Origin of the sequence: Methylomonas sp. Kb3 (assembly GCF_002834115.1) — a bacterium.
GTDB lineage: Bacteria > Pseudomonadota > Gammaproteobacteria > Methylococcales > Methylomonadaceae > Methylomonas > Methylomonas defluvii.
Window position 1 is genome coordinate 173,014 of the sequence record NZ_PIZT01000002.1, and the last position, 57,671, is coordinate 230,684.

Below are 57,671 nucleotides of genomic sequence, written 5' to 3' on the forward strand. Positions count from 1 at the left end.
GGCCAGCTACTCAGTGTGCCGTTCGTGCTGGCCGGCATTGGCTGTATCGTTTGGGCTATGAAAAACCATCAGCCCAAGCCTGTCGCTTAATCGTTTATAATTCCACGCTTTCAATCGCCGGGGTTGCCCGGCGTATGCTGCCCCGTTGGGGTATCCGTTTCGGTTTTGAGAGTTCATGCAAGAAATTAATCCCATTAAATACAAGATAGCCGACCTGCGCGAGCGTAGCGCAGGGCTGAAAAGCTATTTGGATTTCGATACAAAAAGTGAGCGTTTGGTGGAAGTGCTGCGCGAGCTGGAAGATCCGGCGATCTGGAATAAACCGGAACAAGCGCAAGCCATGGGCAAGGAACGGGCGATGCTGGAAGGCATCGTCAACACTATCCTGGAACTGGAACAAGGCCTGTCTGACGCTGAAGAATTGCTGTTGATGGCGGTGGAAGAAAACGACGAGGACACCGTTGATACCGTAGCTGCTGATCTTGAAGAGTACGAAAAGAAAGTCGCGGCGTTGGAATTTCAACGCATGTTCGCTGGGGAAATGGACCCGAATAATGCGTTTTTGGATATTCAGGCCGGTTCCGGTGGCACGGAGGCGCAGGATTGGGCATCCATGATCGAACGCATGTATTTGCGTTGGGGCGAAGCGAAAGGCTTTAAAACCGAGTTAATCGAGGAGTCGCCGGGCGACGTGGCTGGCATCAAAAGCGCTACCATCAAATTCGAAGGCCCGTATGCCTTTGGCTGGTTGCGTACCGAAACCGGTGTACATCGTTTGGTGCGAAAGTCGCCGTTCGATTCCGGTAATCGCCGGCATACTTCCTTTGCTTCGGTATTTGTCTCGCCGGAAATTGACGACGATGTCGAAATTGACATTAATCCCGCCGACTTGCGTATTGACGTGTATCGCGCCAGTGGTGCTGGCGGTCAGCACGTCAATAGAACGGAATCAGCGGTGCGGATTACCCATGGCCCCAGCGGCATTGTGACCCAGTGTCAAAGCGACCGCTCGCAGCACAAAAACAAAGACACCGCGATGAAGCAGCTAAAAGCCAAACTGTACGAGATGGAAATGCTGAAACGTAGCGAAGGCTTGCAGGCGATTGAAGATTCCAAGTCCGACATCGGCTGGGGCAGCCAGATTCGTTCTTATGTCTTGGATCAATCCCGCATCAAGGACCTGCGCACCAACGTCGAGACCGGCAACACCCAAGCCGTGTTGGATGGGGCGTTGGATCAGTTTATTGAAGCAAGTTTGAAGAGCGGGTTGTAAGTTTGATAATCATTAATTACGTCGTCGCCAAAGCATGAGTGGTGTGTTTGAATGACACAAAATAACAACGAATTTTCATCTTTATCTGATCATGAACTCGTGGATGCGTATGGGCATTCTGGAGACCCTTGGGTTCATGAAATGATTAGAGCAGAAGAACGTCGGCGCATGGCCGAGCGTGCTTTAGCTCAAGCGACAATATCCAACAAAATCGCAATCGCTTCTTTGGTGATAGCATTTGCAAGCCTAATTGTTGCGATTCTAGCATTACTTAAAACTGATTGACGCACACTGGGCATCATAGGGAAACGCTCCCGCTTTACTTCAAGCTCTGAATTTACTGTCGGAGGGACTATGAAAGGTTTTTCACGGATTACGTTTGACGCTACGGTGATGGGCGGAAAACCCTGTCTGCGAGGACTAAGGGTGACAGCGGGAATGCTTGTTGGTTTGGTGGCCAGTGGCTATTCGACCGAACAGATACTGGAGTTGTACCCTTATTTGGAAGCCGATGATGTTACGGAAGCCCTTCGTTTCGCCGCGTGGAGAGCCGAGGAGATTGAGTTACCATTGAATGCCGCGTGAAAATATTATTGGACATGAATTTATCCCCTGCTTGGACAGGTGTGCTAAACCAAGCAGGGTTCGATTCCGTACACTGGTCCACAGTCGGCCCTGCGGATGCTCCAGACGTTCAGTTATTTAAATGGGCCAGGGAAAATGAAGCCGTGGTATTTACCCACGATTTGGATTTTGGCGCGCTGTTAGCGTTGACCGGTGTGGAAGCACCGAGCGTGTTTCAAATTCGTACCCAAAATATTTCACCACAAGTGCTCGGACCGAGAGCTATTGAATTGTTGCACCGCTTCAAAACGGAGCTTGATAATGGTGCTTTGATCGTTGCCGACGAATTGCGCGAAAGAGTAAGGTTGTTGCCCTTAAGTCGCTAAATTTAAGCCTAATTTATCTCTATTAATAATTTTTGAAAATGTTAGAACTCGAACACGACGAACAAGAACAGATCAAACAACGCCGCGAAAAACTAAACGCCCTACGCGAAGAAGGTATCGCATTTCCGACCGATTTTCGGCGCAATGTGGTGGCCGGTGAATTGCTGGCCGAATACGGCGATAAATCTGAAGACGAATTATTAGCCGAACCGATACGGGTGAAGATCGCCGGGCGGATGATGACGCGGCGTATTATGGGCAAAGCCAGTTTCTGCCATTTACAGGATATGTCGGGACAGATTCAGGTCTACGTGGCCCGCGACAACCTGCCGGAAGGTGTTTACAACGACCAGTTCAAGAAGTGGGATATCGGCGACATTATCGGTGCGGAAGGCGTATTGTTCAAAACCAAGGTCGGCGAACTCAGCGTCAAAGTCGATGACATTCGACTGCTGACCAAAGCCTTGCGGCCGCTGCCGGAAAAATTCCATGGCATTGCCGATCAAGAGATCAAATACCGTCAGCGTTATCTGGATTTGATCATGAGCGACGAGACGCGCAAAACCTTCCTGATGCGCTCGAAAATCGTCAATTACATCCGCGAATTTTTGATCGCGCGCGACTTCCTGGAAGTGGAAACGCCGATGATGCAAGTCATCCCCGGCGGCGCGACGGCAAGACCGTTCACTACCTTCCATAATGCGCTGGATATGGAGTTGTATCTGCGGATTGCGCCGGAGCTGTATCTGAAACGGCTGGTGGTTGGTGGTTTCGAACGGGTGTTCGAGATCAACCGCAACTTCCGCAACGAAGGCCTTTCGACCCGGCACAATCCGGAATTCACGATGATGGAGTTCTACCAAGCCTACGCCGAATACGGCGACTTGATGGATCTGACCGAAGCGATGCTGAAAGGCATCGCCGAAGATGTAGTCGGTAGCTCGGTGATCGAATATCAGGGTGATCAATACGATTTCGGCAAACCGTTCGCGCGGATGACAGTGTTGGAGTCGATTTTGCATTTCAACCCCGAATTGACTTTGGCTGATCTGACGACCCGCGAAGCGGCCGTGAAAGTTGCCGAGAATTTAAAGATTCCGGTGAAAGACAGTTATGGCTTGGGCAAGGTACAGATCGAGATTTTTGAAAAAACCGTCGAACACCGTTTGATGAATCCGACCTTTATCACTGCTTACCCGGTGGAAGTGTCGCCGTTGGCGCGCCGTAACGACAACGATCCGCATGTCACCGACCGTTTCGAATTCTTCGTCGGCGGCCGCGAGATTGCCAACGGCTTTACCGAGTTGAACGACGCCGAAGACCAAGCCGAGCGCTTCCAGAAACAGGTCGAGGAAAAAGAAGCTGGCGACAACGAAGCCATGCATTTCGATGCCGACTACATTACCGCGCTGGAGCACGGCATGCCGCCGACCGCGGGCGAAGGCATCGGTATCGACCGTTTGGTGATGCTGTTTACCAACTCACCGAGCATTCGCGACGTGCTGTTGTTCCCGCACATGCGTCCCAAAAACTGATGTCACAATCAGACGACTATGCCGTGTTATCGCTATTGGATCTAAGAGAAAATTATGAGCGTTGAAGCCAAAGAATTTAAAAATGCCCTGAAATTATGGGCCAGCGGTGTGACGGTGGTGACAACCCAAGGGCGCGATAATCAGCCCCGAGGCATGACCGCCACGGCGTTTAGCAGCGTGTCCGTGGAGCCGCCGCAAATATTGGTCTGCCTCAACCAAGCGACCGATACTGGTGCTGCATTGCTGGAAAGCCGCCGCTTCGCCGTGAATATTCTGAATAGTGCACAAGAAGACGTTTCCAATCAATTTGCCGGCAGTACCACCCAAGAACAGCGTTTTGCCAGCATTGCTTGGCAAGCCGGTGAAAATGGCGCACCTATTTTGAACGAAGCTCTGGCGGTACTGGAGTGTCGGGTAGTGCAACAAGTTCAGGCCGGTAGCCACTGGGTGATTATCGGTGAAGTCGATAGCGTGGTTTGCCGGGAAGGTGAGCCTTTGCTTTACTATCATTCTGCTTACCGCACGGTGGCGGCGCAAGATTAAGCCCAAAATCCTCGTTGCGAATTGTTGCTTGATAGAGCAGACAATTGTCGTATACCCGACAAATTTCTCATGAATTGTGTGTGAATAGACGAGATTGTTGCCGGGTTTGTTGATTTGTAACGCCATGAATCGCATGAAAAATAACGGTCATATAGATATGGCCGATTTTTTGCTTAGGAGAGATTGGATTTAATCCATCTTTCAGAGTTATCACGGAGTTATCAATGTCAATCAAGGTTATCAAAGAATTTTCTGAAAAATCCAAAAGCGATGAGGGCTTGAAAGAAAAGCTGAAAGCCTGTCTCAAAATCAAGGAGCTATTGTTATTGGGTAAGGAATACGGGTTCGAAATCGATGAAGTGGAATTGTATCCACCCAACGAACCGCAATTTGTTGAAGAACAGCTTTCAGAAAAACTTGCCAAAGCTCTGCTCAGAGTTTAACGATTGAGTGCCATCCTGCCTCCCGGCGGGGTGGCACCGTTATCGGTAAGGCAAAACGGCAGCCGGTAAATTCTAAAAACGACTCGACAACGGTAAACTACACGTTTGCGGCTATCGAGGAGTTTTCAAACATGTTCAATGCTATCCACGCTCCCCAACTGATGGGGATACTCAATGTCACTCCCGATAGTTTTTCCGATGGCGGCAAATTTACTGGCGTGGCGGCAGCGATAGCTCAAGCTGAAAAAATGATCGCTGAAGGCGCCGATATTATCGATGTCGGCGGTGAGTCGACGCGGCCTGGCTCCGATCCCGTTATGGCGGATGAGCAAATTCGCCGAGTGGTGCCGGTGATTAACGCGATCCGTGCGAACAATCCCCAATTTCAAATCAGTATAGATACCACCTTAAGCCAGGTTGCAGCAGCAGCGGTGACGGCGGGGGCGAGTATCATCAACGATGTCTCGGCCGGCCAAGGCGACCCTAAGATGTTGGCTTTTGCGGCAACAACGCAAGTTCCCATCATCCTGATGCATATGCAGGGCACGCCCAAAACTATGCAGGATAGGCCACATTACGACAATGTATTGGCCGATGTGATCGCTGCTTTGCAACAACGTGTTGCCGAAGCATTAGCGGCCGGCGTGTTGCCGGAAAATATCGCGATAGATCCCGGCATCGGTTTCGGTAAGGGCAAGCAAGACAATATCGATTTGTTAGCACATTTGCGTAGCTTTGTTGGTTTGGGTTACCCGGTGTTGCTGGGTACCAGCCGCAAGCGCTTCATGGGCAGCATCTGCAATGTCAGCGAACCCGCCGAGCTGGTTACCGCGACAGCCGTAACCACGGCGTTGGGAGTGATGGCGGGTGTGAAAATGTTTCGGGTTCATGATGTCAAAGCCAACCGGCAGGCAGCGGATGTGGCGTGGGCCATCAAGCAGGCACAGTGACCGATCTCCATCCGCAGCTACAGGTATTGCAGGCGACATTGGCTGCATCGCCGCTGACGAGGATTAACGACCCGGAATTAGCGGACCGACAGTTGGAGTTGTGGATCAAACGCGATGACTTGCTACATCCGATTATCTCCGGCAATAAATGGCGCAAGCTCAAATATATCCTCAATCATGCCTTATACGCTGGTGTCGATTGCATCGTCAGCATGGGCGGCGCCTATTCCAATCATTTACACGCCCTGGCTTTTACCGGTAAAACCTTGGGGCTGAAAACCATAGGCTATATTCGTGGCGAGCGGCCCGCGCAACTTAATGCCACGCTGCATGATCTGCTTGATTGGGGCATGGAGCTGCGTTTTGTGTCGCGTAGCGACTACAGGCAATTGCGCGACTACAAAGGTCACGACAGCTTACCTGAACTGCAGGCCGGCCAATATTGGTTGCCAGAAGGCGGAGCCACCGACCTGGCTTTGCGAGGCGTTGCCGAACTGGTCGATGAAATTGACGTCGGCTTTGATACGCTGGCCGTTGCCTGCGGCACGGGCACCACTTTGGCAGGTTTGCTTACCTCGCCGCTAACTCAACAGGCTATCGGTGTGGCAGCGCTGAAGGGTGGCGATTTTCTGATCGACGATGTCGAGCAATTGCTGAATAAACGGGGAATGAACAGTCATGCGGACTGCCGAATTTTAGTGGATTACCATTTCGGCGGATTTGCCAAAACAACGCCGGCTTTGTTGGCGTTTATGCAGGATTTTCAGCACAGGCACGGCATTGAACTGGAACCGATTTACACCGGAAAATTATTATTTGCGCTCTATGATTTAATTCGGAAGGGCTATTTCTCCGCCGGGCAGCGAATAGTGGCAATCCATACCGGCGGCTTGCAAGGTAAGCGCAAGTAATATTCCCTGTCGTGTTACCAGTTAAAAATCAGATAGATATTGAGTCATTACTCAAAATGGTGATAATAGCCGCTGCCTAAAAAATAATAACAAGGTGGCACCGTGGTTGCGCAGATCATTTCATTCCCCGAGCAAAAAAGCAGCAATAAACTGGCGGTGTCTTTCCGCTTTTTATTAAGCTTGTACGCCATTGTGCCGCTGTGTCTGCTGGTATTATGGCTGGATAGTTTTGGTTTCGATCATGCGCTCAGGGATATGCTGCCCAGCAGTCCCAGTCATTTTTTACTATTTCAGATCCTGTTCGGTACCCCGCATATCGTTGCCAGCAATCTATTGTTGCTTAGTCACGACGAATATCTGCATGCCTTCAAAAATAAATTAATTGCGATGACTTTGTTCATCATGGTGTTTTTCGGCATCGGCAGCCTGTTTATTCCTTACCGCGCGCTGTACATCATTACTGCCTGCTGGACGGTCTACCACGTCTTGAAACAACAGCATGGTATCGCCAAAGCCGCGTGCCGCTTGCCGGGCTGGGCGTTTTACCTGCAACTGTGGCTCAGCGTCGGTGCCGGTATCTTCATTTACATGGGGATATTTTTAAAAAATAGCCTGGAGCCTGAACAAGCGGCGTTGGTGTTGCAGATTGCCAGCGTGCTGACGACGGCTTTGGTTATCAGCACGGTGTTTTGCCAACGTTACGTGCCCAGCCGCTTGGGTATCTATTTTTTGTGGGCCAACACACTGCTGGTCGTTAGCAGTTGGTATGTTTACAGCCAGCAGTATTATTTCCTGGCGATCTTGATGCCCCGTTTGGTGCACGACATCACCGCTTATAGTTTTTACGTGACTCACGATGTGAATCGCCACGGCGAACGGCCGCAGAATAATTTGTTCCGAGCTGCAACGGCGATTCGATTACCTGTTTGGTTGGTATTGCCGCTGCTGTCGTTTGTGTTGACCTACCTGTTACAGGCTTATGGCGACGATCTGGTCAATTTATTGCTGCAAACCCTGTTTTCCACGCAAATTTATAAAGCCGTCACCTTGGGTTTTCTTGGATATTTGGCCTTGATGCATTACTACACCGAGGCCTTCGTCTGGGCGGCCGGCTCGCCGCTAAGACGTTATATTCGCTTTAGCGGCGTCTAATGGCCTAATGCGGCAGCGTGTAACCCACTTTAATGGTGACCTGCCAATGCGCGACCTTGCCGTTATCGATATGGCCGCGGGTTTCTACCACTTCAAACCAACGCATGTTTTGGATGGTTTCGCCGGCTTTGGCGACGGCGTTTTCGATGGCTTGTTGGATGCCTAGGCTGGATGAGCCGGTCAGTTCGACTTTTTGATAGACATGTTCTGGCATGTTATTTACTCCGCTTGAGGGTTGAATAAGGCGTTGTAGGCGCGCGCAGCTGCTTCCGGTTCATGGTCAAATACGCCGCCTATCACCGCCAATAAGTCTGCGCCCGCCGCCAATAAAGTTCCACCGTTTTCGGGCAGAATGCCGCCGATAGCGACTATGGGCACGTTTACCGATTGTTTGGCTCGGACCAAGCTGGCAATCTCGGCGGGCGCAGCCAAGGGCTTCGATCCCGACGGGAAGAAGCGTCCGAAGGCTACGTAATCCGCGCCGGCTGCGGCCATGGCCTGCGCTTTGTCCACATCGTTATAACACGATACCCCTATGATGGCGTCCGGGCCCAACAGGTGCCGCGCTGTGGCGATTTCGCCATCGTCGCGACCTAGATGCACACCGTCAGCACCGACACTCATCGCCAACTCGACGCTGTCGTTAATCAAGAATGGAGCATCGTAAGCGTGGCAAACTTCCAACAAAAGCCTCGCTAATTGCGGCGCATCCAGCGGATTTTTGTCGCGGTATTGAATCACTCTGGCACCGCCGCGCAAGGCCGCTTCGACGTCTTTTACAATTTGGGAAATCGTTTTGTTTTCGGGCTGGGTGATGGCGTACAAACCGTGACGCGGAAATTTCATGCTTCTACCCAAAACAGCCGGTCGGGGTTGTATTGGCCTTGTCCCGGACGATAGGCGGCGGCCAGCGACTGCCAAGTAAATTCCTGAGCTTCGCTAACGGCGGTAAATACGTCCAGGCCTTGCGCCAACAGCGCCGCGCTGGCGCTAGCCAATGTACAGCCCGAGCCGTGATAGCTGTGCGGCAAGCGCTCCCAGTTAAAGGTTTCATTGAGATCGTCGGGCATGTACAAGCGGTTATGCACCAGCTCGGAGTTCTCGTGGGTGCCGGTGATCAGCACGTATTCGGCGCCTTTGCCTTGCAAGAAACGTCCGCAGTCGGCTAAGTCCTCTTGCCCGGACAGGCGGCGGGCTTCTTCGCTGTTGGGCGTCAATAAGGTGGTCAACGGCAGCAGTTGTTCGACGATGACATCAATTAGTCGTTGGCCGGCCAATGCAGTGCCGCCGCCGGCTGCTAGTACCGGGTCCAACACCACCGGAATAGCCGGATGTTGCCGCAAAATTTGCGCAATCGCTGCGGCAACGCTGGCGTCGCCAATCAAGCCGATTTTGAACGCGGAGACTCTAAAGTCCGCCAATAGTGTTTGCGCTTGGCTGAGAATGTCTGCGGGTTGCTGTGGAATCAACTTCTTGACGTTGCGGCTGTCTTGTTCGGTTAACGCCGTAATCACACTAGCCGCATGGCATTGGTGGCTGATAATGGTTTCGATGTCGGCTTGCACACCGGCACCACCGCTGGAATCGTGGCCTGAAAAACACATTACGGAGGGGCGGTTGCGGCTCACGAGTCTTCTCCAGAGAGCAAAGTCAGAAATTCCTGCTCAGTAATAACGCTGACGCCTTTTTCGCGAGCGGCATTTATTTTGTTAGCGCCGACATTGTCGCCGGCTACCAGATAGTCGGTTTTCGCCGATACCGAGCTACCAACTTTAGCGCCTTTGCCTTTGGCTTGCTTGCTCAAGTCGTCGCGACTGCCGCTGTGTAAGGTGCCGGTGAAGACCAAGGTTTTGCCGGCTAACGGATGGGCGTTGTCGGTGGCCTGGTTTTGCGTCGAGGTTAGATTAAAACCCAGTGACATCAGGCTATCGAACAAGGGTTTGATTTTGGCAAAACCTTGGGTGATCACTGCGGCGGTTTTTTCCGCAAAACCTTCGATCGCGACGATGTTGGCTTCGCTGAGATTGAAAATCTCCGGCAAAGCATAATGCGCCAACAGCCGTTCGCAGTTGCCTAGGCCCATTCGAAATACGCCGAACGCGGACAGAAAGCGCCAGTCTTCGATGGCTTCGTTGCGGCTGCGCACTAATTGATCGACCAGATTTTGCGATTGCTTGGGACCGAAGCCCATGCTTTCGAATTGTTCTGCGCTTAAGGCGTAAATCTGGTCGACGCGGCGGATGCCGTATTCGTAAAGTTTTTTGATGGTCGCGGCGCCGAAGCCGTCGTTGTTTTTCAGCACCCGGAAGAAATGTTCCATGCTGTTGCTGATTTGCGCCGGGCATTCCAGGTTGTTGGGGCAGACTAAATAATCGTTGTCCCAAATCAATTCGTGGCCGCAACTGGGGCAGGCGCTGGGTACTTGCGGTTCGGCCGGACGCAGTACTTCCTCGATTTTGGGGATGACCTCGCCGGAGCGGGCCAAGCGGATCAGCGCGCCAGGGCCTATGCCTTTATCCAGCACCATTTTGTAATGATGGGCGGTGGCTCGGGAAAGCAGGGCGCCGCTAAGGCGTACCGGTTCCAACTCGGCGACCGGGGTGATGCGGCCGGACCGTGAGGTTTGCGGCGTGACGCCGATGACTGTGACTTCTGCGGTTTCCAGGTTTTCTTTGTAAGCCAGCTGCCAGCGGTGATGGTGGCGGGTGGCGCCCATCGCTTGTTTGAGCTGCTCGTCGACGATTTCCAGAATCACGCCGTCCACGTCGTAATCCAGCTTATGCCAGATGTCTTTGACGATGGTTTCGAAGTTGTCGATCAGGTCCTGCCAGACTCCCTCCCAGCAAGGCAATATAGCAAACGGATAAAACACCGCGGCATGATCGGCAATCGCGCGTTCGGCGTGTTCGTCCAGTTCCTTTTCCTTGATCACGCTGGCTTGGAAGTTACGGGCGTTGTCGAAATATTCGGCCAGATTAGCGTCGAAATAACTGCGGCTGACCACAATTTCACCGGTGCCCAGGCCTCGCGGGCCCTGATTGGCGACTTGCAAGCCGCGCTCGAATACGCGGGTGATGTCGGTACCTTTGCGGCCATCGCCGCGGGTATACAGCATCCGGCCGTCGTCATAGGCGGCGTAACCATCCAACTTGGGCGTGACTTTAAAAGTCAGTTCGGCAAAATTTTTATCCAATTCCAATGCAGCCTTCTCGATACGGCTGGCCCAACGCTCCACTTCTTCGCGGCTATAGGCTTTGTCGGTGGAGAGCATCACGGTTGGCAGATCGACGGTTTTACCCGCGAAAGCGGGTTCCGGCTCGATTGTGTGCAACAGCGGATGCTCGGGCTGACGTTTTTTCAGTTCTGCCAGATAAACGAAGTCGTAATCGGCATCGCTGATGATCGGTTCGCCGCCGCGATACAAAGCGTTGGCAATCTCCAGGAACGTCACTAATTCACTGTCAGTGACGGTATGCAGCAAATCCGCGTGTGTGCACAATTCGCAAAAACGATTCTCACCAAGATCGTTCGAACTTAGCGTGGTCTGCAAAAGAATAGCTTTTTGACTGTCGGTAAGCATGCCGGGGATAGATGTGTCGGGTAGGGCGGCGATTATAGAGGATAATATCGCAAAAAAAAGGCGGGAGAGAGAACTCGCCCGCCGAAGCATCTATCTTTCAAGAGGATCATGTCAACGGTAGGAAATCGCGTGACATGGGCTTAATATAAAGTTTTCTAAGGAACAAGCGTTGATCTAGGTCAATGTTTGGCGGGTTATTGAATAGCCTGTTCTTCAGCCGTGTTGGTGGCGGGGTGGCAGGTTTTACACAAGCCGTGAATTTCAATGGTTTTACGCTGCGGTACGAAGCCGGCATCGCCAAGTTCTTTGGATAATGCGCTGAGTACCGAAGGCGCGGCGCGCTCCTGAACCGTATGGCAGGCGGTGCAGATTAACAGTAGTTGATCGTGTTGAGTGCCGGAGCAGTGGCAGCCGACGAACGCATTTAAACTCTCCACCCGATGAATCAGGCCTTGTTCCAACAGAAAATCCAAGGCCCGGTAGACTGTCGAGGGTTTTGCGGCGTCGTTTACCGGCCTGATTTGATCCAGCAAGTCGTAGGCTTTAACGGCCTTATGACTGTTCCAGATCAGCTCCAAAATCTTATGGCGGATGGGGGTCAGTTGTACGCCGCGCGTTAAGCAAAGTTGTTCGGCTACACTTATCGCCCTGTGGATGCATACGTTATGGTCATGCTCTGGTGCCGGGAAAGTTGCGTGGTCGGTCATTTTGCAAAGGGTGATTGGGTTCATTCATTTTGTGGATGCGGTAAGTTATAGTGCCAGCATAAACAACCCATTTCAAATCGAATTACCAAATAAATTTTGTGTGTTTTTAATGCGCGCGGTTAAGCGCCATAGTGTGGTTGTTTGGCGGTTTCTCGGCGGACTTTTGCGAGCGGCTATAAGTAATTTTGAGGCAATAAATGAGAAGGATTACATTCCTGGTTTATGCAGTGCTATGGATTTTGTTGATTAGCCTGAACCTTTACCAGCAAGTCACGGATACCAAACAGTACGCGCAAAAAATTGCCACGCGCCAAGCCGAGATGTTTTTCGATCATATCGTCTTGATCAGAAAATGGAATGCGTTGCACGGCGGCGTTTACGTGCCTATCACCGAGAGTACTCAGCCCAATCCTTACCTGGAAGTTCCTCATCGCGATGTAGAGACCACCGATGGCAAGCACCTGACTTTAATTAATCCAGCTTATATGACTCGGCAGCTCTCGGAAATGGGTGACGAATCGGATATTGCCTTTCATATTACCGGTTTTAATCCGATTCGCCCGGAAAATCGGCCGGACCAATGGGAAGCAGAGGCATTGTTGGCGTTCCAGCAAGGTCAAAAAAGTGTGAGCAGTATCGGCACTATCAACGGGCAATCTTTTTATCGTTACATGGCGCCGCTGCATGTCGATCAAAGTTGTCTGGTTTGCCATCAGCGGCAAGGCTATAAAGAGGGCGAAATTCGCGGCGGTATTAGTGTCAGTATTCCCAGTGCCAGTATCGATGCTTTTGTGAGCGAGCGTCTGGAGCATTTGACAATCACCCATGCAATTGTGGCAGTTATCGGTTTGATCGTATTGCTGTTGTCTTATTTGGCGCAAGCCAGACTAAGCCAGCGCCTGGATAAAGCCAAAAGCCGTATGCAACTGGTGTATCTGGATTCGTTGACCTTGCTACCCAATCGCCGTTACTACGATGCCTTTGTAAAAAGGGAATGGAAGCGCGCCTTGCGGCATAAATATCCTATCTCGATGATCATGATAGACATCGATTTCTTCAAGCTATACAACGACAATCTCGGACATATCGAGGGCGATCATTGTTTGCGGCAAGTGGCTAAAACCTTGAAGCGTTTCTTTAGAAGGCCGGGCGATTTGATTGCACGTTACGGTGGCGAAGAGTTTTGCGTGGTCGCGGCTTGTGATGCCGAACAAATCATGGTGTTGGCCGAAATTCTGCGTAAAGCCGTGGAGAATATGCGTCTGCCGCATCCGGCTTCCAAAATTTCCGAATTTGTGACTATCAGTCTTGGTGTTGCCAGTATCGTTCCGAGTGACGACCTATCTTTCGAAAGCCTGCTGCACGCGGCGGATCAGGCGCTATACGATGCCAAGGCCACCGGTAGAAACCGGGTTGGCAAACGCCGGGTTTGAAACGATGGCAAGGGCCGGTGTTTGACCGGCCCTTGCCATGTGTCTAGTTACGAATGTTTTTCCAATAGTTTGGCATGAGCCGCTGCCAAGCGAGCCACGGGAATGCGCGGCGCGGAACACGATACATAGTTCAAGCCTAAGTCGTGAACGAATTTAATCGAACGCGGATGGCCGCCGTGTTCGCCGCAAATGCCTATTTTCAAATCCGGGCGCTGCTGACGACCCAGTTCCACGGCCATTTTCATCAGTTTGCCCAAGCCCTCAATATCCAGTGTTTCGAAGGGGTTGTCTTCCAGCAGGCCTGATTCTTCGTACAGCGGTAAGAATTTGTTCTCGGCATCCTCGCGGGAGAATGAAAAAGTGGCTTGGGTTAAATCGTTGGTGCCGAATGAAAAGAAAGCAGCTGTCGCGGCCAGACGGTCGGCACGGGTACATGCCCGCACCGTTTCAATCATTGTGCCGAACTTGAAGTTGAGCTTGAGCTTGTATTGCGCTTCCACTTCGGCTTGAATCTCGTCGACATAGGTTTTCACGGTTTTCAATTCCTGTGCGGTGATCACCTGCGGCACCATGATTTCCGGTTCGACCGGAATCCGTTGTTTCACACACAATGCCGCCGCTTCCAGAATTGAGCGGATCTGCATTTTGTAGATTTCCGGATAGCTCATGCCCAGCCTGACGCCGCGATGACCCAGCATTGGGTTGACTTCGTACAGCTCCAGCACTTTATCCAGCATCATCTGTTTTTTACTGATCGCTTCCAAAATCACGTCTTCGTTCAGCATATTGAACGGTGCCGGCATTTCCGCCGGGTGCGCCAGCGTATCCAGCGTGACACGTTGGCCTTTGACGATGGTCAGGTAGTGTTTCAGCGCATCCAGCTCATCAATCAATTGGTGCTCATTGGGCAAAAACTCGTGCATGGGTGGATCCAGCAAACGCACGGTAACCGGGTGCGGCGACATGGCTTCGAACAACTGTTGGAAGTCATCGCGTTGAATCGGGAACAGTTTGGCTAAAGCCGCCTCGCGTTCTTCGGTGTTGTGCGCCAGAATCATATCTACCACTAAGGGTAAACGGTCGGCGGCGTTAAACATGCGTTCGGTACGGCACAAACCGACACCTTTGGCGCCGTAGCTGACCGCCAGTCTCGCGGTTTCCGGCGTGTCGACATTGGCATGCACACGCAAGCGGGCTATGCTGTCGGCCCAGCCCAGCAAGGTTTTTAATTCCTCAGAGAATGAGGGCGGAATGGTTGGGATCCGGCCCAAATAGATATTACCGTTGCTGCCGTCTATGGTAATCAGGTCGCCTTCCTTGATATGGATGTCGCCGACGATAGCCAAGCGGGCGCGGACATCGACTTTGATGTCTTCAGCCCCAGCCACGCAGGCTTTACCCATGCCGCGCGCCACCACCGCAGCGTGCGAGGTTTTGCCGCCGCGGCTGGTCAAGACGCCTTGCGCGGCGAAGAAACCGTGGATGTCTTCCGGCTTGGTTTCTTCGCGTAGCAAAATCAAATCTTGGCCGGTTTTACCCAGTCGAACGGCGGTGTCCGCGTCGAATACGCAATGGCCGCACGCGGCGCCGGGCGAAGCCGGCAGGCCTTGGGCAATGGCTTTAACTTCGTGATTGGGAGCTAATTGCGGATGCAGCAATTGTTCCAGCATGTCGGGATTGATCCGTAGCAGCGCTTGTTCTTTGCTGATCAAGCCCTCCGCCACCATATCGATGGAGGTTTTCACCATCGCGGTCGCGTTCATTTTGCCGTTTCGGGTTTGCAAACAATACAGAATGCCGCGCTCTATGGTGTACTCGTAATCTTGCACTTCGTGATAATGTGCTTCCAGTTTATTGCGCAATTCCACAAGTTGCCGATATTGCTCGGGCATTTCCTTCGCCATTTCATGGACCGGTTTGGGGGTACGAATGCCGGCGACCACGTCTTCGCCTTGGGCGTTGACCAGGTATTCGCCGTACATCTCGTTGACACCTGTGCCGGGATTACGAGTGAAACCGACGCCGGTGGCGCAGTCGTCGCCCATATTGCCGAATACCATGGTGACGATATTGACGGCGGTGCCGTTGGCAATGTCCGGTGTGATGTGAAACTCGCGGCGGTAATCGACGGCACGTTTTCCCAGCCAGGAGTTAAATACCGCACGAATGGCAATTTCCAGTTGCTGGTAAACGTCTTCCGGAAACGGCCGGCCGGTTTCTTCATGCACCACAGTCAGGAATAGTTCGCTGATTTCCTGGAGTTGGTCGGCTGTCAACGCCACATCGGCTTTGATGCCGGCCGCACGCTTGACGTTGTTGAAATGCACGTCGAATTTTTCGTCGTCGATACCCAGCGCCACCTTGCCGAATAATTGGATGAAGCGGCGATAGGCATCGTAAGCAAAGCGCGGGTCGTCGGTCATTTCGATCAAGCCGGCCAGGGTTTGCTTGTTCAAACCTAAATTCAGAATGGTGTCCATCATGCCCGGCATCGAGATGGCCGAGCCGGAACGTACCGAAACCAGTAGCGGGTCGTTGGCGCCGCCAAACGATTTACCGCTCAGTTGCTCGATTTCGGCGATTTGCTGACGAACTTCATCCATCAGATCGACGGGTAACTGTTTGTTTTCCAGGTAAGTCAGACAGGTTTGGGTGGTGATGACAAAGCCCGGCGGTACGTTAAAGCCCATTTGCGTCATTTCGCACAGGTTTGCGCCTTTGCCGCCCAGTAATGCCTTGTTTTTGCCGTCGCCCGTATTGAATGAATAGCTGTATTTTGGAGTCATTATGGCCTTGTCGAAGTGTTGAAGTTAAATGATGGCTGCGGGAAACGCCTTGAGTAGCTTGTCGGCGTCTCGTGATGCCGGGTATTGCGGTTAGAATACCCCACTTTTTACCTATTTTTTTGAGTCATTACAAGTTACGCGCCATGGATAAATTTGATGTCATTATCGTCGGAGCCGGCGCGTCCGGCTTAATGTGCGCTATCGAAGCCGCCAAGCGCGGCCGGCGGGTGAAGGTAGTGGAACATGCCAACAAGCCGGGCAAAAAGATTCTGATGTCCGGTGGTGGCCGTTGCAATTTCACTAACTACAGCATAGCCCCGGAAAATTACATTTCCAATAACCCGCATTTTTGCAAGTCGGCGCTTAGCCGCTTCACGCAATGGGATTTTTTGAGCTTTATACAGCGCCACCAAATACCGTTTCACGAACGCCTGCACGGGCAATTGTTTTGCGATAACAGCGCCAAGGATATTCTGGATGCGCTGTTAAAAGAATGCGGGCAAGCTGGCGCGACGCTGGCGTTAAATTGTCGGGTGGAGCGATTGGAGAAACGCGACGACGGCGATTTTTTACTGCACACCAGTAGCGGTGCGATGTCTGCATCAGCCTTGGTCATTGCCAGCGGCGGCTTATCGATACCGAAAATGGGCGCCACGCCGTTTGGTTATAAAGTCGCGGAACAATTCGGCATCAAAGTTTGGCCGACCCGAGCCGGTTTGGTGCCGTTAACGCTGCAACCAGGCGATTCAGAGCGCTTTACTCCGCTGACCGGTATCGCCGTGCCTTGCCGGATAAGCAATCAACAGCAGTCGTTTAAAGAAAATATTTTATTCACCCATCGCGGTTTAAGCGGGCCGGCCATCCTGCAAATATCCTCGTATTGGCATCCCGGCGAAGCGCTGCATGTAGACTTATTGCCGGATATGGATCTGGCGGAGACATTGAAAGAAAAGCGGCGGCAAGGCAGCAAATTAAAAATCCAAAATTTACTGGCCGACTACTTACCCAAACGTTTGTTGCAAGCTCTATTGGACGAGCGGCAGTTGGATATAACCGTTGCCAATTGCGCGGACAAAGATCTGAACGTGATCGCGGAAAATCTGCACCACTGGACGATCAAGCCGAATGCTACCGAAGGCTATCGTACCGCCGAGGTAACCGTCGGTGGCGTAGACTGCGACGCGATTTCCTCGAAAACCATGCAGAGCTTGCAAGTGCCGGGGTTGTATTTTGTTGGGGAAGTGTTGGACGTCACCGGGTGGCTGGGCGGGTATAACTTTCAGTGGGCTTGGTCTTCGGGGTGGTGTGCCGGGCAATATGTTTGAGGGTAGCAGTACAATCAATTCAGCTTTTCCAACAATGCCGGTTTTACCTGCTCAAGCCAATCCAGAATCCGGGTTTTGGTAAGCTCGGGTTGGTTGTGGTGATCCAGCACCAGGCCGACAAATTTGCCATCGACTACAGAACTGGAGTGGGTAAAGTGATAGCCATCCGTGCTCCAGGCGCCGGTCACCTCGGCACCATAAGACCGAACGTGGTGATACAAATGAATTAATGAGCTGGCAAAGCGCGCGTAGTATTTTTGTTGGTTACCCAAACCAAACAGGGCAACCCGCTTTCCGGATAAATCCGCCTCATCCAGGCGGAATAAAAACTCTTCCCAGTTGCCTTCTTCGCTGCCGGTGGTTCTGCCGGGTATTTCGCCGACGCCGTAACTGGGCATTCCCAAAATCAAGGCTTTGTAACCAAGCAGTTCCGTTACTGTTGCTTGATTAACATTCACCGGTTCGCTGGCAATTTCGTCGCCCAAAACTCGGTACATGACCTGCGCCATCATCGCTATCATACCTTTCTCGGTGCCGTAGAAAATTCCAATCTTGTTCATTGTTAAATCTCCATCGAATTGTCTACAAGCAGCAAAGCAAAATTTAAACCATCAGTAATCTTGGGTTCTGAGTTCTCGCTAAGTGGGTAACTTCAACGCTTTGCGGTAGACTGCCCAGTGGAAAGGGGCGAAACAGTGACTAACGTATTTGGTTATCTTTGTAACAATGAAACAGACACTCTGTCCGTTGCTTACAAAATCTGACAGAAATGTTGCTGTGTTTGGCTGATGCATAACGCTTTTTCTGAATTAGACGGTTTTTTATCAACCAGCCGAACAATGGCTTGAACCTTTCTGGGTATAGGCGGTAATCGTTAATGGCTTAATCTTGAGATGGTTCATGGCACAAGCGGTTGGCCTAATCACATTCGCTGTGTGATAATCGAATTCAACTGCTAAGCTTCTGCTAACAGAAAACTGAGGAAACCATGTCAAACGATACTTTACTGGTCAGGCACAACGCCACCGGAAAAGAAGTTGAATATCCGTTGTTGAAGGGGTCTTTGGGTGCAGATACTGTCGATATTCGCTCTTTAAACAAAGATCTTGGGTGTTTTACTTACGATCCGGGCTTTATTGCCACGGCTGCTTGCAAAAGCAAAATTACATACATTGATGGTGATAACGGGATTTTGTTGTATCGCGGTTATCCTATCGAACAATTAGCGGAAAACTGCGAATTTACTGAAGTTGCCTATTTGCTGATGAACGGCGAACTGCCCAATGCGGAGCAGTTGCGCGACTTTAATGAAGAAGTCAGCGACAGAGCCATCATCCACGAAGCTTTGCGCAAATTCTTTGATGGTTTCCATTACGATGCCCACCCTATGGCGATGCTGGTGGGGGTGGTGGGGTCCTTGTCGGCGTTTTATCACAGCGATTTGAACATTAAAGATCCTGCCAGCCGCATGATCTGTGCGACCCGGCTGATAGGCAAGATGCCCACCATTGCCGCAGCGTCATACCGGCATTCCATCGGTCGACCCTTCGTATACCCCCGCATGGATCTGAGTTATTGCGAGAACTTCCTGAATATGATGTTCTCTCGTTCCTCGCAAAACTATATCGATCAAGAACATTACATCGATCCCAATCTGGTCCAAGCGCTGAATCTGTTGTTTATTTTGCATGCCGACCACGAGCAAAATGCCAGTACCTCGACGGTGCGCATGGCGGGCAGTACCGGCGCCAATCCTTATGCCTGCGTGGCAGCCGGCATCGCGGCGTTGTGGGGACCGGCTCACGGCGGCGCCAACGAAGCGGTTTTGAATATGTTGGCGCAAATCGGTAGCGTCGAAAACGTCCCCAAATATATCGCCAAAGCCAAGGATCACGACGACCCGTTCCGTTTAATGGGCTTTGGGCACCGGGTTTATAAAAACTTCGATCCGCGCGCTACCATCATCCGCAAAACCTGCTACGAGGTGTTGAGCAGAACCAACACCAACGATCCTCTGTTTGAACTGGCCTTGGCCTTGGAAGAATATGCGTTGAAAGACGAGTATTTCATCGAGAAAAAACTCTACCCCAATGTCGATTTCTATTCCGGCATTATCTATAAAGCCCTGCACATCCCCGTCGAAATGTTCACTGTGATGTTTGCGATAGCCCGAACCGCCGGCTGGATTTCACATTGGCTGGAGATGATGGAAGAGCCGGCGACGCCTATCAGCAGGCCGAGACAGTTATACGTCGGGCCGCCGCGCCGCGACTATACCGCTGTGAATAATCGCTAAATTATGCAGAAAATCGACATGAAGTCAGCACAAACCAATACGCAAGAACCGCCTGAGAACGCCAAGACAGAACCCGATAAGACGCCGTCTGCGGAGCAAGATCCCGCCATTCCGACAGAAATTAATGGCCCGAAAGGTCCGGAGCCTACTCGTTTTGGCGATTGGGAACGCAAAGGCCGTTGCGTCGATTTCTAACAAAAAATTATTTTTCAACTTTAAATACAGGGTAAATCATGTCAGCAAACAGACCACTTTCACCCCATCTGCAAGTTTATCGATTGCCCTTAACCGGCTTGGTGTCAATCACCCACCGCATGACCGGGGTGTTCCTTTCCATAGGCCTGGTGCTATTTGTCTATGTGCTGTTCGCCATTGCCGCCGGCGAAGGTGCGTATGGTGCCATGCAGGCCTTTATGTCCTACTGGTTGTTTAAACTGGTGTATTGGGGCTTTATTTATGCGTTATTTTTTCATTTGGTGCACGGTATTCGCCATTTGATTTGGGATTTTTGCAAAACCTTCGAACGCATGACACTGGACAAATATGCAGTTTACGAACTGATTGCTTCGGCGTCGTTGACATTGATTACCTTTGTGGTTTCTTAAAGGAGGGCTGGTTATGGATTACAAAGCAATATTGGAAAAAGCCGCCGATTTTTTCTCGGTACATAGCGGCTCGGGCCATTTCTGGTATCAGCGCGTCACGGCCGTGGCTTTGGTGCCCCTGTCGATCTGGCTGCTGGTGTTATTAAACAAAGCGTTGAACGCACCGTATGCGGATACCGTGGATTGGTTGTCTTCACCATTCAACACCCTGGCGATTATCGCCTGGACCGTGGCAGTGGTTTATCACGCCGCGTTGGGTGTGCAGGTCGTGATCGAAGATTATGTGTCGACTATTCCGGTAAGAAACTTGGCAATACGTGCCACCAATCTGATTTTTTTAGTTTTGGGTGTCGCGGCATTGCTCGCGATTATCATCATCTTTTTCGCAAGGTAACTCATGGCCTCAGCATATAACATCATCGAACACCAACATGACGTTGTGGTGGTTGGCGCCGGCGGGGCCGGTTTGCGGGCTACTTTTGGTATGGTGGAAAAAGGTCTGAAAACCGCCTGTATCAGTAAAGTGTTTCCTACCCGCAGTCACACCGTCGCTGCACAGGGTGGTATCAGCGCCGCGCTCGGCAATATGGGTGAGGATGACTGGCGTTTTCACATGTATGACACCGTAAAAGGTTCGGATTGGCTGGGCGATCAAGATGCGATCGAGTACATGTGCCGGGAAGCGATTCCTGCCATCATCGAGTTGGAACACTACGGCGTGCCGTTTTCCAGAACCGCAGAAGGTAAAATTTACCAGCGGGCTTTTGGTGGTATGTCTACGCATTACGGTAAAGGCCAAGCGCAAAGAACCTGCGCAGCAGCCGACGTAACCGGTCATGCCATTTTGCATACCCTTTACCAACAGGCTTTAAAACACAAAGCTGAATTCTTCGTCGAGTACATCGCGTTGGATTTGATCATGGAAGAGGGCGAGTGCCGCGGCGTCCTGGCCTGGTGCCTGGATGACGGTTCCATTCACCTGTTTCGCGGCCATCAAACGGTAATGGCAACCGGTGGCTACGGTCGTACCTTTCTATCGTGCACATCGGCGCACACGGTTACCGGCGACGGCAATGGCATGATCTTGAGAGCGGGTTTGCCTTTACAAGATATGGAGTTTGTGCAATTCCATCCAACAGGTATCTACGGTTCCGGCTGTTTGATGACCGAAGGCGCGCGCGGCGAGGGTGGTTATTTGACCAACTCCGAAGGCGAACACTTCATGGCTCGTTACGCCCCGCATGCCAAAGACTTGGCGTCTCGCGACGTAGTGAGCCGGGCGATTACGGTCGAGATTAACGAAGGACGCGGCATCGGTCCAAAGAAAGACCACGTACATTTGCATTTGGAGCATCTCGACCCGGCCATCATCCATGAGCGTTTGCCCGGCATCACCGAAACCGCCCGAATTTTTGCCGGTGTCGATGCGACGAAACAACCGATTCCGGTTTTACCGACCGTGCATTACAACATGGGCGGTATTCCGACCAATTACAAGGCCGAAGTGGTCACACTGAAAGACGGTAATCCCGATTATGTGGTTCCTGGCTTGATGGCGATCGGTGAAACCGCCTGTGTTTCGGTACATGGCGCCAATCGTTTAGGCTCTAACTCTTTATTGGATTTAGTGGTATTCGGTCGCGCGGCGGCGATTCGTTGCACTGAGCTGATCAAGCCCGGCATGCCGCATAAGCAGTTGGCAAAAGACGCCACGGATCAAGCATTATCGCGTTTCGATAAAATCCGCCATGCCAACGGTAGCCGTAAAACGGCGGAAATCCGCATGGATATGCAAACGACCATGCAGTCTAAGGCGGCGGTATTCAGAACTGAGGCCACGCTAAACCAGGGTATCAAGGCCATAGGCGAGATTGCTGCATCGTTTGATGATGTCAAAGTGGGTGATAAATCGCTGATTTGGAATACCGATCTGGTGGAAACCCTGGAGCTGGATAATTTGCTCGGCCAGGCTCAGGTTACTATTACTGCCGCCGGTAATCGTCAAGAAAGTCGCGGTGGCCATGCGCGTGAGGATTTCCCGAAACGCGATGACAAGAATTGGATGAAGCACACTCTGACCTGGCGGGAAGGCAATAAAGTCAAAATCTACTACCGCCCCGTCCACCTGTATACGCTTACCGACGAAGTCGAAGTCGTTGCGCCTAAAGAGAGGGTTTACTAATGGTTGAATTTACACTACCCAAAAACTCGGTGATTAAAAAGGGTAAAACCTATAAAGCCGAGGGCGCTACCAACGTCCGCCATTTTGAAGTTTATCGCTGGGATCCGGATTCTGGGGAAAATCCGCGCATCGACACCTATGAGATCGATACGGACCAATGCGGACCGATGGTGCTGGATGCGATTCTGAAAATTAAAAATGAAATCGACAGCAGTCTGACCTTTCGTCGCTCCTGCCGTGAGGGTGTTTGCGGCTCGTGCGCGATGAACATCAACGGTAAGAATACGCTGGCCTGTACCAAAGCGATTAGTGACTATAAAGGTACCGTGAAAATATTCCCGTTGCCGCATATGTCGGTGGTCAAAGATTTGGTCGCAGATATGACGCATTTCTTCGAACAATATACGTCGATAAAACCCTGGTTAACTGCTGAATCAGAAGCGCCTGCCGAAACCGAACGCCTGCAAAGCAGGGAAGATCGCGCCAAGCTCGATGGTCTCTACGAATGCGTGCTTTGCGCATGTTGTTCAACCAGTTGCCCAAGTTATTGGTGGAATAGCGATAAATATCTCGGCCCGGCAATCCTGTTGCAAGCCTATCGTTGGTTAGCCGATAGCCGCGATGAAAACGATAAAGAACGTTTGGACGAACTCGATGAGTCGTTTAAATTGTATCGCTGCCACACCATTATGAATTGCACGGATACTTGTCCAAAAGGACTTAACCCCGCCAAGGCGATTGCGGAAATCAAGAAGCTCTTGGTGGAACGCGACCATCTGTGAGCGAAAACATCAATAAGCTGCGCTGGCGTTGCCGGCGCGGTACCCTTGAGCTGGATTTGATGCTTGTCAGGTACTTAGAACATCGTTACCTCTTCGCCGACACTACGGAACAGCAAACGTTTTTGCAAATGTTGGAACTTGAAGACACTGAACTGATGCGATACTTGATGGGTGAACAATTGCCGAGCGAAGATAATATGAAAAGCTTGGTCTTGGTAATCAGAACTTTGCCGGTTTAAGTTTTGCTAAAATCTGGCTGCATAAGCGATGCTTCCCTCCATACAAAATGATCTAACGTATTAAAAAACTTCAAATAAACTCTCCTTTACGTATCTTGCGGCAGATAAAGTCCCAAGATTGTTCAAAAGTCATTTAAAACCTATTTGGAATGAAAAAGAGCGACTTCAATTATCAGTTGCCGGAGCAACTTATTGCCCAGTATCCGCTGCCGGAACGGAGTGCCAGTCGATTGTTGCGTCTGGATAGACAAAGTGCGGCAATTGCAGACTGTCAGTTTGCCGATTTTGTCGACATGATAAGCAGCAACGATTTATTGGTTTTTAACAATACCAAAGTCATGCCTGCTCGCTTGTTCGCGCATAAGTCAAGCGGCGGTAAAGTCGAAATGTTGATCGAGCGAATCGAGGATACTCACACAGCGCTTGCTCATGTTAAAGCAAGTAAGTCGCCAAAGACCGATGCCTTGTTGAGCTTGGAGAATGGCGCGGTATGCAGGGTTATGGGTAGACATAACGATTTATTCAGGCTGCGGTTTGAAACGGAAGCCGGCTTGTTGGCGCTATTGGACGAAGTAGGGCATATTCCGCTGCCGCCTTATATTAGCCGTGTTGACGAAGCAAGTGATTTGGATCGTTACCAAACGGTATTTGCCGAGCAACTGGGCGCGGTGGCTGCACCTACAGCCGGGTTACATTTCGATCAGCCAACTATGGATCGCTTAGATCAAAAAGGCGTAGCGCGCAGTTTTGTAACTTTGCATGTCGGCAGCGGCACATTTCGTCCTGTGCGGGTCGAGGATCTATCCGAACACGTGATGCACAAGGAGTTTTATAGCATCTCGCAAGATTGTGTAGATGCAGTTAATCAGGCGAGGGCCAGGGGAGGCAGAGTTGTGGCTATAGGTACCACTGCGGTAAGAGCTTTGGAGTCAGCCTCACATAGTGGCGTATTGCAGGCTGGATGCGGCGATACTGACTTATTTATAACGCCGGGTTATTCGTTCAAATCTGTAGATGCGTTGCTGACCAACTTTCATTTGCCGGAGTCGACGTTGTTAGTGTTGGTTTCGGCATTCGCGGGCTATGACGCAGTCATGAACGCTTATCGCCATGCTATTGAGCAACGCTATCGATTTTTCAGCTATGGCGATGCGATGCTGGTTATTTAAGGATTTTCTGAGCGAAGATTCTATCTGCTCCAGCATGTTGAGGCATCTAATGTTGCGCTCGCTACGGTTTTGCTGCCGGTATTGTCTATTAATAAGGTACCGCATTTGTCACTGGCTTGGGCTCCGGTCGGAACCGCGCTCAAGGTATAGCTACTAGCACTGGCGCCACTAATAGTTACCGTGTAAAAGCCGGCGGTTTCTGTTGGGATCGTATAGATCGATGGTGTCCCGGTATCGCCGGTTGACGATCCACAACCGGTTACCGCAGTTCCTCCCGCAGCGGCGTCACAAAAGGTATTGGCTTCCGTAAAACGTCGCTCCATGGCATTGGTTAGTCCGAGCAATACGCCTTTGACATCCGCTCTTCGCGATTTGCGTACACTCTCTTGATAGCCAGGTATCGCGACGCCTGCAAGTATGCCGATGATCGCCACTGTAACCATTAACTCTATAAGAGTTACGCCTTGTTGTGTTTTGTTCATTTTAATTTTGACCGGTTTGGGTTTTATCGTTTATTGAAATATGTAAGCCTGTTATCGCATATCGGTTTAATTCAGTGAATACACGCAAGTTCACGGCTAAACCCAGATTCCCCAAAAGTCACAGGCATTAAATTCTTAGTATCAGACTAATTCCAAAATAAGTTCTCAACAACTGAGCTATTTATCTCAATTGGCGCCAAGAAGTTCTTTTGCCGCCACCACCTCCTCCGCCAGGGGTAGTTGGGGCATTTTTAAAAATCATTTTGTCCAGACCATCGCTACCGGATCCGATACCAATATTCTCAACAAGACTAAGATTTTTATGTATGCCAATGCCCATGTCAAAACCAGTAGCAGCAACTAATTTGCCATCAATTAGCATAAGATCGTTTATATCAGCTTTACTATCATTACCGAATAAATCGAAAGAGGCTGTAGCGGGGCGTTTACCTGTAATTGCCTCCACAGTCATGACGCGGCTCACACCGCCACCCGAGCAAGGATCAGCACTCGGAATCATTGTCGAGAAAATCACTAAATCTTGATACAGAACCGCTGGACTAACGACTCTTTCACCTTGAGCGATATTCGTGGGCTTAAGGAGGTTCATAGCCCAGCCTTTTTTAAGATTGGCTGCACTGCAAGTGGCGGTGGGCGTATCGTCGTCCGTTGATGGAATGGTTGCCACCGAGTAACACACAGTATTTCTAGAGCTTACCCGTACCACGCCTGTTTCCTCTACGCCGGCAGAGTTTTTGGGGTTACCCTCATATGTGATAGTTTGCTCTTGTAGTTTCGCTCTGTCGGTGATTGCCCCAGAGTTGTCATCCCACAGGCCGTAAAAAGACTGAACCTGTGGACTCGTCGGTATGACGTTGTCAGTAGTCTCAAAATATTTGCCTGTACCAAAATACACCATAATGCCACCGGTTTGCTCTGAGCCAACTGCACCAACACTAGGTTTTCCGGTAATCGGTTGACGGTTTGCCGATGTGCATGACGTGCCTGTTGTGGTGCAGGCGACGAATAGTGGCGCGCCACTATTAGCAATAGTCCAACTAGTTGCGGAGGTCGTGCCTACGTTGAATTTCCAAAGGTTTCCGTAGAGATCGCCGGCGTATATGGTGTCTACAATTGTGTCCCCGTCAGTATCAACCGCCTTTGGTGATGACAGACCATTTTTTTGCGCGGCGTCACCGACTCCGGTATCAAATTTTTTGATTAACGCGCCTGTCTTGGCATTCAATACAAACAACACTGCCTTACCCGCGTCGCTGTTATAGCCATTCGCAACGATAACGGCCCATGTGCCGTCTTTCATTCTAGCGATAGCGGGTTGACCTATTGTATAGCCTAGGTCATTGTCATCCGTGCTAGTGAACTCCCATAAAACGCTGTTGGCGCCAAACGTATCCGGATTAGTGATGTCGAGAGCGAATGCGGCTCTGCCCCCGGCCCCCGTGACACCTGCGAGAAGGGTATGCCAGCTCGAATCGTAATACACGTCGCCAAAGCTTGACATGCCGTCAATAAAATACTGATGGGCATAAGTGAGCGATGTCAACTTGCTTAATTCCGGAAATAACGCATTCGGGACATAAGCAAAAATCTCTGTGCCGCCAGTGGTGATCGAGCCGGAGTTCTTTTTAGCGTCGAACCCATGTAGCATGCCGTCATTGGCACCTACGTAAATCATGGGTCTGCGATTTTGGTAACTCGTACTGGCCCGAAATGAAGTGTAGTCGCTACCTTCTGCTCCGGGTAGTGAACTGTATCCGAAGTCATCGGTTCCAACATAGATGGGGTCGGAGTTTACGATGTCACCGAGCTTGTTGGTAGCAATTGTGGCATTCGCTAGATCCGTGTTGTTTTCTAGGAAAGTGCCGTCAAATTTCTTGATTCTGTTTCTAAAGTTTCCGGTACCCAAGCGCTGTTCGTTTGTGTTATCCCCGCGTAACCAATTGAGCCGTAACTCACCTTTGCCGTCAGCAGTACCCGATATTTGGTTTAAATAGTCCTGCTGCGAACTGCCTGTTGGCGCGGTGGTTAAGTTTGCCCATCGAAACTCTATACCCCGTGGAGCACTGGTTAACGTTGGGTTGAGAGTGTAAATTTTGCGGCTACTTGGTGTCGGTAACTTTGTGGCAGCGTCCCAGTTGAGATTGTTTGTTTCCAATGCGCCAGTAGTGTCATTGATCGGGATCGCCAACAAATGTCCGCTCCAGTCTCTTGGATCGAATTTGGCTTGATAAACCAATGTCCCGGTATTTAATTTTGCGGTATTGGCGGCTACCGCAGAGGAAGAACTGACGTTGCTGAGTATTTTGGCAAAAGCTTTTCCTAATTGCTCGGAGAGTTTACCTGCATTGGTTACCAGAAAATAACCGTCAGGAGTACCATTTTTATCTTCGTCCCATTCATTTTGGTCAAGAATGTTGTCTTTGTTTTTGTCGTTTACGCCCCATTTTGCCGCGTACCAAAGCGGGTCATGTTTAATAAAGCTGGCTGACGTGGTGGTGCCCACGTTAAATGTTCTGGATGCCGTGAGTGGTAAAGAGACGCCATCGGCCCAAGTGCCACCAGGAAACTGACCTGGAGGTGTATCAAGAAAATAATCTTTATCATTTTCTCCGGCATCGGGTTTGTCACGTACTTCCAGGTAAACGCCGTCCTTGGTGGTACCGGAAATAACGTAACCCATGTGCTGGGTTATGCCGCCCGCGGCATAGGTTGAATTCAGATCGACCACTACTTGGTTTGATGCATTGACCGTAAACGTGTATTCCACAATCGCATCCATATCGTGATCGGCAGCTTGCTCGACGTCTTCGTAATTTATACGGAATTTTCCGTACGGGCGTCCTCCGTTAATCGCGGCATCTTTATTGCCTGGAGTAACACCCGAGACAGGTTCTACCGTGTTGACAATCTTTTCCACGTAAAAGTCTACGATCTGATTGGTGGGCTGAAAGCTGGTTGAGGACTGGGAGATGCTAGAGCCCGCTACGGATTTTGCGAAGGGTACCAAGGTTACTATCTTGCCGTTGACCGGTATTTCGATTCTGGGGAGCGGCGAAGCTAATGCCACTGCCAACGTATCAGTTTTCTGATCGCCGGTAGCGGCGTTTAGGTCGGTTTGTCTGCCGTACAAAGCAATGCTACCGGCATAAAAGCCACCTAATTTGGTGGGTTCTTCCGGAGCGAGGCCACGGATATTTTTAAAGCTGTTTGCCGATTTTGCCGTGGGGGCTCCGTCGCTGAGAATCCCCGATTGACCGATAAAAATATTGCTCGATTCGGATTCGTTACCCCAAATTGTATCGGCTAGAGTCGATACATTCAGACCAGACAAATCACCTGAGAACGACGAGTCAAAATAGCTGCCGGGTAACTGATTGGTATCGTAGGATGCGTTTATATCGCTTATAACCAGTTGCATTGGCTTCGCACAGCTCAGATATTTACCGCCTGTATTTGAATATGGATCAAGCCAAGTTGGCAAAGGCAATCCTAGTGTTGCATCAGGGGTATCCGTGGCTGTTATGGAGTAGGCTGAGGTGGGGGCTGCTTTACCAGCAAAATAGCGTAAACCCTCGTACATCATTTCCGCTATAGGGTTACCCCATTCGGCTGCTTCACCTTCCGTTATTGCGCGCGTGGTAATCCACCCAGAAGCGTAAGCGTGATCCGAGTAGTTGAAGGTGTTGATACGTAGGTTGTTGATTGTCTTGACGATACCGTTGGTTGTCGTAAATATGCCTGTAGTAGGGTCTACTTCGTTGGTGAAAGATTCTATGTTTTTCCTGAGTACGCCGCCCGAGATGTTCTTTTTATAAGAACCGGTCAGCAAGCCAAATGCCATCGAGTCATTTTCGCCATAGGTGTGTAGCAACCCTGTGGGTTTATAGGTTGTGGTTGATCCACTTTTGTAGGCTTTGCAGTTGGCTTCCAATTTGCCGGTTTCGCAGACGTTAACATTGACACTGTAGTCGGTGATGCTAGAGGCGGTATTCGAGGTGTCCCAGCGCAATACGAAGCTGTCGTCGCCGTAAGCCTCCTCGTGGTGGTATTCAATATCGTAAGCGACACCAGCGGTGAGATGAATAGTGCCATTATTAGTATTGCAATTGCAGACGCCATGGCCTCCGTAATATCCTGCCACTACCGTACCGTTAATCAATACTTCTACTGCATCGTCGCCATCTACCGAAAACTTGTAATTGAGACTGGCAGGAACAGTGATTTTTCCTTTTACAACGGTTAAATAACGTTCGGTACGTTCAGGATTACCATTGGCCTCCAGTCTAGTCATATTGTCAGTGTGGCGTAAGTTACCGGTGGTGCCGTAATTAGTAACAAATGTTGCATACTCCGCAGCGCTCGATGGATGGGCGGGAGCAGTATCTCCGGTTCTATAAGTTTTTCTCACCAAATTGCTGAATACTATATCGGGAACTACCGACCAGTTAGAGCTACCCGTGGTTGCACAGGCTGTACGGCTGCCGTTATCGCAATCGCTACCGGCCACGGGCCGTTCGATGGAAAGCCATTCCCAAACGCGGTAGGAAGTATTATTTAAGACGCGCATCAAGGGTTGGCCGGTGTAACTTAAGGACACATTTGCAAATAGGTGGCTTTTCCCCGTAGCGGGCTCGGCCAACGGTGTGTAGTCTGAGATAAGGTATCCCGGGTTATTGCTAGGATTGTATTCCTTACCCCATGAATGGGCATCTTGAGGGATAAATGAGCGTTTGAGTACGGTCTTCGAGGTGGTGTCGTCGCCTCGGTAACCGCCATATAGTACCTTGCGGAGAGCGTCAATACGCGCGGTTGTAATGTAGTTAAGAAAATCACCGCTCCAGTCGCCGTCCACCGATGAACAGGTTTTATCAGTAGCTGATGGTGTTTTTGCTTTCGGTGTAAAGTATCCTCCGTCGCTGTCCACGTAATCGTAACAACGATGCGAGTCGAAATACCCGAAGTAATCGATGCTTGGTTTATAGCCAACGTCAATTAATCCATCGCCGTTGAGGTCAGAGGCATCGTTATAAGCTTCGTAATAAAGCTTGTGGTCGCGGCCCATGGTCAGCATGACGATAGGTGGAACGCTGGAGGTTAGAAATAAAGGTTGTTGAGAAATACCTGCAGAAGCGTTGAAGCTTGCTAGCAATGTCTGAGACAGAATCAGCAAAAAAAAGGCTTTTACTTGGCGTTGCTTAGTTTTCATGATTTTGCCCTCTGCGTGTTTCTGTCTGAAATCAACATAGTCGTACGACTCACTAAATTTGGTAAATAGACTGGAGCATGACGATAGTGTCCGCTGTGCCGCCGGTTGCTCTGGCGGTAATTCGATAGTTATGCTTTCCGGGACATGCTGCAGGTGCGGGCAAGCAGCCCAAGTCTTCGATTATGTAACGAGGATTAGCGCTGAGGTTTGACAAAACGCCCGTAAAAGCACCGAATCATTGTCGTCCCAACTTATGCTGTCCCAAACTTCCGACGTTTCCGCTGTTGCGCTATTGCAATCGTTATCGCGCGGATTGAATCTCCCGGCAGCTTTACTGCAGGTGTAGGCATGGGTATTTAGCCAAGTTTCCCCCGCTTGCAAGGCGGACTCCGCCGCTTGAAAGGCAAGATTACGGTCACGCATATTGCCGGCCATTTTTTCTTCCAGACTGGTGACATTGGTGCCGGTCACGCCAATGATCGTCAGAAGCATCAGCATGATTAAGGCGACGACTAGCACTGCGCCAGTTTGTTTTATTTTCGACTTATTCATGGTGCCACCTATTGCAGCCGATTACGTACTGCAAGCGTCGCGTTGAACACGCGGCGAATTCGCCGGTCACCAGGGTTAACGCCGGTGGCGCCGTTGTAATCGTAAGTGAGGGTTTGCGAGGCCAGATTCTCGCTGGTGCGCGCCAAGAGTGAGATACGCACGCTGGCGACATCGGTGATATCGGTGACGTTAGCTGCGGTTTTATATTGGTTGGCTACACCGTCGGCATCAGTATCTTCACCATATAGAATTTGCAGGTTTTCGATGCCATCGAGTATTTCAACTGGATTGCTGCTGCTACTTGCAGCCTTGGTATTGTCGTATCGCCAAAGAGCCGGTTCTCCGCTTGCGCCTGGACGGATGAAATAGCTGTATGCGCGGTAAGCAAAGACTTCCGAGCTGGTTTTGTAGCACGGTGGGGAAGCACAAGTCGCGGGCAAAGAGACCGCATTGTGCTTAATCAGTGTCGAGGTAGTGCCTGTGGTGGCCCGGAAAAGGTCGGCGTTGCTACAGCTGGATATTAAAACCGGATCACCATCAACTATGCCGCAAGTATTGGAACTGGAAATTTGTATATCCGAGCTTGCGCTTGCCATATCTGCTGACAAATAACCGCCGCAACTTTCACCGAAAACTACTGTTATCACATCGGTGCCAGGGGTAATCGGCGTAGCTAAACCTGACAAGGCGCTTGGCAAGGCTGGGGACCAAGTGGTCGTTACCGGCGATGCCTCACTGCCGTTGTAGCCGACTATGATAGTGGCTGGTGTTGGCGACGATATAGCTGGCGCAACAACGGGCGAGGTAATTGCGGTTGTGGCAGTATTGGTGGGTGTTAAATCGGTTATGGATATACAGCCTTGAAAACCGCTTAAGCGTAAGTCTTTGCTGAGTATTTCCAACGCATAACGGCTGTTTTCTTGTAAACGGGATAAGCCTTCCTGCATCCCGTAAGTCTGCTTCGCGTTAACGAAAATCTTGATTACCCCACCTAATAGGAATGCGCCCAGAAGCAGCGCAATCATAATTTCTATGAGAGTCATGCCTGTTTGCAGGAAATAGGTCTGATTTTTTTTCATGGCTGGAAACTCATTACAAACCGTTGCGTCGCCGCCCCATCGTGGTCGTCATCCCACCAAATTTTTACCGCATACGCATCGCCGATCCCGTCGCAGTTGTGTGCGGATTTTGAATTTCCGTCCCCCGGGGTTTTGTCCTTACAAACAACACCTTCGCCGCTAGGTAATTGACTTCTTAGTTGGTCGTTCCATTGTTTTAAATCGTAACCAGCCATTTGTGCCGGTGTGCAAGTGTTTGCTAAGCAATCGTTATTCGTTTCTGCTTGGTTATCGTAGTTACCCACTGCGTTTGCTCGTACTCGGTCGGCTATATCGTAAGCAAGCAAAGTAGCCTGTGAGCGAAAATATGCACTTTGATTGTTCCGCAGGCTTGTGGATTGCAAGCCCGCCAAACCCAGCAAGCCCAGGGCAAGTATCACCACGGCGATCAAGACTTCTATTAATGTGAAACCGTTGGTTGTTTTCATCGGTAACTAAAATGGGGGTAAGCAGGAGGTGATATTCGAGGCGGTGCTTGCGACCGTGTCCTTGTTTGGTATGCCATCGTTGTTTGCATCGAGGCCCATGCGCAATCGACCGATAGGGCTAACGATTATCAGCCTAGAGGTGTTTGCTTCGGGGACGTTATTGCCGTCGCTGTTGTTGCAGATTACAAAGCTACCTCCACCATTACTTTGTCCAGAAGAACTAAAATTAATGAAGTCTGAAAAACTATTGCCTCGCAAGGTATAAGAAGCGCTTAGTGCCGCATAAGTTTTGAGAAGCACATCGTCGCCTGTGTCGAACTCGCCATTGTCATTTGCGTCCGTGAAAACATCCCAGCCTTGCTCCCAATTCGCTGAAGCCCAGGCGGTCTTGTTCTTATTAGTCGATGATTTGTCGTCAATTTTGCGCACAGTCACCGATACGCCACGTTTTACCGCTTCGCTTCGCGCTAAATTCAACGCGGTGACTAATTCGTTGGCTGATGTGGTTAAGCGGTTATTGCTGATAATCGAAGTGAAGCTTGGAATTGCAATACCCACCAGAACGCCGGCGATAGCGATGGTCACCATCAGCTCAACCAGTGTGAATCCTTTAGATGTTTCGGTGAATAATTTTTGCATAATTTATTTGATTGTGACTCAGGTAGTTGGGCGCAAATGAACTCGAACTCTGTTGCTGTTATTTGCCGCTCCGGCCTATGAAAAGTGCATTTCTACTCTGGGAACAGGGAAGCGTTGGCTCGTCAAAATCGAATTTGAAGATAGCACAGGATTCAACAAAGTTATGCGAGTTAAACCACAATCGCAATGTGAGTGTTTACAGATTTTCGCCAAAATGGCGGTCCCTGCAACGAAGCGTCTTAGATTTTTAAAATGAGTGTTTTTCGGCAAGATCAGCTTTCTCTAACTACAATCTTGGCTGAGCTTAGCTACAATCTGAGCAATGTAAAATTCTAATCAGGTGAACTGGCAATCGCAGTTTGTGCTGATTTAACAGTTTTAAATTATGTTCGATAAATTTTGAGGAGAAAATTGTGGCAACAATTCTTGCTGTAGACGATTCCGCATCAATGAGGCAGATGGTGGCGTTTACCTTAAAAGGCGCCGGTTATAACGTGGTAGAAGCGGTTGATGGAGCGGATGCCTTGAATAAAGCGAAAGCGCAAGCTTTTGATTGCGTCGTTACTGATGTCAATATGCCAAACAAGGACGGAATTGAGTTGATTAGAGACTTACGCGCTTTACCAAACTACAAGTTTACGCCGATGTTGATGCTGACCACTGAAGCGGGAGCGGATAAAAAGCAGCAGGGCAAAGATGCCGGTGCAACGGGCTGGATAGTGAAGCCATTCAATCCCGACCAACTCTTGAAAACGATCAAAAAAGTGATGGGCTAAGTATCCGCCTCTTCAGAGACATCAGCACCGGGTAATTCTATGTCAATCGATATGGCGCAATTTCATCAGGTTTTTTTCGAAGAGAGTTTCGAAGGACTTGACGCGATGGAATCGGGATTGCTCAACCTTGATTTGGGGGATGTTAACGTCGAAGACATCAACACCATTTTCCGCGCCGCGCATTCGATCAAAGGCGGTAGCGGAACTTTCGGTTTTACCGCGGTTTCCGACTTTACCCATGTCATGGAGACCTTGCTTGATGAAATGCGCGACGGCCGCAGAAAGATCACGCAACCGGCGGTTGATGTATTGTTGGGGTCAGTCGATTGTTTGAGAGATATGCTGCAATCGATACAAAACGGCAGTGAAGTGGATCAGTCTGATGTCGCTGAGCATAAATTAGCATTGGATAACGAGCTAAATAATACAGTGCCCAGTTCCCCTGCAGGGAGACACGCTCCGGACATTTCGGCGTCAAAAAGTGCTGCGGATTTGCCGGCTGAAGAAGCTGAACAAATCGCCGGCTGGGTGATAGCCTTCAGCCCGCATTTACATTTGTTGAAGACCGGTAACGAACCGGTACGGATGTTCAGGGAGTTGGCAGCCCTGGGCCAATTGACGACAACCGTTGATTTACAAGGTGTACCCGATCTTTACGATTTGGATCCGGAAGAGTGTCATTTGTCCTGGAAATTGCGTGTTTTGGGCGATATTCCGGAGGCGGAAATTGACGAGATTTTCGATTGGGTCGAGGACGATTGCGATTTGGCTAAACAACCGATCTACAAAACGTCCACAGGTTCTGCGCAAGCCCAGGTCTCAGCAGACATCGCTATAACGCCCGTTACAAACAGCGTTCATAGAGACATCAGCCCTGAGTTTGCAAGTACCGGAGAATCTGAGTCGAATACGCTGGAGCGTAAAAACGGCAAAAAAGAGGAAGCAAAAGCCGCACCGAAAGGTTCAAGTTCCATTCGCGTGGATACCAGCAAAATCGATACCTTGATTAACATGGTAGGGGAGTTGGTCATTACGCAATCCATGCTCAGCTTATTAGGCGAACATTTCGAACTGAATAAACTTGATCAATTGAAAAACGGACTTTCTCAGCTAGAGCGGCATACCCGCGAACTGCAGGAAAGTGTGATGAACATTCGCATGCTGCCTATCAGTTTCGTGTTTAGCCGTTTCCCACGGCTGGCGCATGATATCAGCAGCAAACTAGGTAAAAAAATCGAACTTAAATTGGTGGGTGAACACACCGAAGTGGATAAGACCGTCGTCGAACTGCTCAGTGATCCCTTGGTTCACTTAGTCAGAAACAGCTTGGATCATGGCATTGAAATGCCCGATGTCAGGCTCGCGGCCGGCAAACCCGAGACGGGTACGGTTACCCTTGAAGCCTATCATCGCGGCGGCAACATCGTGATTGAAGTGACTGACGATGGTAAAGGCCTCGACAAAGATAAATTAAGGGCCAAAGCCATTGAAAAAGGTTTGATCGATCCCGATGCGATCTTAAGCGATAAGCAAACATACGAGCTGATTTTTATGCCGGGGTTTTCTACGGCCGAAAAGCTTACCGATATTTCGGGTCGCGGGGTGGGTATGGATGTGGTGCGACGTAATATCCAGGCTTTGGGCGGCAACATAGAAATCCTTTCCGAGTTAGGCAAAGGGTCCACCATTTCCATTCATCTCCCGCTGACTCTGGCTATCCTGGATGGTCAGTCGATTGCGGTTGGCGACGAAACCTACATATTACCCTTGGGTTCTATTATCGAGTCACTCCACGTCAAGGAAGACAGGCTCAATCGAGTAGCGGGCAAAGGGGAAACTTTCCTGTTACGCGGCCAATATCTGCCGATTATCAGAATGCATCAAATTTTTAACGTACCCACCGCGAAAACCACCAAGCTAACCGAAGGTTTAATTGTGGTTGTCGAAGGGCAAGGGTTGCGTTGCGGATTGTTCGTCGATGATCTGCTTGGGCAGCAGCAAGTGGTCATCAAGTCGCTCGAGGCGAATTATCGACGGATTGACGGGGTATCCGGCGCAACTATTCTGGGCGATGGTTCGGTGGCACTGATTCTTGATATCCCCGGTCTCGTGCGTTTAGCCAATCAATAAACCTAACCTAAAGCGTGTCATGTCGGAAATAATCGAACTCAGCAGCACTGACCAGCAAGATGCAAAGCGGTTGGATACTAGTTTGCAGTTTTTAAGCTTTACCTTGGGCCAGGAAGAATATGGGGTAGATATTCTGCGAGTTCAGGAGATTCGCAGTTGGGAGCCGGTATCGCGAATTCCTAATGTGCCGGCTTATGAAAAAGGTGTGGTCAATCTGCGCGGTGCGATAGTGCCTATCATAGATTTACGCGAGCGATTTCAACTGGGACACAGTGATTATTCGCCTTTGACGGTCGTTGTGGTCTTGCAAGCGCACATGGCCGATAAAACCAGGATCATCGGGGTCGTGGTGGATTCAGTTTCAGACGTTGTCGATGTCAATAAAAAAAGTATCCAAAGCGCGCCGAATTTTGGTGCAAAAGTCAGTACTGAATTTATCAATGGCCTGGTTTCAGTAAATGGCCGAATGGTGATGCTGTTGGATGTAGATAAATTATTAAAACTTGATGGCCTGGATGGTGAAGATGAAAGTTAAAAAAAGAGCTGTTTATGGCTGGGTTGTAATGGAGGATATGCAATGAAACTCAATCACCCTGTGACTGATCGCGAAGTCTTAATGAAGCCAGGCACCATTTTGGTCACGCGCACCAATTTAAAAGGCATTATTACCTATGCAAACGACGCTTTTATTGAGATTAGCGGCTTTAGCAAGGATGAACTTGTGGGGGCCAATCATAATATGGTTCGTCATCCTGACATGCCGCCGGCGGCATTTGAAGATTTATGGAATTGTTTGAAGGCTGGGCGCCCGTGGACCGCACCCGTCAAAAATAGGACCAAGACCGGAGATTATTATTGGGTGGAAGCAAACGTAACGCCGGTGTTCAAGAATGGCAAAGTGCAGGAATACCTGTCGGTTCGTTACGCGCCATCCCGGGAACAAATCCAACAAGCCGAATCTTTGTATGAAAAACTAAATGCCAATAAAGCCACAATACGGCCGACGGGGATTAATGCGCTCATCAAGAAATTACTGGAATTGGGCTTGTGGAAAAAAGTGGGGATTATCTATCTGATCTTTTTGTTGCCGACGATCAATTCCATTTACGATCACTATATCGAACAAAAATACCCGGAGATGTTCCTGTTTTTGGGCTTGGCCGGATTTGCCTCAATATTGGGATATTCGGTGATTCGCAGTGTTGTAAAGGCTCTAGAGAATTCGATACGTATTTCTTATCGGATGGCGGATGAACAATTCCGGAATACTATAGATTTGGACCGTGGTGATGAAATCGGCGATTTCTATCGGGCCTTATACGGCATGCAAGTTAAATTGAATTCCGATTTGGCTTATTCCAAACAGGTAGCGTCGGAAGCGATGCGCATCAAACAGGCGCTCGACAATGTGCAGTCCTGTGTCATGGTGGCTAACAACGATTTAGACATCATCTACATGAACAAGACAGTAACCGATATGTTCCAAAATGCGGAAGCAGACATTCGCAAGCAGTTGCCTGACTTCAATGCCAGCAAACTGATGGGCGCCAACATCGATCAATTCCATAAAAAACCAGCTCACCAACGAGGCCTGTTGGCAAACCTATCCAGCACATTTAGTTCAGCGTTGGTGATTGGCGGCAGACACATGAATATCGTTGCCAATCCGGTTAAGAACGACGAAAACGAGCGTATCGGCATCGTGGTCGAGTGGTTGGATAGAACGCATGAAGTAAAAATCGAGCAGGAAATTGCCAGCATTGTGGAAGCTGTCAAAGTGGGTGAGTTGTCCAGCCGGATTGAGATGGCCGACAAACAAGGCTTTTTTGAGACGCTCAGCGAAGGCATCAACGAACTGACCGATGTGATCGAAAATGTATTCAGAGATGTTGGCAGTACCATGCAAAGTATGGCTTCTGGAGATTTGACCAATCGAATCACCAGTGATTACCAAGGGGTTTATTTAAACTGCAAAAACGATATTAATACCACCATCGATAAGCTGAACGAAATTTTCGGCCAGGTTAGCGAGTCTGCTCATTTTATTAACAACTCGTCCCAAGAAATTGCCAGCGGTAATAACAATCTATCGCAACGCGCCGAGCAACAGGCTGCGAATTTGCAGCAAACTGCCGCCAGCATGGAAGAGTTGACCAGTACTGTAAAAAATAACGCCGATAACGCTCAGCAAGCTAACGCAGTGGCCAATAACGCCAGAGAATTGGCTGAAAAAGGCGGGAATGTCGTCAAGGCGGCGGTTTCCGCCATGCAGGAAATCAACGAGAGCAGTAATAAAATCGCTGACATCATTAGCGTGATTGATGAAATTGCCTTCCAAACCAATTTGTTGGCTTTGAATGCCTCAGTGGAAGCAGCCAGAGCAGGCGAGCAAGGTAGAGGCTTTTCCGTTGTTGCCACAGAGGTGAGAAATCTGGCGCAACGCAGTGCTACTGCGGCCAGGGAGAGTAAAGAGCTGATTCAAACCAGTGTGCAAAAAGTCAGAGCAGGTACCGAGTTTGTGAACGAAACCGGTAAAGCTTTGAACGAAATTGTGGCAGGTGTGCAGAAGGTGGGGGATATCGTCGCCCAGATTGCCGATGCAAGTATTGAGCAGTCTGCGGGTATAGGGCAGGTGAATCAGGCTGTTGCGCAAATGGACGAAATCACCCAACAAAACGCGGCCTTAGCCGAAGAAGCATCTGCCGCCAGTGTTTCAATGAGCGACTTGTCGACGAATATGGTCGAGATGTTGGCGTTTTTCAAAACAGAAAAAAAATCCGGGCAGCAAAAAGTCGTTCATCAAGCCGATAGTGCCAGTGTTGTTCGTGCAGAGGCCAATAGAATGGCATCATCGCCAGCGGTTCGTCAGCCGAGTAGTTTTAAGCAAACCTCACAAGCCGACGACGAGTGGCAGGATTTTTAGCGGAGTTGCTTGATTGACCAAACCATTAGATAGGGAATAGCCGCCATGACAGCCGATTTAGAATCCAATCAGCACGTTGAGCAATTTCTGACTTTCGAGTTGGAAGGCGAGGCATATGGCATCGAAATTTTGAAAGTCCAAGAAATTAGAGGCTGGGAGCCCATTAGAAAAATTCCCAATACCCCTGATTTTGTAAAAGGTGCGTTAAATTTGCGCGGTTCCATAGTGCCGATTGTCGATCTGCGCGAACGTTTTCAGATGCAAAAAGTGGAATATACCCCGGTGACGGTCGTTATTGTGATGAGTGTCAATACTGCTTCCGGTACTTCGGTGATGGGCATCGTCGCTGATGCCGTATCCGACGTGTTGGATATTAAGTTGTCCGATATAAAAGAAGCGCCGAATTTGGGGTCGAAAATCAATACTCAATATATGCGCGGCATGTTCGTCGGCAAGAAAAATATGGTGATGTTATTGGATGTCGATAAGCTTTTAAATCCGGAAGAGTTTGTCGGTATTGCCGGGCTTGCTGCTATTGCCGGGCTTGCTGCTATTGCCGAGGGTAAATGAGCGCGAGGATTGTAGCGGTCCTTAACCAGAAAGGCGGGGTAGGAAAAACCACCACTTCGGTCAATTTGACCCACGCTCTAGCTAAACTCGGTAAGAAAATTACAGTGATAGACTTTGATCCGCAGAGTCATTTGGCCGTTTCGCTAGGTTCCGTAGATACGCAAACAAGTGGGATTGATAAGGTTTTGTTGGAAGGGGCGAGTCTCGCGGAGCAATCAATTCCGGTTAGAAAGAATCTGAATTTGGTGGTTGCCGGTCCAAGATTGCAGGAAATTGAGCAATTGACGGATGGTGGAGCCAGACGTGGCGATCTGCTTCGCAGAGCTTTGCTTGACGGCAATCGCGATGAAGATTTTATCTTTATCGATTGTCCCCCTTCTTCCGGGGTATTGGTGGCCAATGCCTTGTTTGCCGCCGATGAAATATTGGTGCCGATGACCAGTGATTATTTGGCATTGCAAGGCTTGTCGCATTTGGTGGGAACCATCAGGAAATTTGAAAGTGCTTTGAAAAGGCCCTACAAATTTTCCCTGGTCATGTCCAGGTATATTCCGGCCAGACGCATGTCAAAGGAGGTATTGAGTGTCATACAAAAATACTTCCCTGGGCAAATTTTGGCGACCACCATTCGGGAAACGGCTTTACTTGCAGAGTGCCCTAGTTTTGGTAAAACCATTTTTGAATATCGCCCGGGCTGCCGTTCCGCACGAGATTTTATGGCACTTGCCGAAGACTTTTTAGAAGGGAGGATGATGTAATGGCGGAACAAAATGAAGATAGTTTGATCGGTTACGATCCTCTGGCCTGGATGCATCGATCAGATTTCAATTACGACTCACAAAAAGCCCAAGTTAGTGAAGCGGAAGCGGACAGTTCGACAGAACTTGCGAGCTCGACAGAAACAGCGTCAAACCTTGAGGCAGACTTGGATCAATCGCCGGCCGACGCCTCTGAGCCATACGCCTCTCAAAGTGAGCGAGCGGTTTTGGTATTGGATCCGGTATTGAATATTCAAAATGTCGCGGCTCTCCACCAGCGCTTAACGCAGATGCTCAGCAATTTTGAGGCTATCGATATCGACGCTTCCGGCGTGACGATGATAGATACCGCAACTCTGCAACTGTTATTGATTTTAAAGCAGACTGCAATTGGCTTGCAGAAATCCGTTTCTATCGATTTTCCTTCCGATAAGTTTATTGAAGCCTCGGAGTTGTTGGGGATTGCCGAAATGTTGGAAGTTGATCAGGCTGCATCCGGCTTTTTTTGATGGGGTACTACCCGAATATACAAAATGAAAGAAAAAGCGCGCGAGTTTGAATATACCCAAGCAGATTTTGACGTTCTAAGGAAAATATCCAACCAATATTCCGGAATCTTGGTGCCGGACGATAAATTCGATATGTTTTATTCGAGGTTGTCGAAACGGGTCCGCATGCTGGGCTTCACCAGCTTCAAACAGTATTGTCATTATTTGAAAAACAACCCGGATGCTGAGTTTACTGAATTTATTAATGCTGTCACCACTAACCTCACTTCTTTTTTTCGCGAAAATCACCACTTTGAATATTTAAGCAAGACGGTTGTACCGGGCTTGCTTAAAAAACATGCCGGGACTAAACAGATTAAAGTTTGGTCCGCAGGTTGCTCAACAGGTGAGGAGCCTTATTCTTTGGCGATGACCTTGAAGGAAAGCGTTCCGGCTGATTGGACTATCAATATTCTGGCTACCGATCTTGATACGAATGTTTTGGCCACCGCCGCAGCCGGTATTTACATGGCTGACCGCGTGACAGGAATAGCCGAGCAACGCCTTAAGCGCTGGTTTCAAAAAGGTGTCGGTGGACAAGCGAACAAGGTGCGCGTTAAACCGGAATTGAAAGAATTGATAGAGTTTAAACAATTGAATTTGATGCAGGAGTGGCCCTTGAAAGGGTATTTTGATTTTATTTTTTGCCGAAATGTTTTGATCTATTTTGATCGGGAAACCAAGGCGATGTTAGCGAATCGTTACTGCGGCTTATTGGAAGAGGGTTCATATTTATTCATTGGACATTCAGAATCCTTGCATCAGCTCGATACCGGATTCAGTTTGATAGGTAACACCATCTACAGGAAGTCGATTAAGTGAGTCATGTGCGACATGTGGAAAGACCGCTTATCGCCGGATTCGAAAACGTCAATCGATATTGGGATCAAGAAAATCAAATAGTGGCGGCAAAATTAATGCCCGGTGATTACTACGTCACCAAACAGGATGAAATGATTACGACTGTGCTGGGTTCTTGCGTGGCAGCCTGTATCAGGGATGTGGTGACCGGCGTGGGGGGTATGAATCATTTCATGTTGCCGGAGACCAGTAAAAGTCGCTTGAATGCCAGAGACGAAGCTGTCGTTGGCAATGCTTTTCGCTATGGCAATTACGCGATGGAACATTTGATCAACGCTATTTTGCAAAATGGCGGTAAGCGTAAAAACCTGGAAGTTAAGCTGTTCGGCGGCGGCAAAATCATTGCTACCCTGGGTGATGTGGGGGCCAGAAACATTCAATTCGTTTTGGACTATGTGGACACTGAAGCGTTGAATCTGGTTTCTCATGATTTGGGCGATATTTATCCGCGTAAGGTGAATTTCTTTCCGCATACCGGACGGGTCAGAATGAAAAAAATTAAAGATTTACACAACCAAACTATCTTCCTGCGCGAGAAGCAATATAGTTCCAGTATCAAGGACGCACCGGTTGAAGGTAGCGTAGAGCTATTTTAGGAAACCAGGATGACAAAAATTAAGCTATTGATTGTTGACGACTCGGCATTAATTCGCCAAATGTTGACGCAAATTTTTAATGAGGCAGGCGATATCGAAGTTGTCGGCACGGCCAGTGATCCGATTATTGCCCGGGAAAAAATAAAGGCCTTGAATCCCGACGTATTAACACTGGATGTAGAAATGCCGCGTATGGATGGTCTGACATTTTTACGTAATTTGATGCGTTTACGACCGATGCCGGTGGTCATGATTTCAACGTTGACCGAAAAAGGCGCCGAAGTGACCCTTGATGCGTTAGCGCTCGGTGCGGTTGATTTTGTGGCAAAACCAAAAATCGATGTCTCCCATGGCTTACGAGCCTATGCCGATGAGATTATCGGTAAAATCAGGATGGCCGCTCAAGCAAAAGTCAAAGCTTTGGAAACCAATCGGGTTAATGTCCCAGCTCTTAATTCAGTGAATGAGAATGCAGCCAGTACGATGAAAAAGCATTTCAAAACGACTCATAAAATTGTGGCGTTGGGTTCTTCAACGGGCGGCACCGAAGCGGTCAAGGAACTGGTAAAAAGCCTGCCCAGGACGGCGCCGGCGATTGTCATTACCCAACATTTACCGCTCGCCTTCAGCGCTTCGTTTGCCAAACATGTTAACGAGGCCACTGAGATGACTGCTTGCGTGGCTAGCGATGGGCAGCTGATATTGCCCGGAAATATCTATATAGCGCCAGGTGATCAACATTTAATGGTTGTGAGAGATGGTGCTCGTTATGCGTGCCGCCTTGATGATGGTCCACCTGTCAACAGACATAAGCCTTCCGTGGATGTCCTGTTTCGATCAGTTGCCGAGAATGTGGGTAGCAATGCGGTTGGGGTTATGTTGACGGGCATGGGGGCGGATGGCGCCAGAGCCATGCTTGAGATGCGCGAGGCCGGGGCCGTCAACATAGTGCAGGATGAAGCATCCAGTATCGTTTGGGGCATGCCCGGCGAGGCCTACAAACTGGGAGCCGCGCATCATGTGTTATCCTTGGGGAAAATAGCGGAAAAAATCCTGGCCCTGGTGGATTGAAAATATGTTGCAGTTCCTAAAAGATAACGCGCTTCTGGTTTTATTCACGCTGGTAGTTTTGTTATTGCCGTTGCTTTCGTCCAACGCGCTGGTTTATTGGCTAGTCGCCCCCATCGCAACGATGTTGTGGATGGTCAAAGCATTTCGTGCGCAACGTGCGCAAGTGTCAGCCTCGACAAACAGCAAGGGTCTAAGCGAAGCCGAGTTGGTGCGCGCGATTGATGACTATTTACTGCATTTGAAAGATTGTATCGACCAAGAAGCCTCCTATTTTCGCGCGGAATTGGAACAGCTCAAATCCATGCTTGCCGATGCGGTGACTACGATGTCCAACAGCTTCAATAGCTTGGCTAGTTTGACGTCCGGGCAGTCATCGATAGTATATTCGTTGGTAGCTGATCTGGAAGGAAGTACTGACAAAGGGCGCAGTACTCTAAATTTCACGAGTTTTGCTCAGGAAACCGATGATGTCCTGCAGTTTTTTATCGACCATATTCTGCAAATCAGTAAGCAGAGCATGGAAATGGTCGCGGTCATCAATGATGTTGGGGGCCATATGGCTCATGTCGAGAAACTATTGGGCGATGTGCAGAAGATTGCCGATCAAACCAATTTGTTGGCTCTGAATGCCGCCATAGAAGCAGCCAGGGCGGGAGAAGCCGGTCGAGGCTTTGCAGTGGTTGCGGGAGAAGTGCGGAATCTTTCAAAAAACTCCGATAAGTTCAGCGAGGAAATTAAGCGCGTGGTGAAGGCCTCCAAGGATAATATCCGCGAAGCGCAAACCATGATCGAAATAATGGCCTCCAAAGACATGAATGTGGCGATTAGTTCCAAAGCCAGTATCGACAAGATGATGGATGATATCGCCATCATTAATGCCAATATCTCCAACAATGTCGGCGAAATTTCCCAACTGACCAATCAAATCGAGTTCAATGTGGGTAATGCGGTGAGAGGTCTGCAATTTGAGGATATGGCCCGGCAATTGATTGAATACTTACAATTCAATTTAGAACATTTCGGTTCGCTATCCGACGAGGTCAGTATAGGTTTGGGGGTATTTAAAACCGGTGGCGGCACGGATTGGCGTGACCAATTACGGCAAGGCTCGGATCGCTTGAAAATCATGAAGCAACAGTGGCAAGTCAGAAAATCGCACATTGTGTCGCAATCTTCCATGGAAGAAGGCGATGTGGATCTGTTTTAGGCTAAAGGTAAGAGATGACATGAAAATTTGTGAGGTTAAAGAATATGGGTATTGATGCACGTGTTGATGCGGGAGTGCTGTCGATTAAAATAAGCGGCCGGTTCGATTTCGGCGTGCACAACGAGTTTCGCGAAGCCACCAAGCTGGTTGAAAGTGGTGTGAAGTTGATAGAAGTGGATTTGATCGGTACCGAATACTTAGATAGCTCCGCCCTTGGCATGCTGTTAGTTCTGCGAGATAAGATGGCGGGTGACAAGTCGGCAATACGGATTAAAAATTCGCGTACCGAAGTTAAAAAAATTTTGGAAATCGCTAATTTTGATAAATTATTTACACTGTCCTGAGCAATCCCGCTTTTTTATATAACCTAATGGCGCGATCAAACCGACAACGGTTTGCGTAGACGCCAACAATCCATGAACCAGCAGACTGACTTTTCCAGTTCCGATTTCATTAGAAATTTTTTCCAGCGATTTCTACCCAATTCCCAAGTTGTTTCCCTAGCCATAGTTTTGCTGGGCGGCTTTTTATTGATATACGGCTTGCTGGATTTGCTGATGCCGGTCTTTGTGGCGATTGTGTTGGCGTATCTACTGGAAGGGCTGGTGGTTAAAGCCGAACAGCGTCAACTCGGTCGTTTGATTTCGGTGCATCTCGTATTCTTTGCGTTTATGGCTGTGCTGGGTTTTGTGTTGTTCGTGCTGGTGCCGATAGTGTCCGAGCAAACCGTGCAACTGGTGCAACACATACCGGAGATTGTTTCCAGTACCCAAGCCGAAATCATGCGCTTCCCTGAACGCCATCCGGAACTGATTTCGGAAGTCCGGATTCGCGAAATCATGTTCTCCATTCAGCAAGACTTGCTCAAGTATGGTCAGGATTTGATCTCCGGCTCCGCCCAATCGTTTGTCGGCTTGGTGGCGGTGATCATTTACTTGTTTTTGGTGCCGTTGATGGTGTTTTTCTTTCTGAAAGATAAACAGGTTTTATTGGGCTGGTTTGTACAGTTTCTACCAAGGGATACCAGTCTTAGCCTGCGAGTGTGGCATGAAGTCGATAGGCAAATAGCCAATTACGTTAGAGGCAAATTTCTCGAAGTGTTTATCCTGTGGGCGATCAGTTACATAGTCTTCTGGTTGTTGGGTTTGAATTATGCGATGTTGCTTGCGGTACTGATGGGCTTGTCTGTGGTGATTCCTTATGTCGGCGCGACATTAGTCACTTTTCCGGTATTGGCGGTGGCTTATGTGCAGTGGGGCGTGGGCGGCAGTGATCATTTTATGTATGTGTTTATTGCCTATTCAGTGATTCAGGCGCTGGATGGTGTCATATTGGTGCCGCTGCTGTTCTCCGAAGCCGTGAATTTGCATCCTATTGCAATTATTGTTGCCATCCTGTTTTTTGGCGGCTTGTGGGGTTTTTGGGGGGTATTTTTTGCGATACCCTTGGCCACGCTGGTTAAAGCGGTATTAATGGCGTGGCCAAAGGCTGAGATCAGTCAAGCATCGGCTTGATGGCTTTACAAATTATCGGATGCAAAATCCGCCAGGCGCGAACGCTCGCCACGCCGCAAAGTAATGTGGGCGCTATTCGGCCAAGATTTGAAACGGTCAACCACGTAGGTCAAACCGGAGCTGGTTGCCGTTAGATACGGCGTATCGATTTGTGCCAGATTGCCGATACAGATGATCTTAGTGCCAGGCCCCGCACGGGTAATCAAGGTTTTCATCTGTTTGGGCGTCAGGTTTTGTGCCTCGTCGATAATCAGGTAGCGGTTCAGAAAAGTCCGGCCACGCATAAAGTTCAGCGAACGAATTTTTACCCGGTTCATCATGACGTTTTGCGACGCGCCTTGTTCCCATTCGGTCGTGCCCGAGCGGCTGCCCAGCAACTCCAGGTTATCCATCAACGCCCCCATCCACGGCGCCATTTTTTCCTCTTCCGTACCCGGTAAAAAGCCAATGTCCTCGCCGACCGGCATGGTCTCCCGTGTCATGATAATTTCCAAATAGGCTTTGCTTTCCAGAGTCAAAGACAGGCCGGCTGCCAGTGCCAGCAAGGTTTTACCGGTGCCGGCAGAGCCTATTAACGTCACGAAGTCCACGTTTGGGTCGAGCAGGGCATTCAACGCAAAATTTTGCTCGCGGTTTTTGGCGGAAATCCCCCAGATGCTATTGTGTTTGGTCCGATAATCGCGGGCCAATTGCAACACAGCCGTGTCGCCTTCGCGGCTTTTTACGATGGCTTCGAAGTTATCTTCGCCTTCCATATACAGATATTGGTTGGGATACCATTCGGCCACCAGCGGACCATTCACGCGGTAGTATGTGTGGTCGTTTTCCTGCCACGATTCCATCTTACCGCCGTGTTCCTCCCAGAAGTCGCTGTCCAGCGGCATCGTGCCGGTGTAGAGCAGGTCTATATCTTCGATGGTTTGATCGTTATGGTAATCCTCGGCAGTAATCTGTAGCGCGGCTGCTTTGATGCGCATATTGATGTCTTTGGAGACCAGGATTACATTCACATCCGGGTATTCCTTACCCAAGGCCAACACGATACTGAGGATAGAATTATCGGCAATCTGTCCAGGTAGGTCGGCAGGGAGTAGATGCGACAATTGCCGGGTTTGAAAATACAGACGGCCGTCGAATTCTCGCTCGCCGTTCCGAGCATAATCGATGCGCGACAGCGGTAAGCCGGCGTTGATGGTTTGTTGATCGGCATCGCGGATTAATTCGTCCAAAAACCGGCTAACTTGGCGGACGTTGCGCGATACGTCGGATAAGCCTTTTTTGGCGTGATCCAATTCCTCCAGCACCACCATCGGAATGAAAATATTATGTTCTTGAAAGCGAAAAATGGACGTTGGGTCGTGCATCAGTACGTTGGTGTCCAACACGAACAATTTTTTGCCGGCGGATTGAATATTCATATTATCCTTGTAAAAAGCGTGGAAAAGCGGTTTCAACGCAAACCCGGTGCTGCGCTAAAGGTATTTCTACTCCAAGTGTAGAGTTATCGTCAACCGAGCTATCGCTTGCCCTGTGCCCGATAAGCGTTGCTACCCTATGCAAAAGAGTAGTGCGATTTCACCGTCAATTCCGGGTTTTTTAAAAATACCGGTGCCAATAATCGACTAATCTCCAGTTTCTCTATACTTAAGCCGTCGTCATTGCTTTTGTATAGTCGGTTACAATAGGGCGCATATGTCGCGACAACTTAATTTGTATCGGTATTTTTAGGATAGTTATTTATGACACTTTCACCATCAAGCCAGCCAGACTTGGGTTGGAGCCAGATTAGGGAAACCATCAAGCTGTTGACCGTTTCGGTTGCTCAGGTTGAGGGCAGCATGAAAGCCGGCGACGAGTCGGTCTCAGCCTTGGCCGACTCGTTTACCGGTATGGTTGAAGATATGAAAAATATTCATAAGTTACTGAGTAGTTTTCAGCAGAGCGAGAGCCGCGACCAGGCTCTGGCGCATTGCGAGGCGACCCAGGATAAAATCTATTCGGCGATTGTGGCGTTCCAGTTTTATGATCGCCTGCAGCAATGCTTGCAACACGTGTCCAACAATCTAAAAGGTTTGTCGGTCATCATCGATACGCCGCAGAGGTTATATAATCCTGCCGAATGGTATAAGTTTCAGGAAAGCATTCGCAACCAGTACACTATGGAATCTGAAAAAGTGATGTTTGATGCTATCCATCAGGGCAAAAGCGTCGATGAAGCGCTAGCCTTGTTTCAACAAGCAAATCGGCAAAGCGACGACGATGAAATCGAACTGTTTTAATTTTACTTGGCTACTCAAATCGTAAATGAAAAAAAAATCTCTGTTAATTTTGTGCCCTCTGTTACTGATATTAACGGCGTGTAGTAATCCTGGCTCAGAACCACCGGTGGCCGGCAGCGTACCGGCCAAAAAAGCCCCGGCTAAAAAATCAGCGGCAAACAAAGCTCCCGCAACTACGGCTAAAAAACCGGTGTCTAGTCCCGATACCGCCACCTATCCTATCGAAAGTGTCAGCAATAACTTTAAAGATGAACCGAATCTGCCGGCCTTTCGCGCCGAGCCGTTGATGCCGCCGGCCGATATTCCGCCGCCTGCGCCAGCCAGTCCGGCTCTGACTGCACCCGCTCCGGCGGCGGTGGCTACAGCAACTGCGCCGGCACCAAGGTTTGTTATAGAAGACGCGCGCATCCCCAGCGGCACGCCGCCGGCGGTGGTGGCTTTAATTAGCGAGTCAGACCGCAGCCGTAATAGTGGCGACCTGGATGCTGCAGTGGTCGTGATGGAACGGGCGCTACGCATCGATTCACGCAACCCCACGCTGACTTACAAGCTGGCGCAGCTCAGAATCAAGCAAAATAAACCGCAACTTGCCGAAGAATTGGCCGGCAAGGCCGCTCTGTTGGCGGGTGGTGATCTGGATCTGAAGCGCAAAAGCTGGTTGTTGATCGCCGAAGCCCGGCAAATGCAGCAAAATGCCCAAGGGGCCAGAGAAGCTAAAGCCAAGGCGGACAGCTTTTTCGGTCGCTAGTGGTTGACAGTTCCAAGACGGCGCTTGCCGGCGCCGCCAGCAAATTGGCCGATGTTTTTGGCGACGGCGGCGCCTTAGCCGAGGTTATCAGCGGTTATTCGCCGCGCGCCGCGCAGATCGAGATGGCCGAAAAAATCGCCTACGCCATCGAGTCCCAGCAAAACCTGATTGCCGAGGCCGGCACCGGCACCGGCAAAACCTTTGCCTATCTGATTCCCGCCATTCTGTCCGGCAAGAAAGTCATCGTTTCCACCGGCACCAAAAATCTGCAAGATCAATTGTTCAACAAGGATTTGCCGGTAATCCGCAAAGCCTTGAGCAAACGGCCGTTTAAAGCCAGTTTGTTAAAAGGCCGCGCTAATTATTTGTGCACGTATCGACTGGAACAGGCCTTGAATTCCGCGTTCGGCTACAGCCAGGAAGATGCGGCGGCCCTGGCGCAGATCAAAGCCTGGTCGAAACGCACCAAGGCAGGCGACGTCTCTGAAGTAGCCGATGTGCACGACGGCGATCCCGTCTGGTTTCACGCGACTTCGACCACCGACAATTGTTTGGGTCAAAATTGCCCCGATTATGCCGACTGTTTTCTCACTAAAGCCCGCAAACAGGCTCAAGAGGCTGAAATCGTCGTCGTCAATCATCATCTGCTGTGCGCCGACTGGTCGATTCGTGAAACCGGTTTCGGTGAATTATTGCCCGATGCCGAAGTGGTCATCATCGACGAAGCCCATCAACTGGCCGATACGGCTTCGAATTTTTTGGGAGTGACGATCAGCGGCAAACAATTGGTCGATCTGGCCGACGATAGTCTGGCCGAGTATTTCACCGATGCCAAGGATATGCCGGATTTGCGCATCGCTTGCGAAGACTTGCAACATGAAGTGAAGGATTTGCGTTTGGCGTTTGGCCTGGAACTGCGCCGCGGCGACTGGCAAGACATCGAAACCAATCCAAAAATTGCCGGCGCGTTGGAATCCTTGCAAAAGCAGCTGGCGCGCTTGACCGATCAATTGGAACGCGCCTCGGTGCGCAGCAAAGGTCTGGAATCCTGTTTCGACCGAGCCGAAGCGCTGGACGCGCAACTGGAAACCCTGATAAACGACAAGGACGGGCAGTGGATCAAATGGTACGAAACCTACAGTAAGTCATTCACCCTCAGCCGCACGCCGTTGGACATCGCCAAGGAATTTCGCAGCTTCATGGCCCGGCATAAAGCCACCTGGATTTTTACCTCGGCCACCCTGAGTGTGGCGAATAACTTCGTGCATTTTTCCAAGAATTTGGGCTTGAGCGGTGCGCTCAGCCAGAGCTGGGAGAGCCCGTTCGATTACCCGAATCAGGCCCTGTTTTACCATCCCAAAGGCCTGCCGCAGCCCAGCGATCCGGACTTTACCGACAAAATTGTCGAGTTCGCCTTGCCGGTGCTGGAAGCCAGCCGGGGCCGGGCGTTTTTCCTGTTTACCAGTCACCGCGCCTTGCAACGCGCCGCGCAATTGCTAGAAGGCAAGCTCGACCACCCCATCCTTGTGCAAGGTACCAAGTCCAAAGGCGTATTGCTGGATCAGTTCAAGGAACTGGGCAACGCAGTATTGTTGGCAACCGCCAGTTTCTGGGAGGGCGTGGACGTGCGCGGCGATGCCTTGTCCTGTGTCATCATCGATAAACTGCCGTTCGCTTCACCCGGCGATCCGGTGCTGAAAGCACGCATGAATGCGATGGAAAAGCAGGGCCGCAACCCGTTTTTCGAACATCAACTCCCCAGCGCCATCATCATGTTGCGCCAGGGTGTGGGCCGCTTGATACGCGACGTTAACGACCGCGGTGTGCTGATGGTCTGCGACCCCAGATTATTGAAGCGCTCCTACGGCCAAATGTTTTTAGATAGCGTGCCGGCGATGAAGCGCAGCCGCGAAATTGAGGATGTGCGGCGGTTTTTTGCGTTGGATGAATCACATTGAACATTGCGTAGGCCGGAATAAGCGTTAGCGTTTCCGGCATCTTGTTGACAGAGGTACAGATTTGAAATTATTGGCAGTAGAAACATCCACCGACGCCTGTTCGGCGGCTTTGTTTATCGATGGCGAGATTAGCGAAAAATTTGCCGTCGCGCCTCGCGAACATACCAAATTGATTTTACCGATGATCGACGAATTGATGGCCGATGCCCAGCTCAAACCGCAACAACTGGACGCTATCGGTTTGAGTCGCGGGCCCGGTTCGTTTACCGGTGTCAGAATTGCCTGCGGCGTGGTGCAGGGCATTGCGTATGGTGCCGATTTGCCGGTGGTGCCGGTTTCGACGTTGGCGGCAATCGCCCAAGATTTTTTTAATCGTCGCGCCGATGCTGAGCTGAGTTTTACGGCGATGGATGCACGGATGGACGAAATTTTTTGGGGTGTGTATCAACGTAACGAATTAGGTTTGGCGGAGTTATACGGCGCGGAAGCCGTGACGCCCGCCGGCGACGTGATATTTCCCGATCACGCTGGCTTTGGCGTCGGTTCCGGTTGGGGCGTTTATGCGGAGCAGTTGGGCCAGCGTTTAGCCGAGCGTGTGCTGGGCGTCGAGGTGGAAGTCTGGCCGCGCGCCGGCTGTATCGCGCAATTGGGCGCTTACGGTTTTGCCAACGGTTTGGCGGTGCCTGTCGAGCAAGCCATGCCGGTTTATCTGCGCGATAAAGTCGCCAAAAAACAATCGGAAAGATAAGCTGGTTTCTGATTTCCAGCGGCCGCTAAAACGGCCGCGCCACATTTTTAAATACCTTCTGGGGTACAATGGCCCTTTACCTAAGCCGATAGTTTTAGCCCATGGCGCAATATTTCGAAATTCACCCGAAGAACCCGCAGCCGCGCTTGATTCAACAAGCAGTCAATATATTGCGCAACGGCGGAGTCATCGCCTATCCCACTGACGCATCCTACGCGCTGGGTTGCCAGATCGGCGATAAGGCAGCCATGGATCAAATTCGCAGCCTCCGCCGGCTGGACGATAATCATAACTTCACACTGTTGTGTACCGACCTGTCACAGGTTTCCACCTTCACCAAAATGGGCAATGAAGCCCACCGCTTGATCAAAAAACTGACGCCCGGTCCGTTTACGTTTTTACTGGATGCCACACGCGAAGTGCCGCGCCGGTTGCAGCACCCCAAAAAGAAAACCATAGGCGTCAGAATCACCGACCATCCGGTAGCTCAAGCCTTGGTCGAGCAGCTTGGCGAACCATTATTGACCTCCACGTTGATGATGCCCGGCGATGAGGAGCCTTTGGCCGATCCTTACGAAATCCGCAAGCGGCTGGAAAAAGAGTTGGCCCTGGTGATAGATGTGGGCGTAATTGAATATCAACCCACTACCGTCATCGCTTGCGGCGACAAGTCGATTGACATTGTTCGACAAGGTATCGGTATTGCGCCGATGTTGGAGTAAAAAGCCATGATGGACGAATTAACCCTGGTACAACGTATCGTTGTTTGGATTTTGCCGGTGATTTTCGCGATCACCGGTCACGAGGTGGCACACGGTTGGGTGGCTAAGCAATTGGGCGATAAAACCGCCGCCGATCAAGGCCGTTTGACGCTGAATCCTCTCAAACATATTGATGTGCTGGGCACGCTGATTATTCCCGGCTTGTTACTGCTGACCTTTACCGGCTTCGTGTTCGGTTGGGCCAAGCCGGTGCCGGTCGATCCGCGCGCGTTTAAAAAGCCGCGTCAAGCCATGGCGATTGTGGCGGTAGCCGGCCCCTTGTCCAATCTATTGATGGCGGCAGCCTGGGCTTTGCTGTCTAGAATCGGCGTGATGTTGGAAATCGAATACATCTCCTTCCCGTTGATTTACAGTGGTGTCGCCGGTATCAGCATCAATTTGGTTTTGGCTTTGATCAATCTTTTGCCGATACCGCCATTGGACGGCAGCCGGATTTTGTCCGGAGTGCTATCGGATTATTGGGCCTGGCAATACAATCGTTTGGAACGGTTTGGTTTTATTTTTTTGCTGATATTACTCGCTACCGACGTGTTGCAATACTTACTGGCTTATCCGATGTACTACGCCCAACAATTATTTTTTAGTTTGGCGGGCATGTAGTTTTGAACGGAGTAGCATTACCGGTTGACGCTGCGCAGCCGCCTTTGGCGCTGGTGCAAGGCCAGCCTTATCAGGATTTACCGGAAGATCTTTATATTCCGCCGGATGCGTTGGAAGTATTTCTGGATGCGTTCGAAGGGCCGCTGGATTTGCTGTTGTATTTGATTCGCCGGCAGAATCTGGATATTCTCGACATCCCCATCGCGCAGATCACCCGGCAATATATCGCCTACATCGACATGATGGAAAACCTGCGATTGGAGCTGGCGGCCGAATATCTGGTGATGGCCGCGCTGCTGGCGGAGATCAAATCGCGGATGCTGTTGCCCAGACAGCCGGAAAGCGAGGAAGAAGAGGAAGACCCCCGAGCGTTTTTGATTCGCAAGTTGCAAGAATACGAAGCGATCAAAAAAGTGGCCGAAGAAATCGACTTACTGCCTCGAAACGAGCGCGACACCTTCGAATTTGGCGTGGACACTTCAACCGTAGACGTTAAGCAAATTTTGCCGGATGTGCAGCTCAAGGAACTGCTGCTGGCTTTCCAGGATATATTGAAGCGCGCCGAGAGGCTTACCCATCATCAAATAACCAAAGAACCCCTATCAGTCCGTGAACGAATGGCAGCCATTTTGGAAAAACTTAACGGAGCAAATCAGCTCCCTTTCGCAGCGTGTTTTGCCCGAAGTGAAGGAAAAAACGGAGTGGTTGTCGCGTTTCTTGCCATCCTTGAACTCTCCAAGGAACGCATCATCGACATCTTCCAGTCCGAACCCTACGCCGGCATCCAGGTCAGAATCCGCCTCGATAGCGGCACCGGCGACTGACTCACTGCTAGCCGAAACCGTCGTTGATGATGTTATTCCCACAGCCAAACCCAGAACGCCCCGCAAGCCGCGCATCAAACCCGAGCCGGTTACGATATTCGTGCCGGTCAAACGGAGGGCCGTTCGGTTTCCGGCTATCTGGACTAGCGAGCCGCGCGTTGCGGTTGTTCAAAGCCAAGAACCAAGTAAACCCGTGGTTTTGCCAATTTCCCGTAGGCACGCGGTGCGCTTGTTGCCGGGTTGGCGGAGTAGTTGGCAAGCACCCGTGCCGGAGGCGGCGGCGGTTAGCGAGTCTAGGCGCGCAACCCGCTTGCCGCGGCGTTGGGCCGAGATTATTCACGCCAGTACCTACCAACCCATCGTGGTCGAACGCCACCGGCTACTGCCTGAAATAACTAAAGAGTGCGACATGAATACCAAGCGCATCGTGGAAGCCATTTTGTTCGCCGCCAATCGGCCAATGACGATCAGGCAGATTCAGGAAACCTTTCCGGAACTGGAGCAACCCGATACCTTGTCAGTACAAATGGCCCTGGATGAAATCGCCCGCGATTACGCCGATAGGCCGATTGGCCTTAGGCAATTAGCCAGCGGTTACCGGTTTCAGGTGCGCGAGGGCCTGTCGCCTTATGTCACCCGCTTATTCGAGGAAAAGCCGGCCCGTTATTCGCGTGCACTGTTAGAAACTTTGGCCATCATCGCCTACCGCCAGCCGGTGACGCGCGGCGAAATCGAAGATATTCGCGGCGTCAGCGTCAGCAGTTCCATCATTCAAACTCTGTTGGAGCGCGAGTGGATTCGCGTCATCGCCCATAAGGAAGTGCCGGGCCGGCCGGCCTTGTTCGGCACCACCAAGCAATTTCTGGATTATTTCAATTTAACCTCATTGAGCGAATTACCGACGCTGGAAGAAATCGTCAATTTCGATTTCGGCAATTCGCCGCAACCGCAACCCGAGCAGGACCACAGTGAAAGACCGCAAACCGCCGAGATCGAACAACCCGTCAGCCCCGCAGGACAAACGGACCCAGAAACCGCAGCCGCGGAAACCGAGTTCGACCCACAAGCCGAAGCCGGCCTCGGCACAGAAAAACTCACCCTCCACTAAAGTCGCGCCCGCCGGCGGCGAACGCATCCAGAAGTTGCTGGCCAGAGCCGGCGTGGGTTCGCGTCGGGAAATCGAGCGCTGGATAGAAGAAGGCAAACTCACCGTCAACGGCAATCCGGTACAACCCGGTTACCACTTAAAACCTGACGACCATCTGCAAATCAATGGCCGGGTCGTGAAATGGGAAAAATACGCCGAGCAACCGACCCGCGTATTGGTCTATCACAAACCGGTCGGCGAACTAGTCACCCGCCGCGATCCGGAAGGCCGGCCGGTAATCTTTACCCAACTGCCGCGCCTGCAGGTCGGCCGCTGGATCGCGGTCGGTCGCCTGGACATCAACACCTCCGGCCTGATTTTAGTCACCAACAACGGCGAACTGGCCAACCGCTTGATGCACCCCTCACGCGAAGTCGAACGCGAATACGCAGTGCGGATCTTGGGCGAGGTCGACGATGCAATGCTGGCGCGCCTGAAACAAGGCGTGGAACTGGAAGACGGCCCCGCGCATTTCGAAGACGTCAGCTTTTATGCCGGCGAAGGTGCCAATAAATGGTTTTATGCCACGGTGAAACAGGGGCGGAATCGTTTGGTACGGCGTTTATGGGAATCGCAGGGGGTTAAAGTCAGCCGCTTGATTCGGGTCCGTTACGGCGATGTCGGTTTGCCGGAACGTGTCAGGGCGCATTCGTTTTATGAGTTGGAGCCTAAGGAATTGGCGGCTTTGATGGAGTTTGTGGGGTTGTAGTCCCGTTGAATTAATCGATGCTGCAATCGGCAAGCCGTGTCCGCTGCGGCGCGATGATCTTAATAGTTCAGTGGGGTTTTGAGGTCGGATGCTCTTCGGTCAGCGTTGCGATTACCCCATTAATGATTTGGTTGATTCGAGTCTTTTCTTGTTCCGGAAGATTTTGTACTGGAGGACACGTCAGGGTCATGGTGAATACGCTTCGTTTTATGCCAATAGTGAAGTGAGAAACCTGGAATAGTTGGTCGCGTTCTTGTTTTATTAAAGGCGGGACTGGAATTATCGCCTTGCCGTCGGCAGAGTAGTTGACCGTCATCCCGTGCTTTTCCGCAGATTGTTTGACCAGATATACTCCAAATTCTTCGGGATATTCAGGACCATCTGAGTGGACTCTCGAAATTTCAAGCCTACAGATGTAATCCTCGCCAAAGGTTGCGTCGATCTGGTCGGCGGGCGTTTTTGAAATACGTACGTAGTGTGGGAGCACCACAGATACCGATTCTTGTTGGAATTTGACCTTTACGGTTGCCGGCTTATCAGGCCTGCCGAACAAGAGTTCGTCGGTATCGCTTAGGAAGTATTTGACGTTTTCGGGACTTGTGTTGACAAGTCCAGCACGCAAACTACGTTGAAAATCCAAAATTTGAGCCGCCGATCTCATAGCGGCCAATGCTCGCCTTTGCACGCTGTTCTCGGTATTGGCTAAGGTTTCGTCATGGTTGTTCTTGATGTTTCTTAGAATTTCTGCCACGAATTGGCAGTAGGCTTGGTATGGTTCGTCGCTAGCCGAATAAATTGCGGCAAAGATACCGGCTTTTTGTTTTCGTTCCGCGTGGCTCGTTGGTAGAAACACCAAATTGTCCAGCGAATTGAGATCCCAAATGAATGGTCCGCCTGGAAAAGTCAGCGACGCGGTACGGATATATCTTAGAAATTCGGCAATATCCTTGGTAGTCGCGACCTCGTGCGGGATTAGGTAATGCAATTTGCCGGACACCCATAAATCCGGATCCCAAGACCAAGCAAGCGGGTTATTTTCTGCTTGGATATTCGGAAGTGCTGCTCTTAATATCTTTTTGAGTTCTTCTAAGTCGGTTGGTGTGAGATTGACCGCTGGATAGTTAGTTGCCGTCTCAATTGTCGTAACTTTTTTCTTAAAAAAATTCTTCAACATTTTTTAGCTGTAAATGGCTTGAGATTATGCTTACACGGCATTGAATTGCGGATGGGAGCGCGGTCGGCGCTTGCAAAACGATTACCAGCAAAGTTGCTGCAAAGGTTGCTCGCAACTCACTATAGTTGGTAGTTTTTGAAAGTCAAAAACAGCGCATCCCTTGCGACGAATATAGTGTCTTGTTTTTCGGTTGATGCGCAAATCCTCACGCAATGGTCGGTTTACATAAACAATGTTTCGCTATCGCGAGGTTTATTTGAATGTCGGTTCCCGCACCGGCGGGCGGGTTACTTTTCTTTGCTTGTCCAAAGAAAAGTAACCAAAAGCCATGTAGGCCGGAATAAGCGTTAGCGTTTCCGGCAAAACGTGCAATTGCCAGAAACGCCTATCGGCTTATTCTGGCCTACAATAGGACAGTGATTTTTGTAGGAAATGTCCGCC

The 57,671-nt window shown here is 50.2% G+C and carries 58 protein-coding genes (1 of these 58 running past the window's edge); 43 read left to right on the forward strand and 15 right to left on the reverse strand.

What is annotated here, in order from left to right; translation table 11 throughout:
- The 11 genes from lgt to CWO84_RS01725 form a co-directional block, all read left to right on the forward strand.
- Positions 1-90 carry the final stretch of a prolipoprotein diacylglyceryl transferase gene (gene lgt, locus CWO84_RS01680; RefSeq protein ID WP_033157395.1) on the forward strand. 699 nt of this gene lie to the left of the window's left edge, so 90 of the gene's 789 nt are visible here — the last part of the coding sequence; its start codon lies off the left edge, out of view; its stop codon occupies positions 88-90.
- Between the two features lie 85 nt (positions 91-175).
- Entirely contained in the window at positions 176-1,273 is a 1,098-nt protein-coding gene (prfB, locus tag CWO84_RS01685; protein ID WP_033157396.1) for a peptide chain release factor 2, read from the forward strand.
- Positions 1,274-1,324: 51 nt separating this feature from the next.
- Positions 1,325-1,558: a hypothetical protein gene (locus CWO84_RS24090; RefSeq protein ID WP_129871371.1), complete on the forward strand. Its 234-nt coding sequence runs from the start codon at positions 1,325-1,327 to the stop codon at positions 1,556-1,558.
- 69 nt (positions 1,559-1,627) lie between these two features.
- The gene (locus tag CWO84_RS01690) at positions 1,628-1,858 is read left to right on the forward strand and encodes a DUF433 domain-containing protein (RefSeq protein ID WP_033157397.1); all 231 of its coding nucleotides are present in this window, start codon (positions 1,628-1,630) and stop codon (positions 1,856-1,858) included.
- Complete coding sequence (locus CWO84_RS01695; protein ID WP_033157398.1) at positions 1,855-2,223, forward strand: DUF5615 family PIN-like protein; 369 nt, start codon at positions 1,855-1,857, stop codon at positions 2,221-2,223. The genes CWO84_RS01690 and CWO84_RS01695 overlap by 4 nt, the downstream gene beginning before the upstream one ends.
- Positions 2,224-2,261: 38 nt before the next feature.
- Positions 2,262-3,758: a lysine--tRNA ligase gene (lysS, locus tag CWO84_RS01700; protein ID WP_033157399.1), complete on the forward strand. Its 1,497-nt coding sequence runs from the start codon at positions 2,262-2,264 to the stop codon at positions 3,756-3,758.
- A 54-nt stretch (positions 3,759-3,812) separates the two neighbouring features.
- The gene (locus CWO84_RS01705; RefSeq protein WP_033157400.1) at positions 3,813-4,301 is read left to right on the forward strand and encodes a flavin reductase family protein; all 489 of its coding nucleotides are present in this window, start codon (positions 3,813-3,815) and stop codon (positions 4,299-4,301) included.
- Positions 4,302-4,525: 224 nt separating this feature from the next.
- A complete protein-coding gene (locus CWO84_RS01710) occupies positions 4,526-4,744 on the forward strand; it encodes a Nif11-like leader peptide family natural product precursor (RefSeq protein WP_033157401.1) in 219 nt (72 codons plus the stop codon).
- Between the two features lie 131 nt (positions 4,745-4,875).
- On the forward strand, positions 4,876-5,694 hold the full coding sequence (gene folP, locus CWO84_RS01715) for a dihydropteroate synthase (protein ID WP_033157402.1): 819 nt from the start codon (positions 4,876-4,878) through the stop codon (positions 5,692-5,694).
- A complete protein-coding gene (locus tag CWO84_RS01720) occupies positions 5,691-6,605 on the forward strand; it encodes a pyridoxal-phosphate dependent enzyme (protein WP_225893064.1) in 915 nt (304 codons plus the stop codon). Before folP ends, CWO84_RS01720 begins: the two co-directional genes overlap by 4 nt.
- 102 nt (positions 6,606-6,707) lie before the next feature.
- A complete protein-coding gene (locus CWO84_RS01725) occupies positions 6,708-7,757 on the forward strand; it encodes a hypothetical protein (RefSeq protein ID WP_033157404.1) in 1,050 nt (349 codons plus the stop codon).
- Between the two features lie 4 nt (positions 7,758-7,761).
- On the opposite strand, the gene CWO84_RS01730 is transcribed toward CWO84_RS01725, so the two are convergent.
- The 5 genes from CWO84_RS01730 to CWO84_RS01750 form a co-directional block, all read right to left on the reverse strand.
- A complete protein-coding gene (locus CWO84_RS01730) occupies positions 7,762-7,971 on the reverse strand; it encodes a dodecin (RefSeq protein ID WP_033157405.1) in 210 nt (69 codons plus the stop codon).
- Between the two features lie 5 nt (positions 7,972-7,976).
- Positions 7,977-8,603, reverse strand: coding sequence for a thiamine phosphate synthase (gene thiE / locus CWO84_RS01735; protein WP_101051593.1), 627 nt, complete (start codon positions 8,601-8,603; stop codon positions 7,977-7,979).
- The gene (locus CWO84_RS01740) at positions 8,600-9,385 is read right to left on the reverse strand and encodes a hydroxymethylpyrimidine/phosphomethylpyrimidine kinase (protein ID WP_174843449.1); all 786 of its coding nucleotides are present in this window, start codon (positions 9,383-9,385) and stop codon (positions 8,600-8,602) included. The genes thiE and CWO84_RS01740 overlap by 4 nt, the downstream gene beginning before the upstream one ends.
- Positions 9,382-11,337: a BRCT domain-containing protein gene (locus tag CWO84_RS01745; RefSeq protein WP_101051594.1), complete on the reverse strand. Its 1,956-nt coding sequence runs from the start codon at positions 11,335-11,337 to the stop codon at positions 9,382-9,384. Before CWO84_RS01745 ends, CWO84_RS01740 begins: the two co-directional genes overlap by 4 nt.
- Positions 11,338-11,531: 194 nt before the next feature.
- Positions 11,532-12,068 carry a transcriptional repressor gene (locus CWO84_RS01750; RefSeq protein WP_101051595.1) on the reverse strand — a complete coding sequence of 179 codons (537 nt, stop codon included), beginning with the start codon at positions 12,066-12,068 and terminating at the stop codon, positions 11,532-11,534.
- Between the two features lie 173 nt (positions 12,069-12,241).
- Here CWO84_RS01750 and CWO84_RS01755 point away from each other — a divergent pair, with 173 nt between their 5' ends.
- Positions 12,242-13,477 carry a diguanylate cyclase gene (locus CWO84_RS01755; protein ID WP_240617934.1) on the forward strand — a complete coding sequence of 412 codons (1,236 nt, stop codon included), beginning with the start codon at positions 12,242-12,244 and terminating at the stop codon, positions 13,475-13,477.
- A gap of 47 nt (positions 13,478-13,524) precedes the next feature.
- On the opposite strand, the gene ppdK is transcribed toward CWO84_RS01755, so the two are convergent.
- Positions 13,525-16,263: a pyruvate, phosphate dikinase gene (ppdK, locus tag CWO84_RS01760; protein WP_033157411.1), complete on the reverse strand. Its 2,739-nt coding sequence runs from the start codon at positions 16,261-16,263 to the stop codon at positions 13,525-13,527.
- 143 nt (positions 16,264-16,406) lie between these two features.
- Here ppdK and CWO84_RS01765 point away from each other — a divergent pair, with 143 nt between their 5' ends.
- Complete coding sequence (locus CWO84_RS01765; protein ID WP_165786252.1) at positions 16,407-17,588, forward strand: NAD(P)/FAD-dependent oxidoreductase; 1,182 nt, start codon at positions 16,407-16,409, stop codon at positions 17,586-17,588.
- A gap of 14 nt (positions 17,589-17,602) precedes the next feature.
- Here the strand turns inward: CWO84_RS01765 and CWO84_RS01770 are convergent, their stop codons facing one another.
- The gene (locus tag CWO84_RS01770; protein WP_033157412.1) at positions 17,603-18,148 is read right to left on the reverse strand and encodes a flavodoxin; all 546 of its coding nucleotides are present in this window, start codon (positions 18,146-18,148) and stop codon (positions 17,603-17,605) included.
- Between the two features lie 428 nt (positions 18,149-18,576).
- On the opposite strand from CWO84_RS01770, the gene CWO84_RS01775 reads away from it, so the two are divergent.
- From CWO84_RS01775 to queA, 8 genes are all read left to right on the forward strand, one after another.
- On the forward strand, positions 18,577-19,884 hold the full coding sequence (locus tag CWO84_RS01775; protein ID WP_033157413.1) for a citrate synthase: 1,308 nt from the start codon (positions 18,577-18,579) through the stop codon (positions 19,882-19,884).
- 3 nt (positions 19,885-19,887) lie between these two features.
- A complete protein-coding gene (locus CWO84_RS01780) occupies positions 19,888-20,079 on the forward strand; it encodes a succinate dehydrogenase assembly factor 4 (protein WP_033157414.1) in 192 nt (63 codons plus the stop codon).
- Positions 20,080-20,117: 38 nt separating this feature from the next.
- Positions 20,118-20,489, forward strand: a complete 372-nt coding sequence (gene sdhC / locus CWO84_RS01785; protein WP_033157415.1) for a succinate dehydrogenase, cytochrome b556 subunit — start codon at positions 20,118-20,120, stop codon at positions 20,487-20,489.
- Positions 20,490-20,502: 13 nt separating this feature from the next.
- Complete coding sequence (sdhD, locus tag CWO84_RS01790; RefSeq protein WP_033157416.1) at positions 20,503-20,883, forward strand: succinate dehydrogenase, hydrophobic membrane anchor protein; 381 nt, start codon at positions 20,503-20,505, stop codon at positions 20,881-20,883.
- A gap of 3 nt (positions 20,884-20,886) precedes the next feature.
- The gene (gene sdhA, locus CWO84_RS01795; RefSeq protein WP_101051598.1) at positions 20,887-22,671 is read left to right on the forward strand and encodes a succinate dehydrogenase flavoprotein subunit; all 1,785 of its coding nucleotides are present in this window, start codon (positions 20,887-20,889) and stop codon (positions 22,669-22,671) included.
- Entirely contained in the window at positions 22,671-23,453 is a 783-nt protein-coding gene (locus CWO84_RS01800; RefSeq protein ID WP_033157418.1) for a succinate dehydrogenase iron-sulfur subunit, read from the forward strand. Before sdhA ends, CWO84_RS01800 begins: the two co-directional genes overlap by 1 nt.
- The gene (locus CWO84_RS01805; protein WP_033157419.1) at positions 23,450-23,692 is read left to right on the forward strand and encodes a succinate dehydrogenase assembly factor 2; all 243 of its coding nucleotides are present in this window, start codon (positions 23,450-23,452) and stop codon (positions 23,690-23,692) included. Before CWO84_RS01800 ends, CWO84_RS01805 begins: the two co-directional genes overlap by 4 nt.
- A 149-nt stretch (positions 23,693-23,841) precedes the next feature.
- Positions 23,842-24,861, forward strand: coding sequence for a tRNA preQ1(34) S-adenosylmethionine ribosyltransferase-isomerase QueA (gene queA / locus CWO84_RS01810; protein ID WP_101051599.1), 1,020 nt, complete (start codon positions 23,842-23,844; stop codon positions 24,859-24,861).
- A 20-nt stretch (positions 24,862-24,881) separates the two neighbouring features.
- Here queA and CWO84_RS01815 read toward each other — a convergent pair whose 3' ends face one another.
- The 6 genes from CWO84_RS01815 to CWO84_RS01845 form a co-directional block, all read right to left on the reverse strand.
- Positions 24,882-25,343 carry a type IV pilin protein gene (locus tag CWO84_RS01815; protein WP_084153333.1) on the reverse strand — a complete coding sequence of 154 codons (462 nt, stop codon included), beginning with the start codon at positions 25,341-25,343 and terminating at the stop codon, positions 24,882-24,884.
- Positions 25,344-25,524: 181 nt separating this feature from the next.
- A complete protein-coding gene (locus tag CWO84_RS01820; protein WP_101051600.1) occupies positions 25,525-30,570 on the reverse strand; it encodes a PilC/PilY family type IV pilus protein in 5,046 nt (1,681 codons plus the stop codon).
- Positions 30,571-30,750: 180 nt separating this feature from the next.
- Positions 30,751-31,122, reverse strand: coding sequence for a PilX N-terminal domain-containing pilus assembly protein (locus CWO84_RS01830; protein WP_101051602.1), 372 nt, complete (start codon positions 31,120-31,122; stop codon positions 30,751-30,753).
- Positions 31,123-31,130: 8 nt separating this feature from the next.
- Positions 31,131-32,201 (reverse strand): PilW family protein, encoded by a 1,071-nt coding sequence (locus CWO84_RS01835; RefSeq protein ID WP_101051603.1) that lies wholly within the window; start codon positions 32,199-32,201, stop codon positions 31,131-31,133.
- Positions 32,198-32,668, reverse strand: a complete 471-nt coding sequence (gene pilV, locus CWO84_RS01840; protein ID WP_101051604.1) for a type IV pilus modification protein PilV — start codon at positions 32,666-32,668, stop codon at positions 32,198-32,200. The genes CWO84_RS01835 and pilV overlap by 4 nt, the downstream gene beginning before the upstream one ends.
- A 6-nt stretch (positions 32,669-32,674) precedes the next feature.
- A complete protein-coding gene (locus CWO84_RS01845; RefSeq protein WP_101051605.1) occupies positions 32,675-33,307 on the reverse strand; it encodes a GspH/FimT family pseudopilin in 633 nt (210 codons plus the stop codon).
- Between the two features lie 410 nt (positions 33,308-33,717).
- Between CWO84_RS01845 and CWO84_RS01850 the strand changes: the two genes are divergently transcribed.
- The 13 genes from CWO84_RS01850 to CWO84_RS01910 all read left to right on the forward strand — a co-directional run bounded on the left by CWO84_RS01850 (position 33,718) and on the right by CWO84_RS01910 (position 46,261).
- The gene (locus CWO84_RS01850; RefSeq protein WP_201799043.1) at positions 33,718-34,083 is read left to right on the forward strand and encodes a response regulator; all 366 of its coding nucleotides are present in this window, start codon (positions 33,718-33,720) and stop codon (positions 34,081-34,083) included.
- 39 nt (positions 34,084-34,122) lie between these two features.
- Entirely contained in the window at positions 34,123-36,213 is a 2,091-nt protein-coding gene (locus CWO84_RS01855) for a chemotaxis protein CheA (protein WP_101051606.1), read from the forward strand.
- Between the two features lie 19 nt (positions 36,214-36,232).
- Positions 36,233-36,748 (forward strand): chemotaxis protein CheW, encoded by a 516-nt coding sequence (locus tag CWO84_RS01860; protein ID WP_101051607.1) that lies wholly within the window; start codon positions 36,233-36,235, stop codon positions 36,746-36,748.
- A gap of 42 nt (positions 36,749-36,790) precedes the next feature.
- Positions 36,791-39,136 carry a methyl-accepting chemotaxis protein gene (locus tag CWO84_RS01865; RefSeq protein ID WP_101051608.1) on the forward strand — a complete coding sequence of 782 codons (2,346 nt, stop codon included), beginning with the start codon at positions 36,791-36,793 and terminating at the stop codon, positions 39,134-39,136.
- Positions 39,137-39,181: 45 nt separating this feature from the next.
- Positions 39,182-39,706 (forward strand): chemotaxis protein CheW, encoded by a 525-nt coding sequence (locus CWO84_RS01870; protein WP_101051609.1) that lies wholly within the window; start codon positions 39,182-39,184, stop codon positions 39,704-39,706.
- Entirely contained in the window at positions 39,703-40,464 is a 762-nt protein-coding gene (locus CWO84_RS01875) for a ParA family protein (protein ID WP_033157429.1), read from the forward strand. Before CWO84_RS01870 ends, CWO84_RS01875 begins: the two co-directional genes overlap by 4 nt.
- A complete protein-coding gene (locus tag CWO84_RS01880) occupies positions 40,464-40,973 on the forward strand; it encodes an STAS domain-containing protein (RefSeq protein WP_101051610.1) in 510 nt (169 codons plus the stop codon). Before CWO84_RS01875 ends, CWO84_RS01880 begins: the two co-directional genes overlap by 1 nt.
- A gap of 24 nt (positions 40,974-40,997) precedes the next feature.
- The gene (locus tag CWO84_RS01885) at positions 40,998-41,834 is read left to right on the forward strand and encodes a protein-glutamate O-methyltransferase CheR (protein WP_101051611.1); all 837 of its coding nucleotides are present in this window, start codon (positions 40,998-41,000) and stop codon (positions 41,832-41,834) included.
- Positions 41,831-42,469, forward strand: coding sequence for a chemoreceptor glutamine deamidase CheD (cheD, locus tag CWO84_RS01890; RefSeq protein ID WP_101051612.1), 639 nt, complete (start codon positions 41,831-41,833; stop codon positions 42,467-42,469). Before CWO84_RS01885 ends, cheD begins: the two co-directional genes overlap by 4 nt.
- 9 nt (positions 42,470-42,478) lie before the next feature.
- Positions 42,479-43,540, forward strand: a complete 1,062-nt coding sequence (locus CWO84_RS01895; RefSeq protein ID WP_033157432.1) for a chemotaxis response regulator protein-glutamate methylesterase — start codon at positions 42,479-42,481, stop codon at positions 43,538-43,540.
- 4 nt (positions 43,541-43,544) lie between these two features.
- Entirely contained in the window at positions 43,545-44,747 is a 1,203-nt protein-coding gene (locus tag CWO84_RS01900) for a methyl-accepting chemotaxis protein (protein ID WP_101051613.1), read from the forward strand.
- Positions 44,748-44,791: 44 nt separating this feature from the next.
- Positions 44,792-45,091: an STAS domain-containing protein gene (locus CWO84_RS01905; RefSeq protein WP_033157434.1), complete on the forward strand. Its 300-nt coding sequence runs from the start codon at positions 44,792-44,794 to the stop codon at positions 45,089-45,091.
- Positions 45,092-45,163: 72 nt separating this feature from the next.
- Positions 45,164-46,261: an AI-2E family transporter gene (locus tag CWO84_RS01910; RefSeq protein WP_101051614.1), complete on the forward strand. Its 1,098-nt coding sequence runs from the start codon at positions 45,164-45,166 to the stop codon at positions 46,259-46,261.
- A 5-nt stretch (positions 46,262-46,266) separates the two neighbouring features.
- Here CWO84_RS01910 and CWO84_RS01915 read toward each other — a convergent pair whose 3' ends face one another.
- The gene (locus CWO84_RS01915; protein WP_101051637.1) at positions 46,267-47,679 is read right to left on the reverse strand and encodes a PhoH family protein; all 1,413 of its coding nucleotides are present in this window, start codon (positions 47,677-47,679) and stop codon (positions 46,267-46,269) included.
- A gap of 321 nt (positions 47,680-48,000) precedes the next feature.
- Here CWO84_RS01915 and CWO84_RS01920 point away from each other — a divergent pair, with 321 nt between their 5' ends.
- The 9 genes from CWO84_RS01920 (at position 48,001) to rluB (ending at position 56,056) form a co-directional block, all read left to right on the forward strand.
- Positions 48,001-48,540, forward strand: a complete 540-nt coding sequence (locus CWO84_RS01920; protein WP_165786253.1) for a hypothetical protein — start codon at positions 48,001-48,003, stop codon at positions 48,538-48,540.
- A 25-nt stretch (positions 48,541-48,565) separates the two neighbouring features.
- Complete coding sequence (locus tag CWO84_RS01925) at positions 48,566-49,288, forward strand: tetratricopeptide repeat protein (RefSeq protein ID WP_101051616.1); 723 nt, start codon at positions 48,566-48,568, stop codon at positions 49,286-49,288.
- Between the two features lie 122 nt (positions 49,289-49,410).
- Entirely contained in the window at positions 49,411-51,246 is a 1,836-nt protein-coding gene (locus tag CWO84_RS01930) for an ATP-dependent DNA helicase (protein ID WP_240617936.1), read from the forward strand.
- A gap of 61 nt (positions 51,247-51,307) precedes the next feature.
- On the forward strand, positions 51,308-51,994 hold the full coding sequence (gene tsaB / locus CWO84_RS01935) for a tRNA (adenosine(37)-N6)-threonylcarbamoyltransferase complex dimerization subunit type 1 TsaB (RefSeq protein ID WP_101051617.1): 687 nt from the start codon (positions 51,308-51,310) through the stop codon (positions 51,992-51,994).
- 101 nt (positions 51,995-52,095) lie between these two features.
- Positions 52,096-52,716: an L-threonylcarbamoyladenylate synthase gene (locus CWO84_RS01940; protein WP_101051618.1), complete on the forward strand. Its 621-nt coding sequence runs from the start codon at positions 52,096-52,098 to the stop codon at positions 52,714-52,716.
- 6 nt (positions 52,717-52,722) lie between these two features.
- Positions 52,723-53,376 (forward strand): site-2 protease family protein, encoded by a 654-nt coding sequence (locus tag CWO84_RS01945; RefSeq protein ID WP_101051619.1) that lies wholly within the window; start codon positions 52,723-52,725, stop codon positions 53,374-53,376.
- A gap of 2 nt (positions 53,377-53,378) precedes the next feature.
- A complete protein-coding gene (locus tag CWO84_RS01950; protein WP_101051620.1) occupies positions 53,379-54,200 on the forward strand; it encodes a ScpA family protein in 822 nt (273 codons plus the stop codon).
- 193 nt (positions 54,201-54,393) lie between these two features.
- A complete protein-coding gene (gene scpB, locus CWO84_RS01955) occupies positions 54,394-55,308 on the forward strand; it encodes an SMC-Scp complex subunit ScpB (RefSeq protein WP_346426955.1) in 915 nt (304 codons plus the stop codon).
- A 25-nt stretch (positions 55,309-55,333) separates the two neighbouring features.
- Entirely contained in the window at positions 55,334-56,056 is a 723-nt protein-coding gene (gene rluB / locus CWO84_RS01960; RefSeq protein WP_101051639.1) for a 23S rRNA pseudouridine(2605) synthase RluB, read from the forward strand.
- A gap of 67 nt (positions 56,057-56,123) precedes the next feature.
- Here the strand turns inward: rluB and CWO84_RS01965 are convergent, their stop codons facing one another.
- Positions 56,124-57,230, reverse strand: coding sequence for a hypothetical protein (locus CWO84_RS01965; RefSeq protein WP_101051621.1), 1,107 nt, complete (start codon positions 57,228-57,230; stop codon positions 56,124-56,126).
- Between the last annotated feature and the right edge of the window lie 441 nt (positions 57,231-57,671).

Excerpts from the sequence above, each read along its gene's own strand:
- prfB (WP_033157396.1), top strand. The coding sequence starts at position 176 with ATGCAAGAAATTAATCCCATTAAATACAAGATAGCCGACCTGCGCGAG.
- CWO84_RS24090 (WP_129871371.1), top strand. The coding sequence starts at position 1,325 with ATGACACAAAATAACAACGAATTTTCATCTTTATCTGATCATGAACTC.
- CWO84_RS01690 (WP_033157397.1), top strand. The coding sequence starts at position 1,628 with ATGAAAGGTTTTTCACGGATTACGTTTGACGCTACGGTGATGGGCGGA.
- lysS (WP_033157399.1), top strand. The coding sequence starts at position 2,262 with ATGTTAGAACTCGAACACGACGAACAAGAACAGATCAAACAACGCCGC.
- CWO84_RS01705 (WP_033157400.1), top strand. The coding sequence starts at position 3,813 with ATGAGCGTTGAAGCCAAAGAATTTAAAAATGCCCTGAAATTATGGGCC.
- CWO84_RS01710 (WP_033157401.1), top strand. The coding sequence starts at position 4,526 with ATGTCAATCAAGGTTATCAAAGAATTTTCTGAAAAATCCAAAAGCGAT.
- folP (WP_033157402.1), top strand. The coding sequence starts at position 4,876 with ATGTTCAATGCTATCCACGCTCCCCAACTGATGGGGATACTCAATGTC.
- CWO84_RS01730 (WP_033157405.1), bottom strand. The coding sequence starts at position 7,971 with ATGCCAGAACATGTCTATCAAAAAGTCGAACTGACCGGCTCATCCAGC.
- thiE (WP_101051593.1), bottom strand. The coding sequence starts at position 8,603 with ATGAAATTTCCGCGTCACGGTTTGTACGCCATCACCCAGCCCGAAAAC.
- CWO84_RS01745 (WP_101051594.1), bottom strand. The coding sequence starts at position 11,337 with ATGCTTACCGACAGTCAAAAAGCTATTCTTTTGCAGACCACGCTAAGT.
- CWO84_RS01750 (WP_101051595.1), bottom strand. The coding sequence starts at position 12,068 with ATGAACCCAATCACCCTTTGCAAAATGACCGACCACGCAACTTTCCCG.
- CWO84_RS01755 (WP_240617934.1), top strand. The coding sequence starts at position 12,242 with ATGAGAAGGATTACATTCCTGGTTTATGCAGTGCTATGGATTTTGTTG.
- ppdK (WP_033157411.1), bottom strand. The coding sequence starts at position 16,263 with ATGACTCCAAAATACAGCTATTCATTCAATACGGGCGACGGCAAAAAC.
- CWO84_RS01765 (WP_165786252.1), top strand. The coding sequence starts at position 16,407 with ATGGATAAATTTGATGTCATTATCGTCGGAGCCGGCGCGTCCGGCTTA.
- CWO84_RS01770 (WP_033157412.1), bottom strand. The coding sequence starts at position 18,148 with ATGAACAAGATTGGAATTTTCTACGGCACCGAGAAAGGTATGATAGCG.
- CWO84_RS01775 (WP_033157413.1), top strand. The coding sequence starts at position 18,577 with ATGTCAAACGATACTTTACTGGTCAGGCACAACGCCACCGGAAAAGAA.
- CWO84_RS01780 (WP_033157414.1), top strand. The coding sequence starts at position 19,888 with ATGCAGAAAATCGACATGAAGTCAGCACAAACCAATACGCAAGAACCG.
- sdhC (WP_033157415.1), top strand. The coding sequence starts at position 20,118 with ATGTCAGCAAACAGACCACTTTCACCCCATCTGCAAGTTTATCGATTG.
- sdhD (WP_033157416.1), top strand. The coding sequence starts at position 20,503 with ATGGATTACAAAGCAATATTGGAAAAAGCCGCCGATTTTTTCTCGGTA.
- sdhA (WP_101051598.1), top strand. The coding sequence starts at position 20,887 with ATGGCCTCAGCATATAACATCATCGAACACCAACATGACGTTGTGGTG.
- CWO84_RS01800 (WP_033157418.1), top strand. The coding sequence starts at position 22,671 with ATGGTTGAATTTACACTACCCAAAAACTCGGTGATTAAAAAGGGTAAA.
- queA (WP_101051599.1), top strand. The coding sequence starts at position 23,842 with ATGAAAAAGAGCGACTTCAATTATCAGTTGCCGGAGCAACTTATTGCC.
- CWO84_RS01815 (WP_084153333.1), bottom strand. The coding sequence starts at position 25,343 with ATGAACAAAACACAACAAGGCGTAACTCTTATAGAGTTAATGGTTACA.
- CWO84_RS01820 (WP_101051600.1), bottom strand. The coding sequence starts at position 30,570 with ATGAAAACTAAGCAACGCCAAGTAAAAGCCTTTTTTTTGCTGATTCTG.
- CWO84_RS01830 (WP_101051602.1), bottom strand. The coding sequence starts at position 31,122 with ATGAATAAGTCGAAAATAAAACAAACTGGCGCAGTGCTAGTCGTCGCC.
- CWO84_RS01835 (WP_101051603.1), bottom strand. The coding sequence starts at position 32,201 with ATGAAAAAAAATCAGACCTATTTCCTGCAAACAGGCATGACTCTCATA.
- pilV (WP_101051604.1), bottom strand. The coding sequence starts at position 32,668 with ATGAAAACAACCAACGGTTTCACATTAATAGAAGTCTTGATCGCCGTG.
- CWO84_RS01845 (WP_101051605.1), bottom strand. The coding sequence starts at position 33,307 with ATGCAAAAATTATTCACCGAAACATCTAAAGGATTCACACTGGTTGAG.
- CWO84_RS01855 (WP_101051606.1), top strand. The coding sequence starts at position 34,123 with ATGTCAATCGATATGGCGCAATTTCATCAGGTTTTTTTCGAAGAGAGT.
- CWO84_RS01860 (WP_101051607.1), top strand. The coding sequence starts at position 36,233 with ATGTCGGAAATAATCGAACTCAGCAGCACTGACCAGCAAGATGCAAAG.
- CWO84_RS01865 (WP_101051608.1), top strand. The coding sequence starts at position 36,791 with ATGAAACTCAATCACCCTGTGACTGATCGCGAAGTCTTAATGAAGCCA.
- CWO84_RS01870 (WP_101051609.1), top strand. The coding sequence starts at position 39,182 with ATGACAGCCGATTTAGAATCCAATCAGCACGTTGAGCAATTTCTGACT.
- CWO84_RS01875 (WP_033157429.1), top strand. The coding sequence starts at position 39,703 with ATGAGCGCGAGGATTGTAGCGGTCCTTAACCAGAAAGGCGGGGTAGGA.
- CWO84_RS01880 (WP_101051610.1), top strand. The coding sequence starts at position 40,464 with ATGGCGGAACAAAATGAAGATAGTTTGATCGGTTACGATCCTCTGGCC.
- CWO84_RS01885 (WP_101051611.1), top strand. The coding sequence starts at position 40,998 with ATGAAAGAAAAAGCGCGCGAGTTTGAATATACCCAAGCAGATTTTGAC.
- CWO84_RS01895 (WP_033157432.1), top strand. The coding sequence starts at position 42,479 with ATGACAAAAATTAAGCTATTGATTGTTGACGACTCGGCATTAATTCGC.
- CWO84_RS01900 (WP_101051613.1), top strand. The coding sequence starts at position 43,545 with ATGTTGCAGTTCCTAAAAGATAACGCGCTTCTGGTTTTATTCACGCTG.
- CWO84_RS01905 (WP_033157434.1), top strand. The coding sequence starts at position 44,792 with ATGGGTATTGATGCACGTGTTGATGCGGGAGTGCTGTCGATTAAAATA.
- CWO84_RS01910 (WP_101051614.1), top strand. The coding sequence starts at position 45,164 with ATGAACCAGCAGACTGACTTTTCCAGTTCCGATTTCATTAGAAATTTT.
- CWO84_RS01915 (WP_101051637.1), bottom strand. The coding sequence starts at position 47,679 with ATGAATATTCAATCCGCCGGCAAAAAATTGTTCGTGTTGGACACCAAC.
- CWO84_RS01920 (WP_165786253.1), top strand. The coding sequence starts at position 48,001 with ATGACACTTTCACCATCAAGCCAGCCAGACTTGGGTTGGAGCCAGATT.
- CWO84_RS01925 (WP_101051616.1), top strand. The coding sequence starts at position 48,566 with ATGAAAAAAAAATCTCTGTTAATTTTGTGCCCTCTGTTACTGATATTA.
- CWO84_RS01930 (WP_240617936.1), top strand. The coding sequence starts at position 49,411 with ATGGCCGAAAAAATCGCCTACGCCATCGAGTCCCAGCAAAACCTGATT.
- CWO84_RS01940 (WP_101051618.1), top strand. The coding sequence starts at position 52,096 with ATGGCGCAATATTTCGAAATTCACCCGAAGAACCCGCAGCCGCGCTTG.
- CWO84_RS01945 (WP_101051619.1), top strand. The coding sequence starts at position 52,723 with ATGATGGACGAATTAACCCTGGTACAACGTATCGTTGTTTGGATTTTG.
- CWO84_RS01965 (WP_101051621.1), bottom strand. The coding sequence starts at position 57,230 with ATGTTGAAGAATTTTTTTAAGAAAAAAGTTACGACAATTGAGACGGCA.